52 protein-coding genes and 1 pseudogene (1 of these 53 running past the window's edge) are annotated in these 57,671 nt (G+C 68.2%); 26 read left to right on the top strand and 27 right to left on the bottom strand.

What is annotated here, in order from left to right; genetic code table 11:
* A pseudogene (locus tag AC1DVU_RS21700) lies at positions 1–160 on the top strand (IS481 family transposase); the annotation flags it as partial.
* Here AC1DVU_RS21700 and AC1DVU_RS21705 read toward each other — a convergent pair.
* Complete coding sequence (locus tag AC1DVU_RS21705) at positions 157–2,331, bottom strand: thiamine pyrophosphate-dependent enzyme (protein ID WP_476924545.1); 2,175 nt, start codon at positions 2,329–2,331, stop codon at positions 157–159. The pseudogene AC1DVU_RS21700 and the gene AC1DVU_RS21705 sit on opposite strands and share 4 nt — an antisense overlap.
* A gap of 100 nt (positions 2,332–2,431) precedes the next feature.
* Here AC1DVU_RS21705 and AC1DVU_RS21710 point away from each other — a divergent pair, with 100 nt between their 5' ends.
* The 6 genes from AC1DVU_RS21710 (at position 2,432) to AC1DVU_RS21735 (ending at position 8,925) form a co-directional block, all read left to right on the top strand.
* Positions 2,432–2,617 (top strand): hypothetical protein, encoded by a 186-nt coding sequence (locus AC1DVU_RS21710; protein WP_476924546.1) that lies wholly within the window; start codon positions 2,432–2,434, stop codon positions 2,615–2,617.
* 73 nt (positions 2,618–2,690) lie between these two features.
* Entirely contained in the window at positions 2,691–3,047 is a 357-nt protein-coding gene (locus tag AC1DVU_RS21715) for a cupin domain-containing protein (protein ID WP_476924547.1), read from the top strand.
* Between the two features lie 108 nt (positions 3,048–3,155).
* Complete coding sequence (gene lon / locus AC1DVU_RS21720) at positions 3,156–5,486, top strand: endopeptidase La (protein WP_476924548.1); 2,331 nt, start codon at positions 3,156–3,158, stop codon at positions 5,484–5,486.
* A 68-nt stretch (positions 5,487–5,554) separates the two neighbouring features.
* Positions 5,555–5,902, top strand: coding sequence for an HNH endonuclease (locus AC1DVU_RS21725; RefSeq protein ID WP_476924549.1), 348 nt, complete (start codon positions 5,555–5,557; stop codon positions 5,900–5,902).
* A gap of 108 nt (positions 5,903–6,010) precedes the next feature.
* Positions 6,011–7,867, top strand: a complete 1,857-nt coding sequence (locus AC1DVU_RS21730; RefSeq protein WP_476924550.1) for a 2-oxoacid:acceptor oxidoreductase subunit alpha — start codon at positions 6,011–6,013, stop codon at positions 7,865–7,867.
* Entirely contained in the window at positions 7,864–8,925 is a 1,062-nt protein-coding gene (locus AC1DVU_RS21735; RefSeq protein WP_476924551.1) for a 2-oxoacid:ferredoxin oxidoreductase subunit beta, read from the top strand. Before AC1DVU_RS21730 ends, AC1DVU_RS21735 begins: the two co-directional genes overlap by 4 nt.
* A gap of 98 nt (positions 8,926–9,023) precedes the next feature.
* Here AC1DVU_RS21735 and AC1DVU_RS21740 read toward each other — a convergent pair whose 3' ends face one another.
* The 10 genes from AC1DVU_RS21740 to AC1DVU_RS21785 form a co-directional block, all read right to left on the bottom strand.
* Entirely contained in the window at positions 9,024–10,106 is a 1,083-nt protein-coding gene (locus tag AC1DVU_RS21740; protein WP_476924552.1) for an adenosine deaminase, read from the bottom strand.
* A gap of 13 nt (positions 10,107–10,119) precedes the next feature.
* Entirely contained in the window at positions 10,120–10,575 is a 456-nt protein-coding gene (locus tag AC1DVU_RS21745) for a MaoC family dehydratase (protein ID WP_476924553.1), read from the bottom strand.
* A gap of 10 nt (positions 10,576–10,585) precedes the next feature.
* Positions 10,586–11,869 carry a thymidine phosphorylase gene (locus AC1DVU_RS21750; RefSeq protein WP_476924554.1) on the bottom strand — a complete coding sequence of 428 codons (1,284 nt, stop codon included), beginning with the start codon at positions 11,867–11,869 and terminating at the stop codon, positions 10,586–10,588.
* A gap of 111 nt (positions 11,870–11,980) precedes the next feature.
* The gene (locus AC1DVU_RS21755; RefSeq protein ID WP_476924555.1) at positions 11,981–13,168 is read right to left on the bottom strand and encodes a cytochrome P450; all 1,188 of its coding nucleotides are present in this window, start codon (positions 13,166–13,168) and stop codon (positions 11,981–11,983) included.
* A complete protein-coding gene (locus AC1DVU_RS21760) occupies positions 13,165–13,584 on the bottom strand; it encodes a cytidine deaminase (protein WP_476924556.1) in 420 nt (139 codons plus the stop codon). Before AC1DVU_RS21760 ends, AC1DVU_RS21755 begins: the two co-directional genes overlap by 4 nt.
* Positions 13,584–14,831, bottom strand: coding sequence for an ABC transporter permease (locus AC1DVU_RS21765; protein ID WP_476924557.1), 1,248 nt, complete (start codon positions 14,829–14,831; stop codon positions 13,584–13,586). The genes AC1DVU_RS21760 and AC1DVU_RS21765 overlap by 1 nt, the downstream gene beginning before the upstream one ends.
* Complete coding sequence (locus tag AC1DVU_RS21770) at positions 14,828–15,919, bottom strand: ABC transporter permease (RefSeq protein WP_476924558.1); 1,092 nt, start codon at positions 15,917–15,919, stop codon at positions 14,828–14,830. Before AC1DVU_RS21770 ends, AC1DVU_RS21765 begins: the two co-directional genes overlap by 4 nt.
* A complete protein-coding gene (locus AC1DVU_RS21775) occupies positions 15,916–17,427 on the bottom strand; it encodes an ABC transporter ATP-binding protein (RefSeq protein WP_476924559.1) in 1,512 nt (503 codons plus the stop codon). Before AC1DVU_RS21775 ends, AC1DVU_RS21770 begins: the two co-directional genes overlap by 4 nt.
* Positions 17,428–17,546: 119 nt before the next feature.
* Positions 17,547–18,620, bottom strand: coding sequence for a BMP family lipoprotein (locus AC1DVU_RS21780; protein WP_476924560.1), 1,074 nt, complete (start codon positions 18,618–18,620; stop codon positions 17,547–17,549).
* 145 nt (positions 18,621–18,765) lie between these two features.
* Complete coding sequence (locus AC1DVU_RS21785; protein ID WP_476924561.1) at positions 18,766–19,932, bottom strand: amidohydrolase; 1,167 nt, start codon at positions 19,930–19,932, stop codon at positions 18,766–18,768.
* A gap of 169 nt (positions 19,933–20,101) precedes the next feature.
* Between AC1DVU_RS21785 and AC1DVU_RS21790 the strand changes: the two genes are divergently transcribed.
* A complete protein-coding gene (locus tag AC1DVU_RS21790; protein WP_476924562.1) occupies positions 20,102–20,410 on the top strand; it encodes a hypothetical protein in 309 nt (102 codons plus the stop codon).
* Here the strand turns inward: AC1DVU_RS21790 and AC1DVU_RS21795 are convergent.
* The 8 genes from AC1DVU_RS21795 to AC1DVU_RS21830 all read right to left on the bottom strand — a co-directional run bounded on the left by AC1DVU_RS21795 (position 20,358) and on the right by AC1DVU_RS21830 (position 29,216).
* Entirely contained in the window at positions 20,358–21,683 is a 1,326-nt protein-coding gene (locus AC1DVU_RS21795) for an MFS transporter (protein WP_476924563.1), read from the bottom strand. The genes AC1DVU_RS21790 and AC1DVU_RS21795 overlap by 53 nt on opposite strands.
* Positions 21,680–22,090 carry a MarR family winged helix-turn-helix transcriptional regulator gene (locus AC1DVU_RS21800; RefSeq protein ID WP_476924564.1) on the bottom strand — a complete coding sequence of 137 codons (411 nt, stop codon included), beginning with the start codon at positions 22,088–22,090 and terminating at the stop codon, positions 21,680–21,682. Before AC1DVU_RS21800 ends, AC1DVU_RS21795 begins: the two co-directional genes overlap by 4 nt.
* Positions 22,091–22,203: 113 nt before the next feature.
* On the bottom strand, positions 22,204–22,950 hold the full coding sequence (locus tag AC1DVU_RS21805) for a succinate dehydrogenase/fumarate reductase iron-sulfur subunit (protein WP_476924565.1): 747 nt from the start codon (positions 22,948–22,950) through the stop codon (positions 22,204–22,206).
* A complete protein-coding gene (locus tag AC1DVU_RS21810) occupies positions 22,947–24,893 on the bottom strand; it encodes a fumarate reductase/succinate dehydrogenase flavoprotein subunit (RefSeq protein WP_476924566.1) in 1,947 nt (648 codons plus the stop codon). Before AC1DVU_RS21810 ends, AC1DVU_RS21805 begins: the two co-directional genes overlap by 4 nt.
* Before the next feature lies 1 nt (position 24,894).
* Positions 24,895–25,617 (bottom strand): succinate dehydrogenase cytochrome b subunit, encoded by a 723-nt coding sequence (locus AC1DVU_RS21815; protein ID WP_476924567.1) that lies wholly within the window; start codon positions 25,615–25,617, stop codon positions 24,895–24,897.
* Between the two features lie 102 nt (positions 25,618–25,719).
* Positions 25,720–26,484, bottom strand: coding sequence for a succinate dehydrogenase/fumarate reductase iron-sulfur subunit (locus AC1DVU_RS21820; protein ID WP_476924568.1), 765 nt, complete (start codon positions 26,482–26,484; stop codon positions 25,720–25,722).
* Positions 26,481–28,376, bottom strand: a complete 1,896-nt coding sequence (locus AC1DVU_RS21825) for a fumarate reductase/succinate dehydrogenase flavoprotein subunit (protein WP_476924569.1) — start codon at positions 28,374–28,376, stop codon at positions 26,481–26,483. The genes AC1DVU_RS21820 and AC1DVU_RS21825 overlap by 4 nt, the downstream gene beginning before the upstream one ends.
* Positions 28,377–28,403: 27 nt before the next feature.
* Positions 28,404–29,216 carry a hypothetical protein gene (locus tag AC1DVU_RS21830; RefSeq protein WP_476924570.1) on the bottom strand — a complete coding sequence of 271 codons (813 nt, stop codon included), beginning with the start codon at positions 29,214–29,216 and terminating at the stop codon, positions 28,404–28,406.
* 72 nt (positions 29,217–29,288) lie between these two features.
* Here AC1DVU_RS21830 and AC1DVU_RS21835 point away from each other — a divergent pair, with 72 nt between their 5' ends.
* Entirely contained in the window at positions 29,289–30,206 is a 918-nt protein-coding gene (locus AC1DVU_RS21835) for a LysR family transcriptional regulator (RefSeq protein ID WP_476924571.1), read from the top strand.
* Here AC1DVU_RS21835 and AC1DVU_RS21840 read toward each other — a convergent pair.
* Both AC1DVU_RS21840 and trpS read right to left on the bottom strand, forming a co-directional pair.
* Entirely contained in the window at positions 30,203–30,736 is a 534-nt protein-coding gene (locus tag AC1DVU_RS21840; RefSeq protein WP_476924572.1) for a 2'-5' RNA ligase family protein, read from the bottom strand. The two genes, AC1DVU_RS21835 and AC1DVU_RS21840, sit on opposite strands and share 4 nt — an antisense overlap.
* Before the next feature lie 76 nt (positions 30,737–30,812).
* Positions 30,813–31,835 (bottom strand): tryptophan--tRNA ligase, encoded by a 1,023-nt coding sequence (trpS, locus tag AC1DVU_RS21845; protein WP_476924573.1) that lies wholly within the window; start codon positions 31,833–31,835, stop codon positions 30,813–30,815.
* Positions 31,836–31,870: 35 nt separating this feature from the next.
* On the opposite strand from trpS, the gene galK reads away from it, so the two are divergent.
* From galK to AC1DVU_RS21895, 10 genes are all read left to right on the top strand, one after another.
* Positions 31,871–32,968 (top strand): galactokinase, encoded by a 1,098-nt coding sequence (gene galK, locus AC1DVU_RS21850; protein ID WP_476924574.1) that lies wholly within the window; start codon positions 31,871–31,873, stop codon positions 32,966–32,968.
* Between the two features lie 64 nt (positions 32,969–33,032).
* Positions 33,033–33,512, top strand: coding sequence for an RrF2 family transcriptional regulator (locus AC1DVU_RS21855; RefSeq protein ID WP_476924575.1), 480 nt, complete (start codon positions 33,033–33,035; stop codon positions 33,510–33,512).
* Between the two features lie 93 nt (positions 33,513–33,605).
* Positions 33,606–34,079: a cupin domain-containing protein gene (locus AC1DVU_RS21860; RefSeq protein WP_476924576.1), complete on the top strand. Its 474-nt coding sequence runs from the start codon at positions 33,606–33,608 to the stop codon at positions 34,077–34,079.
* Between the two features lie 76 nt (positions 34,080–34,155).
* Positions 34,156–35,004: a prephenate dehydratase gene (locus AC1DVU_RS21865; protein ID WP_476924577.1), complete on the top strand. Its 849-nt coding sequence runs from the start codon at positions 34,156–34,158 to the stop codon at positions 35,002–35,004.
* 10 nt (positions 35,005–35,014) lie between these two features.
* Complete coding sequence (locus AC1DVU_RS21870) at positions 35,015–36,109, top strand: GNAT family N-acetyltransferase (RefSeq protein WP_476924578.1); 1,095 nt, start codon at positions 35,015–35,017, stop codon at positions 36,107–36,109.
* A 122-nt stretch (positions 36,110–36,231) separates the two neighbouring features.
* Entirely contained in the window at positions 36,232–37,755 is a 1,524-nt protein-coding gene (locus tag AC1DVU_RS21875; protein ID WP_476924579.1) for a DHA2 family efflux MFS transporter permease subunit, read from the top strand.
* A 234-nt stretch (positions 37,756–37,989) separates the two neighbouring features.
* On the top strand, positions 37,990–39,033 hold the full coding sequence (locus AC1DVU_RS21880) for a sulfate ABC transporter substrate-binding protein (RefSeq protein ID WP_476924580.1): 1,044 nt from the start codon (positions 37,990–37,992) through the stop codon (positions 39,031–39,033).
* Positions 39,030–39,875, top strand: a complete 846-nt coding sequence (gene cysT / locus AC1DVU_RS21885; RefSeq protein ID WP_476924581.1) for a sulfate ABC transporter permease subunit CysT — start codon at positions 39,030–39,032, stop codon at positions 39,873–39,875. Before AC1DVU_RS21880 ends, cysT begins: the two co-directional genes overlap by 4 nt.
* 89 nt (positions 39,876–39,964) lie before the next feature.
* On the top strand, positions 39,965–40,783 hold the full coding sequence (locus AC1DVU_RS21890; RefSeq protein ID WP_476924582.1) for a sulfate ABC transporter permease: 819 nt from the start codon (positions 39,965–39,967) through the stop codon (positions 40,781–40,783).
* A complete protein-coding gene (locus AC1DVU_RS21895; RefSeq protein ID WP_476924583.1) occupies positions 40,773–41,741 on the top strand; it encodes a sulfate/molybdate ABC transporter ATP-binding protein in 969 nt (322 codons plus the stop codon). The genes AC1DVU_RS21890 and AC1DVU_RS21895 overlap by 11 nt, the downstream gene beginning before the upstream one ends.
* Positions 41,742–41,744: 3 nt before the next feature.
* Here AC1DVU_RS21895 and AC1DVU_RS21900 read toward each other — a convergent pair whose 3' ends face one another.
* Positions 41,745–42,491: a 3-hydroxybutyrate dehydrogenase gene (locus AC1DVU_RS21900; RefSeq protein ID WP_476924584.1), complete on the bottom strand. Its 747-nt coding sequence runs from the start codon at positions 42,489–42,491 to the stop codon at positions 41,745–41,747.
* On the bottom strand, positions 42,488–43,852 hold the full coding sequence (locus AC1DVU_RS21905) for an MFS transporter (RefSeq protein WP_476924585.1): 1,365 nt from the start codon (positions 43,850–43,852) through the stop codon (positions 42,488–42,490). The genes AC1DVU_RS21900 and AC1DVU_RS21905 overlap by 4 nt, the downstream gene beginning before the upstream one ends.
* A gap of 114 nt (positions 43,853–43,966) precedes the next feature.
* Between AC1DVU_RS21905 and AC1DVU_RS21910 the strand changes: the two genes are divergently transcribed.
* Positions 43,967–44,887 carry a LysR family transcriptional regulator gene (locus AC1DVU_RS21910; RefSeq protein ID WP_476924586.1) on the top strand — a complete coding sequence of 307 codons (921 nt, stop codon included), beginning with the start codon at positions 43,967–43,969 and terminating at the stop codon, positions 44,885–44,887.
* A gap of 5 nt (positions 44,888–44,892) precedes the next feature.
* Here the strand turns inward: AC1DVU_RS21910 and AC1DVU_RS21915 are convergent, their stop codons facing one another.
* The gene (locus tag AC1DVU_RS21915) at positions 44,893–46,098 is read right to left on the bottom strand and encodes an MFS transporter (protein ID WP_476924587.1); all 1,206 of its coding nucleotides are present in this window, start codon (positions 46,096–46,098) and stop codon (positions 44,893–44,895) included.
* Positions 46,099–46,211: 113 nt separating this feature from the next.
* Here AC1DVU_RS21915 and AC1DVU_RS21920 point away from each other — a divergent pair, with 113 nt between their 5' ends.
* Positions 46,212–47,387: a winged helix DNA-binding domain-containing protein gene (locus tag AC1DVU_RS21920; RefSeq protein WP_476924588.1), complete on the top strand. Its 1,176-nt coding sequence runs from the start codon at positions 46,212–46,214 to the stop codon at positions 47,385–47,387.
* On the opposite strand, the gene AC1DVU_RS21925 is transcribed toward AC1DVU_RS21920, so the two are convergent.
* Complete coding sequence (locus AC1DVU_RS21925) at positions 47,377–47,934, bottom strand: TetR/AcrR family transcriptional regulator (protein ID WP_476924589.1); 558 nt, start codon at positions 47,932–47,934, stop codon at positions 47,377–47,379. The genes AC1DVU_RS21920 and AC1DVU_RS21925 overlap by 11 nt on opposite strands.
* Positions 47,935–47,988: 54 nt before the next feature.
* Between AC1DVU_RS21925 and AC1DVU_RS21930 the strand changes: the two genes are divergently transcribed.
* From AC1DVU_RS21930 to AC1DVU_RS21950, 5 genes are all read left to right on the top strand, one after another.
* Positions 47,989–48,864 (top strand): alpha/beta hydrolase family protein, encoded by an 876-nt coding sequence (locus AC1DVU_RS21930; RefSeq protein ID WP_476924590.1) that lies wholly within the window; start codon positions 47,989–47,991, stop codon positions 48,862–48,864.
* A gap of 192 nt (positions 48,865–49,056) precedes the next feature.
* Positions 49,057–51,258 carry an MMPL family transporter gene (locus AC1DVU_RS21935; RefSeq protein ID WP_476924591.1) on the top strand — a complete coding sequence of 734 codons (2,202 nt, stop codon included), beginning with the start codon at positions 49,057–49,059 and terminating at the stop codon, positions 51,256–51,258.
* A gap of 108 nt (positions 51,259–51,366) precedes the next feature.
* Entirely contained in the window at positions 51,367–52,032 is a 666-nt protein-coding gene (locus AC1DVU_RS21940) for a response regulator transcription factor (protein WP_476924592.1), read from the top strand.
* Positions 52,033–52,125: 93 nt separating this feature from the next.
* Complete coding sequence (locus AC1DVU_RS21945) at positions 52,126–53,430, top strand: sensor histidine kinase (protein WP_476924593.1); 1,305 nt, start codon at positions 52,126–52,128, stop codon at positions 53,428–53,430.
* Positions 53,427–55,463, top strand: a complete 2,037-nt coding sequence (locus AC1DVU_RS21950) for a hypothetical protein (protein ID WP_476924594.1) — start codon at positions 53,427–53,429, stop codon at positions 55,461–55,463. Before AC1DVU_RS21945 ends, AC1DVU_RS21950 begins: the two co-directional genes overlap by 4 nt.
* Here AC1DVU_RS21950 and AC1DVU_RS21955 read toward each other — a convergent pair.
* Together AC1DVU_RS21955 and AC1DVU_RS21960 are read right to left on the bottom strand one after the other, a co-directional pair.
* Complete coding sequence (locus AC1DVU_RS21955; protein WP_476924595.1) at positions 55,443–55,838, bottom strand: response regulator; 396 nt, start codon at positions 55,836–55,838, stop codon at positions 55,443–55,445. The two genes, AC1DVU_RS21950 and AC1DVU_RS21955, sit on opposite strands and share 21 nt — an antisense overlap.
* A gap of 80 nt (positions 55,839–55,918) precedes the next feature.
* Positions 55,919–57,671: the 3' portion of an NADP-dependent isocitrate dehydrogenase gene (locus AC1DVU_RS21960; RefSeq protein ID WP_476924596.1), read on the bottom strand. 458 nt of this gene lie beyond the right edge of the window; only the last 1,753 of its 2,211 coding nucleotides appear in the window; its start codon lies beyond the right edge, outside the window; it ends in the stop codon at positions 55,919–55,921.

Here is a 57,671-nt window from a genome sequence, read left to right on the forward strand (position 1 = left end):
GGCCGACGGCTGGGCCTATGCCCGCTTCTACGACTCAGAAACCGAACGCCGCGCAGCACTGCCCAGCTGGATCCACTTCTACAATCACCACAGGATCCACTCCGCCATCAGCGGCACGCCCATCAGCAGACTCAACAACCTGCCTGGACATCACAGCTAGTCGACGATTCGCCGGACGATCTCGCTGATCAGCGGCTCCGACAGCAGCACGTGGTCGGCGGCGGGACCCAGCGGGATGAAGCTGTCGGCGCTGGTCACCCGCACGATGCGACCCGTGTGCCCCCCGTCGACGAGCGCGGTGATGATCGACTCGGAGACGCCGCCGCTTCGGCGGGTCTCGTCGACGACCACGACCCGGTCAAAGCCGGCAGCCGTGCGCAGCAGCTCCTCGTGCGGCAGCGGCGAGAGCCACTGCAGGTCGAGCACGGTGCAGCCGATGCCGCCCGATGCCAGACCGGCTGCCGCACGCAGGCTCATGCGTACGCCGTTGCCGAACGTCACGAGCAGGACGTCGCGTCCCTCGCCATACGTGCGCACGCGGCCGAGCTCTGCCGTGGACTCGGCCGGCCACGCAGCCGGCGGAGCGTACGTGCCGGTCCAGCCGCCGTCGCCGTCCTGCAGGTCGCGCTGGTGATAGAGCGCGATGGGCTCGAGGTAGACGCAGACCCGTCCCTCGCCGGCCAGCGCCAGGCACTCCCGGAGCAGCTGCGGCGCGCTCGCCGGATGACTCGGCACGGCCAGCACCAGCCCCGGTATGTCGCGGAGCACCGCGACCGAGTTGTCGTTGTGGAAGTGGCCACCGAAGCCCTTCTGGTACGCCAGCCCGGCGACCCGCACGACCATGCCGTTCTGGTACTGGCCGCTGGAGAAGAAGCGCAGCGTTGCTGCCTCACCTCGGAGCTGGTCCTCGGCGTTGTGCAGGTAGGCGAGGTACTGGATCTCCGGGATCGGCAGGAAGCCGGCGAGTGCCGAGCCCAGCGCCGTCCCTAGGATCGTCTGCTCGTCCAGCAACGTGTCGAAGACCCGTCCCGCGCCGAACGCCTTGCGCAGGCCGCGCGTCACTCCGTAGACGCCGCCCTTGCGACCGATGTCCTGGCCGAACACCAACGCCTCGGGGTGCGCCGCGAGCGCGTCCTTGAGCGTGGCGTTGACGCTCTGCGCCAGCGTCAGCGGCCCCTCGTCCTCCGGAAGCTTCCCGCCGAAGACGGCCAGCCGCTGCTCGGCCGGCGCGAGGACATCGACTCGCCTGCGGCGGGCCGTGATCGGATCGGCGATCAGCTCGGGGTCATCGAGCCGCCGGGCACCGGCCAGGGCCTTGGCCCGCTGCATCACCGTCGCCCGCGCGTCCTCGTAGCGGGCGAGTGCCGTCTCCGGCGTCAGCACGCCGGCGTCGATCAACAGCCCGGCGGTGGCGAGCACGGGATCGCGGTCGTAGTCGTCCTCGATCTCGCGGCGTGACCGATAGGCGATCTCGGCATCCGAACCGGCGTGCCCCATGAACCTCACGGTGCGCAGGTGCAGGATCGCCGGTCGCCGCCCGGACCGCACCCGGTCGACCAGGTGCGCCGCCGTCGCCAGCAGCTCGTCCGGTCGGGTGCCGTCCACCGCGGCGTACTCGATGCCGGGCCACGATGTCAGCGAGCGCTCGACCCAGCCGGCCGGCGACTTGGTGCTGATGCCGATGCCGTTGTCCTCACAGACGTACAGGATCGGCAGGGGCGCCCCCTGGTGTGCGCAGTAGGCCGAGGCGTTGAGAGCTCCGACGGCTGTGGAGTGGTTGGCCGAGGCGTCCCCGAAGCTGCACACGACGACCGAGTCGAGCGGCCACGGTGGTACGACCTCGGACCGAGGCGCCCGGCCAAGCGCGAACGCCAGCCCGAACGCCCGAGGCAGGTGCGAGCCGATCGTCGAGGTCTGCGGGATGACGTTGAGTGCGGCGTTGCCGAAGACCTTGTGCCGGCCGCCCGAGATCGGGTCGCTCGTCGAGGCGATTGCTCCGTTCAGGACGTCATCGATCGCGGTCGAGCCGGGCACCTGGGCCGCACGCGCCGCGTAGAACCCGCCGGACCGGTAGTGCAGCAGCGCGGGGTCCGTCGGCCGCAACGCCATCGCCACCGCGGCATTGCTCTCATGGCCGGCCGAGCCGATCGTGTAGAACGCCTCCCCATCGGTCTGCAGCCAACGGATTGCGAAGTCGAGGTGGCGGCTCTGGAGCTGCGCGTCGAAGTACGCCAGCATGGCCTCGGGGTCCGGCAGAGACGCGTGCATGTCCGGGCGAGCGGGCCATTCACGCAACCGCCGGACGACATGATCGTCGATCGACTCGGGCATGCTTCAACGTATCGCGCGGGCGGGTCGGCTGGACGCAGGGAGTCCCTCGGCCAGCAGCGTATTCGTTGCGGTTCCAGCGATCCCGGGTCACGATCGAGGTATGAGCAGCGAGCATTGGCAGCCCAGCCTCCGGTCGTGGGTCATCGGTGCCGTGCTCTCGCTCGCGGCATTCGGCGCGTTCGCCATGTCGGAAGGACTGGCCTCCGGGTTCCAGCTCCTCGCGCTCATCCTGCTGCTCGATGCCCTGGTGATCGCGATCTTCGCCTTCATCCACCGGGTGAAGTGATCCGATCGGGCTCTTCCCAGCGCCGCGAACCAGGCGCATGATCGACACGGGAGGGTACGACCAGGAGGTACCCATGTCCACATCGTCACAGAACATCGACACACCGCACGAGACCCGTCCGTTCCAGGCTCATGGCCACATGGACGTCGTCACCCTGGGTGACTTCACCCTCGGGCGCGGTACGTTCGAGCCCGGCTGGCGCTGGTCCGAGGACGTCAAGCCGATCGCCGGCACCGACTCCTGTCAGACCCGGCACACCGGGTTCTGCCTGTCAGGACGCATGACCGTACGGACCGACGACGGGACCGAGGTCACGATGGGTCCCGGCGACGTCGTCGTGATCGAGCCGGGCCACGACGCCTGGACCGAGGGTGACGAGCCGTGCGTGTTCCTGGACACCGGCATCGCGGCGTACGCACTTCCCAGCTGACCCACGACACCGACCCGAGTCCGCCCTCAGCGAACACGGTCCTCCCCGCGGAATGACACCCCCGCGGAAACAGTTGAGCCCATCAGACTCAACTCCGAGGAGAGACCCGTGAGCACACTCCAGAAGTTTCCCGTGCTGGCACTCGAGGACGTCGTCGTCCTGCCCGGCATGGTCGTCCCCATCGAGCTCGACGACGCCGCCCGCGCCGCCGTCGATGCCGCCCGCACCAGCAACGACGACCGGCTGCTGGTTGCCCCCCGCCTCGAGGACCGCTACGCGACGCACGGCGTGATCGCGACGATCCAGCAGGTCGGTCGCCTTCCCGGCGGCGGACCCGGCGCCGTGATCCAGGCCGAGCAGCGCGCGCACATCCAAGGTGGCGTCACCGGACCCGGCGCAGCGCTCTGGGTCGAGGCCGAGCTGATCGAGGACGAGCCGGTCACCGACAACGCACGCGAGCTGGCCGGCGACTACAAGGGCCTGCTCGTGACGATCCTGCAGAAGCGCAACGCGTGGCAGGTCATCGACTCGGTGCAGCGCCTGACCGACCCCAGCGCGCTCGCGGACACCGCGGGCTATGCGTCATACCTCGACCTGGAGCAGAAGCGTGAGCTCCTCGAGACCCCCGAGGTCGAGCTGCGCCTCACCCTGCTGATCGAGTGGGCCCGCGCCTACCTCGCCGAGAGCGAGGTCAACGAGAAGATCTCCGAGTCGGTCCAGGAGAGCATCGACAAGAACCAGCGTGAGTTCGTCCTGCGCCAGCAGCTCGCCGCGATCCGCAAGGAGCTCGGCGACGACGAGCCCGAGGGGACGCAGGACTACCGCGCCCGCGTCGAGGAGGCAGACCTGCCGGACGACGTCCGCAAGGCCGCCCTGCGTGAGGTCGGCAAGCTCGAGCGCGGCAGCGACCAGAACCCCGAGTCGGGCTACATCCGCACGTGGCTCGACACGGTGCTCGAGCTTCCGTGGGGCGTCAAGACCGAGGACAACGCCGACATCAAGGGTGCCCGTGAGGTGCTCGATGCCGACCACCACGGCCTCGACGACGTCAAGGACCGCATCGTGGAGTACCTCGCCGTCCGCGCGCGCCGCAGCGAGCGTGGCCTCGAGGTCGTCGGCGGACGCGGTTCAGGTGCCGTGATGGCGCTCGTCGGCCCTCCCGGTGTCGGCAAGACGTCGCTCGGCGAGAGCGTCGCCCGTGCACTCGGCCGCAACTTCGTTCGCGTCGCCCTCGGCGGCGTGCGCGACGAGGCCGAGATCCGCGGCCACCGTCGTACGTACGTGGGTGCCCTGCCGGGCCGACTGGTCCGCGCGATCAGCGAGGCCGGCTCGATGAACCCCGTCGTCCTGCTCGACGAGATCGACAAGGTCGGCGCCGACTACCGCGGCGACCCCGCGGCGGCGCTGCTCGAGGTGCTCGACCCGGCGCAGAACCACACGTTCCGCGACCACTACCTCGACCTCGACCTGGACCTGTCGGACGTGCTGTTCCTGGCAACCGCCAACGTCATCGAGCAGATCCCGCAGCCGCTGCTCGACCGCATGGAGCTCGTGCAGCTCGACGGCTACACCGAGGACGACAAGGTCGCGATCGCGCGTACGTACCTCGCGCCGCGTCAGCTCGAGCGGGCTGCGCTCACGGCCGACGAGGTCGAGATCACGGATGGAGCGCTGCGCGAGATCGCCGCGTCGTACACCCGTGAGGCCGGCGTGCGCCAGATGGAGCGACTGCTCGCCAAGGTGTTCCGCAAGGTCACGACCAAGCTGGCCGACCCGGAGGTCGCCAAGCCCGTCGTCGTCGACGAGAAGACCCTCGTCGACTATGTCGGCCGGCCACGGTTCACTCCCGAGTCGGAGGAGCGCACGGCGGTGCCGGGCGTCTCGACCGGCCTCGCGGTGACCGGTCTGGGCGGCGACGTGCTGTTCATCGAGGCCAGTGCGTACGACGGCGACCGCAGCCTCGCGATCACCGGGCAGCTGGGCGACGTCATGAAGGAGTCGGCGCAGATCGCGCTGTCCTACGTACGCTCGCACGCCGACGTGATCGGCATCGACCCGGCGACACTCGAGCGGGCGATCCACCTGCACGTGCCGGCTGGAGCGGTGCCCAAGGACGGTCCGTCCGCCGGCGTCACGATGGTCACGGCGTTGACGTCGCTGGCTCTCGGGCGCAACGTCCGGGCCGACGTGGGCATGACCGGCGAGGTCACCCTCAACGGTCGGGTCCTGCCGATCGGTGGCGTCAAGCAGAAGCTCATGGCGGCGCAGCGAGCCGGTCTCAAGACCGTCTTCATCCCGGCGCGCAACGAGGTCGACCTGGTCGACGTGCCCGAGGACGTCCTCGCGGAGCTCGACGTACGACCGGTGGCAGACGTCGCCGAGATCCTGGCACTGGCACTCGAGCCGGTCGTCGGGGTCGGAGCCACGGTCGCCGCCTAGGCAACACGCAGCACGTTGGGCCCATCGAAACACGCCGTTTCGATGGGCCCAACGCCTACCGTGAGACCGTGGTCGTCAGCCGAAGTCGTCGCGCCCGGGCAGCCCGCCGCCGCGCGGGCCGGGTGGCACGCGCCGACAACGACCTGACACCGGTCGAGTGGATCGCCATCCGTGAGGCCTGGGCGGGCTGTGCCTACTGTGGTGCGACTGATCGCTCGCTGCAACGCGACTGCGTGCTGCCGATCTCGCGCGGCGGTCGCTACACCCTGGACAACGTCGTGCCGGCGTGCGGCTCGTGCAACGCCAGCAAGAACAACGACGAGGTGACGAGCTGGCTTCGGCGCAAGAAGCTCGACGAGCGCGCGTTCCTCCTGCGCCACCGTGAGGTCGTCGTCCTGCTGACACCGATCCCCTGACCGGGCCATCTACCTGCACAAATGACTTGCCGTTTCGGTGGGCCAACGAGCAATTGTTTTCCTCTGCATGGGTACGGTGTGTTGTAGAGCACACAGAGGCAGGTGGCGATGACGGCGTCGAAGTCGACCGAAGAGCTCGTGCGTGTCGTCATACGTTTCGCCGGTGACTCCGGCGACGGCATGCAGCTGACCGGTGACCGTTTCACGCAGGAGACTGCCGACTTCGGCAACGACCTGTCCACGCTGCCCAACTTCCCTGCCGAGATCCGGGCACCAGCCGGCACGCTGCCCGGTGTCTCGTCGTTCCAGATCCACTTCGCCGACTACGACATCCTCACGCCGGGAGATCACCCCGACGTGCTCGTCGCGATGAACCCGGCAGCCCTCAAGGCCAACATCGGCGACCTCCAGGCCGGCGGCACCGCGATCGTCGACGCCCACGAGTTCACCCCTCGCAACCTCAAGCGCGTCGGCTACGAGACCAACCCGCTCGAGGACGGTTCCCTGAGCGACTACCAGCTGCACGCGATCGACCTGACCGGCCTGACCGTCGGCGCGGTCGAGGAGTTCGGCCTGTCGCGCAAGGACGCCTCGCGCGCCAAGAACATGTTCGCCCTCGGCCTCGTCAGCTGGATGTTCGGCCGGCCGATCGACGGAAGCATCGCGTTCCTCGGCAAGAAGTTCGCAGGGGCTCCCGACATCCGCGACGCCAACATCGCGGCACTGCGCACGGGCTACAACTACGGCGAGACGACCGAGTCGTTCGCCGTCTCGTATGTCATCAAGCCGGCCGTGATCCCGTCCGGCCGCTACCGCAACATCACCGGCAACACCGCGCTGTCCTACGGCATCGTCGCCGCCGGGCAGCTGTCGGGCCTGCAGGTCTTCCTCGGCGCCTACCCCATCACCCCGGCGTCCGACATCCTCCACGAGCTGTCCAAGCACAAGGCGTTCGGCGTCACGACGTTCCAGGCCGAGGACGAGATCGCCGGCATCGGTGCAGCGCTCGGCGCAAGCTTCGCCGGCTCGCTCGGTGTCACGACGACGTCCGGACCTGGGCTTTCGCTCAAGGGCGAGACGCTCGGCCTGGCGGTCATGCTCGAGGTCCCGCTCATCGTCGTCGACGTGCAGCGCGGCGGCCCGTCGACCGGACTGCCGACCAAGACCGAGCAGTCCGACTTGTTGCAGGCCATCAACGGTCGCAACGGCGAAGCCCCGCTGCCGGTCATCGCGCCGCAGTCACCATCCGACTGCTTCGACGCGGCTCTCGAGGCAGCACGCATCGCCGTGACCTACCGGACCCCCGTGATCCTGCTGTCCGACGGCTACCTCGCCAACGGGTCCGAACCGTGGAGCCTGCCCGACGTCGAGACGCTGGCCCGGATCGAGCCGAACTTCGCGACAGCGGACCCCGACACGGCCTTCCTGCCGTACGCCCGCGACCCGCAGACCCTCGCCCGTCCTTGGGCTCCGCCCGGTGTCGCAGGACTCGAGCACCGCATCGGTGGCCTGGAGAAGGCCGACGGCACGGGCGACATCTCGTACGACCCGGCCAACCACGATCTCATGGTCCACCTGCGCCAGGCCAAGATCGACGGCATCGCGGCCACGATCCCCGAGATCGAGGTCGACGATCCCGACGGGCACGCCAAGATCCTCGTGATCGGCTGGGGCTCGACCTACGGCCCGATCGGCGCCGGCTGCCGTCGGGCCCGCGTCGCCGGTCACCGCATCGCCCAGGCGCACCTGCGACACCTCAACCCATTCCCCGCCAACCTCGGTGAGGTCCTCGCGGCGTACGACCGGGTGATCGTGCCGGAGATGAACCTCGGCCAGCTCCGGGGCCTGCTGCGCGCCAAGTACCTCGTCGACGCCGAGGGCTACAACGCCGTGCGCGGCATGCCGTTCGGTGCCGCCGAGCTCGGCAAGCACTTCATCGAGCTGTGCATCAAGGAGGGCGAATGACCACGGTTGACCTCGGGATGCCCCAGGGCCACGGGCTGGAGGGCGTACCCACCGCAGACGAGCCCCAGTCCCGCAAGGAGTTCGCGTCGGACCAGGAGGTCCGGTGGTGCCCCGGATGTGGTGACTACGCGATCCTCGCGGCCGTGCAGGGCTTCATGCCCGAGCTCGGGCTGCGCCGCGAGAACATCGTCTTCATCTCCGGCATCGGCTGTGCCGCCCGCTTCCCCTACTACCTCGACACGTACGGCATGCACTCGATCCACGGCCGCGCACCGGCGATCGCGACCGGCATCGCGACCACCCGCTCTGACCTCAGCGTGTGGGTCGTGACCGGTGACGGCGACGCGCTGTCGATCGGCGGCAACCACCTGATCCACGCGCTGCGGCGCAACGTCAACATGACGATCCTGCTGTTCAACAACCGGATCTACGGGCTGACCAAGGGGCAGTACTCCCCTACGTCCGAGCCCGGCAAGGTCACCAAGTCGACGCCCTACGGATCGATCGACGCACCGCTCAACCCGCTGTCGCTCGCGCTCGGCGCCGAGGCCACGTTCGTGGCCCGCACGATCGACTCCGACCGCAAGCACCTCACGACGGTCCTGTCGGCAGCGGCGCGCCACCGTGGCACCTCGCTGGTCGAGATCTACCAGAACTGCCCGATCTTCAACGACGGTGCTTTCGACGCGGTCAAGGACCCCGAGACCCGCGACGAGGCGATCATTCCGCTCGTGCACGGCGAGCCGATCCGGTTCGGCGCCGAGGGCCGGCTCGGCGTCGTACGTGCGGCCGGCGGCGGGGTCGAGATCGTCGGGATCGACGACTCCAACGCGGCCGACGTCCTCGTTCACGACGCGCACGAGCCGGACGCCACCACGGCGTTTGCGCTGTCGCGGATCACCGACAGCGGCGTCGTCCACCGCGCTCCGATCGGCATCTTCCGTCAGGTCGAGCGGCCGACGTACGACGACCTGAGCCGCGAGCAGGCCGAGCTCGCCGGCGAGACACCGTCACTGCAGGACCTGCTCGACGGCCCCGACGCCTGGACCGTGGCCTGAACCCTAGGTGGTTGAGGTGCGGAGCGAAGCGGAGCCTCGAAACCACCGCTGATTTCGAGGCTTCGGCCGCGGGCGGCCTTCGCACCTCAATCAGCTGATCAGAGGGCGGCGTAGGCGGGCTTGATGACGTCGTTGATGATCGCAAGGCGCTGGTCGAACGGCAGGAACGCGCTCTTCATGGCGTTGATCGTGAACCAGCGCAGGTCGCTGATGTCATAGCCGAACGCGTCGACCAGGAGCTGGAACTCGCGGCTCATCGACGTACCGCTCATGAGCCGGTTGTCGCAGTTGACCGTCACGCGGAAGCCGAGGTCCTTGAGCTTGCCGATCGGGTGGTCCGCGATCGAGCGCATGTCGGGCACGGCGTTGGTCTGCAGGTTGGACGACGGGCACATCTCGAGCGGGATGCGTCGATCGCGGATGTAAGCCGCGAGGCGGCCCAGAACTGGTCCGCCCGGTGCGTCGAAGTCGATGTCGTCGACGATGCGTACGCCGTGACCGAGGCGCTCGGCGCCACACCGTTGGATGGCCTGCCAGATCGATGGCAGGCCGAATGCCTCACCGGCGTGGATCGTGAAGTGGGCGTTCTCGCGGCGGAGGTACTCGAACGCCTCGAGGTGCAGGATCGGAGGGAACCCGTCCTCGGCACCGGCGATGTCGAAGCCGGCAACGCCGCGATCGCGATACTCGACAGCAATCTCGGCGATCTCGAGGCCACGCTTGGCATGCCGCATCGCGGTGAGCAGCTGGCCCACGACGATCGGGTGGCCCAGGCCGGCGGCCTCCTCCTGGCCCTTGATGATGCCCGCCTGCACGGCCTCGACGGTCTCGGTGAGGGACAGCCCAGCAGACAAGTGCTGCTCGGGCGCCCAGCGGAGCTCGGCATAGACGCAACCATCGGCGGCCAGGTCGAGGACCGCCTCACGGGCGACGCGCGCCAGGTCCTCGGGCCGCTGCATCACTGCGACGGTGTGCACGAACGTCTCGAGATAGCGCGGGAGCGATCCGGAGCTGGACGCCTCCTCGAACCAGGCACCGAGCGACTCGGCATCGCCGGCCGGGAGGTCGTGGCCGATCTCGTCGGCGATCTCGACGATCGTGGCTGGTCGGACACCTCCGTCGAGGTGCTCGTGGAGGGCGACCTTGGGGGCCTTGGCGATCTGTTCGGAAGTGGCGCTCACAGGGGTCATCGTGTCATGGCGTCATCAGGAGCACGACGGTCTCCGCCACGCAGGCCGGCTTGTCCTTGCCCTTGATCTCGACCGTGTGCTGGAGCGTCGCGCGCTGACCCTTCTCGATCTCCTCGACCTCGAGGAGCTCGACCCGGTTGCGCACCTTGGAGCCCACGAGGACCGGCGAGACGAACCGGACCTTGTTGAGGCCGTAGTTGACCCGCGCGACGTCGCCCGCGAAGGCGTAGACCTGGGCGCCGAGGAACGGCAGCATCGACAGCGTGAGATAGCCGTGCGCCACGGTGGCGCCGAACGGCCCGTCGGCCGCCCGCTCCGGATCGACGTGGATCCACTGGCGGTCGCCCGTTGCGTCGGCGAAGAGGTCGATCCGCTCCTGCGTGATCGCCACCCACTCGCTGACACCGAGCTCTTCCCCGGCGGCCGCCGCGATCTCTTTGCTGTTGTTCAGGATGCGCATGTTGTCCAACCTAACGAATGCGGTCGATCACCACGGACGGCGCGTCCGCGGAGCCCGTTCCAATGTCGTACCCCCCGTCGAGCGCTGCAACCGCACGCTCGAATCGCTCAGGGGTGTCGGTCTGCAGGGTCAACAGGGGCTGACCTGCGGTGACCTGGTCGCCAGGCTTGGCGTGCATCACGACGCCCGCTGCCGCCTGCACCTGCTCACCCGGGCGGGATCGGCCCGCCCCCAGCCGCCAGGCCGCCACACCGACGCTTAGGGCGTCCAGACGCGTCAGCGTGCCCGAGGTGGGAGCCGTGATGACGTGGGTCTCCTTGGGCGTGGGCAGCGCGGCGTCAGGATTCCCGCCCTGTGCAGAGATCATCCGCTTCCAGACGTCCATCGCACGCCCTGAGGCGAGTACGTCCGCAGGATCCACGTCGTCCTTGCCGGCGGCGGCGAGCATCTCGCGGGCGAGCTCCACGGTCAGCTCGACGACATCAGCCGGACCCCCGCCCGCGAGCACCTCGACCGACTCGGCGACCTCGCAGGCGTTGCCAGCGGTCAGGCCCAGCGGCGTCGACATGTCAGTGAGCAGCGCGACGGTCGTGACGCCGGCATCGTTACCCAAGCTGACCATGGTCTCAGCCAATTCTTGAGCCTGATCTTTGCTCTTCATGAACGCGCCGGAGCCGACCTTGACGTCGAGCACCAGGGCGCCCGTGCCTTCAGCGATCTTCTTGCTCATGATCGAGCTGGCGATCAGCGGGATCGCCTCGACAGTGCCGGTCACATCTCGCAGGGCGTAGAGCTTCTTGTCGGCCGGGGCGAGGCCGGGGCCGGCGGCGCAGATCACGGCGCCGACGTCCTCGAGCTGCGCCATCATCTCGTCGTTGGTCAGGGCCGCGCGCCAGCCGGGGATCGCCTCGAGCTTGTCGAGCGTGCCGCCGGTGTGGCCGAGGCCCCGGCCCGACAGCTGCGGCACCGCCACTCCACACGCGGCGACCAACGGCGCGAGCGGCAGGGTGATCTTGTCGCCGACCCCACCTGTCGAGTGCTTGTCAGCGGTCTTCCACGACAGCGACGAGAAGTCCATGCGCTCGCCGCTGTCGATCATCGCCCCGGTCCACCGGCTGATCTCACGGCGGTTCATGCCGTTGAGCAGGATCGCCATCGCGAGCGCCGACATCTGCTCGTCGGCGACGACACCCCGGGTGTACGCGTCGACGACCCAGTCGATCTGCGCGTCGTCGAGCTCGTGCTTGTCCCGCTTGGCCGCAATCACTTCGACGGCATCGAACTTCTCGGTCATCCATGTCTCCTTCGGTCCGCTGGTTGAGGTGCGCAGGCCGCCCGCGGCCGAAGCCTCGAAACCAGCTCCTCGCCGATCCGGTGGTTTCGAGGCTTCGCTTCGCTCCGCACCTCAACCACCAGATGTCACGTCGATGCGCTCGAAGCCGCGCAGCACCCAGGTCGGGCGGCGCGGCGCCTCCCCCGCCAGCGTGAGACGAGGGAAGCGGTCGAGCAGGGTCTTCAGGCTGATCTGCAGCTCGAGCCGCGCAAGCGGCGCGCCGAGGCAGAAGTGCAGGCCCATGCCGAAACCGACATGGGGGTTCGGGTCGCGGCCCACGTCGAACGTGTCCGCGTCAGCGAACGCAGCGGCGTCGCGGTTGGCCGAGCCCATCAGGCAGGCGATCTTCTGGCCCGCCTTGATCGTCTCGCCGCACACCTTGACGTTCCTGGTGGCCGTACGCTCGAACAGCTGCAACGGCGCGTCGAACCGGATGAGCTCCTCGAGGGCCACGTCGACCGGAACCTCGCCCGACGTCACCCGAGCCAGCTGGTCGGGGTGGCTCAGCAGCGCATGGATGCCGTTGCCGAACACGTTGACAGACGCCTCGTGCCCCGCGTTGAGCAGCAGGACCACCGATGCGACGAGCTCGTCGTCGGTCAGCTTGGCTCCACGACCCCGCTCGGTGATCAGGTCGCTGATCAGGTCCTCGCCGAGGTTTTCGCGCCGGTCGGCGACCACCGCGCGTACGTAGTCGGAGAACGCCGTGCTGGCCTCGATCGCCTTGGCCCTGGTCACGGCATCGACGTTGGGCTCGTACATGTGCACGATGGCCTGCGACCAGGCCCGCAGGCGCACGTGGTCCTCGCGGGGTACGCCGAGCAGGTCGGCGATCACGTAGACGGGCATCGGCTCGGCGTAGTCACCGAGCACGTCGAAGCGGTCACCGAGGTCGTCGACCATGGATGCCGCGAGCTCTTCGATCCTGGGCCTCATGCGTTCGACGTGCCCGCGGCCAAACGCGCCGGCGACGAGCCGCCGCAGGCGTGTGTGCGCGGGTGGTTCGTTCTCCATCATCTGGTTGCGGTGGAGCGCGTTGAACGGCTCCATCTCGGACACCGGCTCCCAGTCGGTCCAGATCCGGCCGAACGCACGGTTGCGCAGGACCTGGCTGACCGACTCGTGCGTCGTCGCCAGCCACACACCCATCGGCTCGTGCCACAGCACCGGACCGGTCGCTCGCAGGGCCGCGAGCACCGGGTAGGGATCGCGCAGGAAGTCAGGGTTGCCGGGGTCGAGCTGAACCGCGTAACGCGTCAACGCTGGTCCAGGTCGTCAGCGCCGAAGGCGTCGGGCAGCACCTCGGTCATGGTCTTGATGCCGCTCGGCGTCATGAGCTGCATGTCGGGCCCGCCGTTCTCCCACAACAGCTGACGGCACCGCCCGCACGGCATGAGCGGAGCACCCTTGCCGTCGACACACGCCACCGCGATCAGGCGTCCGCCGCCGGTCGCGTGGAGAGCCGAGACCATGCCGCACTCGGCGCACAACCCGACTCCGTAGGCGGCGTTCTCGACGTTGCAGCCCAGCACGACGCGACCGTCGTCCACGAGGCCCGCGACGCCGACCTTGAAGTTGGAGTAGGGCGCGTACGCCCGACCCATGACCTCGGTCGCATACTTCGCGAGCGATTCCCAGTCAATCGGGTCGTCGGGACCCGAGATTCCCAGTGCCATTAACCCGCACTTCCCTTACGGTATTGCTGGCCGTCGGCCGCAGGCATTCGCAGGCGTTGCGTGCCGAGCGCGAGGACGAACAGTGTCGTGACGTAGGGCGTCATGACCGTGAACTCGCGCGGCACGGAATCGGTCGCCAGGAACCAGGCGAGGATCGCCGCGCCGGCGACAGCCATCACGATCGCGCCCTCGAGCTGACGGTTGACCAGCCGCAGCGCGGCGACCACGAGCAGACCCAGCGCGACGAGCAGCAGCAGCGCGTGGACCGCGTCGGTGTCGCGCAGGCGCAGGGAGTCGGTGTAGCCGAACGTCAGCGCGCCCATCAGCAGTCCGCCGGGCCGCCAGTTGCCGAAGATCATCGCCGCCAGGCCGATGTAACCACGCCCGCCGGTCTGCCCCGCGCTGTAGCCGCTCGAGGAGACCAACGCGAGGAAGCCGCCACCGATGCCGGCAAGGGCACCCGAGACCAGCACCGCGATGTACTTGTAGAGGTAGACATTGACGCCGAGCGTCTCGGCGGCCTGCGGGTTCTCACCGCACGAGCGCAGGCGCAGACCGAACGACGTACGCCACAGGATCAACGCCGACGCGACGACGAACGCGAACACGAACAGGCTCAGCGAGGAGATGTTGGTCGTGAGGGCGCCGACGAACGAGGCGATGTCGGAGACGAAGAACCAATGCTTGTCGGCCAGGTCGCGCGCGGCATCGGATATCCCCGGGATCTCTGAGATGTTCGTCGGTGAATCAAGCCCGACGAGCTGGCGCGGGCCACCACCCTCATAGTCAGGGAAGAGCGCCTCAGCCAGGTAGGTCGCGGTGCCGAGCCCGATCAGGTTGATCGCGACGCCCGACACGATGTGGTCGACGCCGAACGTCACGGTGGCGACCGCGTGCAGCAGACCGCCGACCAGCCCGAGGATCGCAGCACCCAGCACACCGACCCACGCGCTGCCGGAGTGGTAGGTGAAGAACGCCGCACCCCACGTGCCGAGGATCATCTGCCCCTCGAGGCCGATGTTGACGACGCCCGCGCGCTCCGACCAGAGACCGCCGAGCGCGGCCATGAGGATCGGGCAGGTGGCGATGATCGCGGCACGAATCGTGCCGATCGAGTCGAGGTCGTTGGTGTCGGTCACGATCCGCACGAGGGACACGACAGCGATGCCGACGAGCGTCAGGTAGAACCAGTTCTTCGTGAGCCGGGCGATGAGGCCGGGCTGCGCGGCGGTCTTCGTGGTGGTCATGCCGTTGCCTCCGTCGCGGTGGCGAGCTCAGTGGCCACGACCCGGCGATCGAGCCTGGTGCGCCATCGGCGTACGACCTCGTAGGCCACGACGACGGCCAGCACCGCCACACCCTGCGTGATCTGCACGATGCTCGGCGAGACGTCGGTGCCGAACGTCAGCGTGTTGGACTGTGCCGACAAGAACGCGAACAGCACGGCGCCGAACAGCATGCCGAGCGGACGGTTGCGGCCCAGCAGCGCGACCGCGATGCCGGTGAACCCGAGCTGCGACTGGTAGGACGTGCCGTAGGACCCGGCGGCGCCGAACAACGCCGGCAGCCACACCAGGCCCGCGACGCCGCCGGACAGCAGCATCGAGATCACGATCATGCGCTTGGGGTTGACACCCGAGGCACGGGCGGCCGTCTCGGACTGGCCGCTGGCGCGCAGGTCGAAGCCGAACCGGGTCTTGTTGAGCAGGACCCAGAAGCCGATGCCGACGATCACGGCGATGATCGACAACGCCCAGATCTGGCCGTCCCGCGGTTCGTACGGCGTGAAGCCCGTGACCATGTCGCCTTCGGCGATCTTCTTGGTGTGCACGGAGTTGCCCTCGTGCACGCCGTGCCGGTCGACGAGGTAGCCCACCAATGTCACCGCGATGGCGTTGAGCATGATCGTGGAGATGACCTCGCTGACGCCGCGGGTCGTCCTGAGGATGCCCGCGATGCCGGCCCAGGCAGCACCGACGGCGACGGCGATGATGATCGACACCGCGACGTTGAGGAATCCCCCCACGTATGCGGCTCCCGCGAACGACGCGGCTGCGAACGACGCCATGAGGTACTGACCCTCGATGCCGATGTTGAACAGCCCCATGCGGAAGCCGATCGCCGCCGCCACCGCCGCGGTGTAGATCATTGCCGTCTGGTTGACGATGTTGACCCGCAGACGCGGCGACGGGTCGCTGAACATCGCGGACCAGAAGTCGCCGGGCGAGCTGCCGACCGCCGCGATGACGATCGTGGTGACGAGCACCGAGACGACGATCGCGATCGCCGGGGCCAACAACGCCATCCCGATCCTGCGCAGTCGAACGCTGTTCATACGGTCTGGCCTCCGGTCATGGCGGCGCCGAGATCCTGCGGCGTCACGGTGGATGGCTCGAACGTGCCGACGAAGCGGCCGCGCAGGATCACCTGGATCGTGTCGGACAGGCCGATCAGCTCGTCGAGGTCGGCCGAGATCAGCAGCACCGCAAGGCCGGCACGACGTGCCCGCTTGATGTGCTCCCAGATCGCTGCCTGCGCGCCGACGTCGACACCGCGGGTCGGGTGCGAGGCGATCAGCAGCTTGGGGTCACCGCTCATCTCGCGACCCACGATGAGCTTTTGCTGGTTGCCGCCGGACAGCGCACGCGCCAGCGTGTCGATGCCCGGAGCACGTACGTCGTACTCCTCCACGATGCGCGACGTGTCCTTGCGCGCACCGGAGCGGTTGATCCAGGGACCCTTGACGTTGGGCACCTCGGTCTGGTGGCCGAGGATGCGGTTCTCCCACAAGGGTGAGTCGAGCAGCAGGCCGTGACGGTGACGGTCCTCGGGGATGTAGCCGATGCCGGCCTCGCGCAGCCTGCGCGTGTGCCAGTGGGTGACGTCCTGGTCGCCCAGCATGATGCGCCCGCTGGTCGGGATGCGCATGCCCATGATGGTCTCGACGAGCTCGGACTGGCCGTTGCCCTCGACCCCGGCGATGCCCAGCACCTCGCCGCGGTGGATCGCCAGCGAGATGTCGCTCAAGAGGTTGCGACCGAACTCATCGGTCAAGGTGACGTCGTGGAGCTCGAGCTCGACATTGTCGGTGACCGTCGACTCCTCGGTCTCCGGCGACGGCAGCTCGGAGCCGACCATCAGCTCGGCGAGCTCGTGCTTCGTCGTGGTCTTCGGGTCGGCCGTGCCGACGGTCGTGCCGCGCCGCATGACGGTGATGTCGTCGGCGATCGCGAGCACCTCGTCGAGCTTGTGCGAGATGAACAGCACGGAGTTGCCGGCGTTCCTCAGCTCGCGCAGGTTGGCGAACAGCGCATCGACCTCCTGCGGGACGAGGACCGCGGTGGGCTCGTCGAGGATGATGATCTTGGCGCCGCGATAGAGGACCTTGGCGATCTCGAGCCGCTGCCGCGCCGCGACGCCGAGGCGCTCGACCAGCACGTCGGGCTCCAGGTCGAAGCCGAAGCGGTCGGAGATGCGACCGATCTCCGCCCGTGCACCGTCACCGATGCCGTGCAGCTTCTCGGCGCCGAGCACCATGTTCTCGAGCACCGTCAGGTTGTCGGCGAGCATGAAGTGCTGGAACACCATGCCGACACCGTGCTCGATCGCCTCGGTGGGCGACTTCAGCGCCACCTCGGTGCCGTTGAGCTCGATCGTGCCCTCGTCCGGCTTCTGCACGCCGTAGAGGATCTTCATGAGCGTCGACTTGCCGGCGCCGTTCTCGCCGATCAGGGCGTGAACCGTGCCCGACCGGATCGTCACATCGACATCGTGATTGGCGATCACGCCGGGGAAGCGTTTGCCGATCCCCCGCAGCCTCACCGCATCCACTTCAGACGGCACGGACACTCCTCCCGCAACACTTCGATACAGCACTGATTCGTGACACAAAAAGGTACGAACCTGGGCTGAACGCTACCGCGCCCAGCCCAGGCTCGTCGCTACTGGATGAACCCGTTTCCTTACGGAGTGGTCGGGACCTTGATCTCGCCGCTGATGATCTTGGCCTTGTAGCCGTCGATGTCAGAAGCGATGTCGTCCACGAAGCCACCGGACGTTGCGTAGCCGACGCCGTCAGCCTTCAGGTCGTACGTCTGGTAGCTGGTCAGCGGCTTGTCCTCGTTGACCGACTTCACGAAGTCGTACGTCGCGGTGTCGACGCGCTTGAGCATCGACGTCAGGATGTGCGGCTTCTGAGCGGCGGTCGCCGTGAGGAACTGGTCGGAGTCGACACCGATCGCCCACTTGCCGTCACCGGCATCGACCGCGGCATCGAAGACACCGGAGCCCGAGCCACCGGCAGCGTGGTAGACGACGTCAGCGCCCTTGTCGAACACACCCGTCGCGGCAGCCTTGCCACCGGCCGGATCGCCGAAGCCCTTGAGGTCCGACTCCTGGATGTAGGCAACCTCGACCTTGATGTCGGGCTTGGCGGCCTTGGCGCCAGCGGTGTAACCGGCCTCGAACTTCTTGATGAGGTCGTTGTGCACGCCACCGACGAAGCCGATCGTGCCGGACTTGCTCTTCTCGGCGGCGGCGACGCCGACGAGGTAGGAGCCCTGCTCCTCCGCGAAGCCGAGGTAGGCGACGTTGTCGTTGGCGGTCTTGTCGGGATCGAATCCGTCGACCACGCCGAAGTGGACCTCGGGGAAGTCCGGAGCGACCTTGTTGACCGAGTCGCTGTAGGCGAAGCCCACACCGATGATCGTCGTGGCGCCGTTCTCGGCAAAGTTGCGCAGGCGGTCCTCACGAGCGGACTCGGCCTCACCGTCGGATGCCTGGCCCTCGATGCAGGTCGCGTCGAACTCCTCGACTGCCTTCTTGAGACCCGCGTACGCCGAGTCGTTGAACGACTGGTCTCCGCGTCCACCCACGTCGTAGGCGAGACCGACCTTCGGACCGTCACCCTTGGCCGTCTTGCAGACGTCCTTGCTGGCGGCGGGCTTGTCCCCGCCCTTGTCCCCATCGCTGTCGCTGCCACCGCAGCCCGCGAGGGCGAGGGCGGCGACACATGCGACGGCGGAAAGCTTCGTCAATCGACGCAAAATTCCTCCTCAGTAGAGCCGGGCAGCCCGGCACGTCCTCAGACCCTAGTTCCCGATGGGTCCCCGCGGGAGGCTGTCGCGGACATTCAGCGCAGTCGTAACCGATTTGTCACTTGAGGGCCGAGGCAGAGCTCGCTCAGGACACGGCGGCGCAGGCGAGCACTTTGGCGCCGATCGCGATGGCGCGCTCGTCGATGCGCAGGTTGCCCTGGTGCAGGTCGTACGTCGGACCGTCGGGCGTACGCGTGCCGAGCCGGCCCATCGCACCGGGCACCGCCTCGACGTACCACGCGAAGTCCTCACCACCGAGGCTCTGCGCGGTCGACGCGACACCGCTGGGGCCGATGGCCTCAGTGACCGCCCGACGCATGATCTCGGTCGCGCCGAAGTCGTTGACGACCGGCGGCACGCCGCGGGTGTAGGTCACGTCGGCGCTGACACCGAACGGCTCGATGATGTCGCTGATGAGGCCGCGCACGAGGTGCTCGGCCTGGTGCCACGCAGCGGCGTCGAGCATGCGGAGCGTGCCGCTCAGCTCGCCCGTCGACGGGATGACGTTGGCGGCGTTGCCGGAGTGGATCTGACCCCACACCATGCTGGCGCCCGCGCGCGGGTCGAACCGGCGGGACAGCACCGCGGGCAGCTGCGTCAGCAGGCTGCCCAGGGCGTAGGTCAGGTCCTCGGTCAGGTGCGGGCGCGAGGTGTGGCCACCGCGACCGCTGAGCTGCACGTGGATGTGGTCGGACGCGCCGGTGATCGGGCCTTCGCGCAAGCCCACGTGACCGACATCGAGCGACGGGTCGCAGTGCAGGGCGAAGATGCGCGAGACGCCGCGGAGCGCGCCACCGGCGAGCAGCTTGACGGCGCCGCCTGGCATGACCTCCTCGGCTGGCTGGAAGATCAGGCGTACGCGCACCGGCAGCTTCTCCTCGGCATCGGCCTGCGCCAACGCGACCGAGGCGCCGAGCAGTGCCGCGACGTGCACGTCGTGCCCGCAGGAGTGCGAGACGCCGGGAACGCTCGACTTCCAGGGGTCCTGCGACGTGTCGACGACCGGCAGCCCGTCGAGATCGGCGCGCAGCGCGACGATCGGCCCGCCATCGGGCCCGATCTCGGCCATCAGCCCCGTGCCCTCGAAGCGCTCGTAGGAGATGCCGCTCTTGTCCATCCACGTCGCGACCACGTCGGTCGTACGCTCCTCGTGCCACGAGAGCTCGGGGTAGGCATGCAGCTCACGCCGGACTTCGATGAGGTCAGGAGTGACCACATCGATGGAGCGCGCGATGGCATCGGACAAGGACATCTGCTCAGGATATCGCTGATTGACCGACGTCCCGTTACTACTGTCTGGGCATGGACATCGCCAACCTCGAGGCACTGCACGCCGACGGCCGGATCACGGCCGAGAAGCTCGCGGAGCTCAAGGCGGCAATCGCCTCCGAAGGCTGATTCGCGCGGCTAGGGTTTCGCGTATGGACGATCCCTACGGCAACGACTCGCTGTTCAGCGGCGCACCGACGTGGTTCATCGTGATGTTCGTCGGCGCGCTGGTCGTCGGGGGCATCCTCACCCTCATGAACTGGAAGAAGGCCGCCGACGCCGGGGTCAATCCCCTGACGATGGAGACCGAGGCGATGACGACCCTCATCAAGAGCAAGGCCTTTGCGTCGGAGAAGTCGATCGAGGAGCGCCTCGCCGAGCTCGACGCGTTGCACGCCAAGGGCACGATCAGTGCGGCGGAGCTGTCGGCAGCTCGTGCCGAGGTCCTGAAGAACCCGTGATCGCCGGGCGTCGTCCGCTCCAGCGCATGTCCCTGGCGACGGCCTGGAGCTCCGGACGGTGGATGTCCTGCCGATGCAGGTACCACGCGAGCACGGCGAGGATGCCGATGCCGGCAAGGGCACCCGTCGACACGAGGGCAACACGCGCGCCGTGCTCCTGCCCGATCCAGCCCACGATCGGAGCTGCGAAGGGCACGCTGCCGATGAACACCATGATGTAGAGCGCCGCGACCCGGCCTCGCATGTCGGGTGTCGTGGTCAGCTGGATCAGCGCGTTCGCCGTCGTCGCCATCGTCAAGATGCTCAGTCCGATGAACGGAAGGACCAACGCGTACGTGAGGAAGGTCGGCATGAGCCCCGACGCGATCTGGAGCACGGCGAATGCCAGTCCTGAGACCACGACGAACCGCAGGCGTGGGGTGGCACGCCGTGCCGCAAGCAACGAACCGGCAAGCGAGCCGACGGCGAGCACCGAACCGAGGAAGCCGAACTCACCGGCCCCTCGGCCGAACTCGTCGGTGGCCATCAGGGCGCTCGTGATCTGGAAGTTCATGCCGAACCCACCAAGGAAGAAGACGCACGACAGGACGAGGACCAGGTCGGGACGCGAGCGGACGTAGCGGACGCCGTCCATCACGGCACCACGCCGCCGCGCGATCACGTCGGTGGGCCTCAGCTGCTGGGGATCGAGCAGCTGCAGCGCCACGAACGACGCCGCGTAGCTGGCGGCATTGATCAAGATGACCCAGCCGGTGCCCACGACACCCGCGCCGAGTGCCGCGATCATCAGGCCGGCCAGGCCGGGACCGATGAGACGGCCGGAGTTGAAGGACGCCGAGTTGAGTGCGACGGCGTTGCCGAGGTCGGCCCGGCCGACCATTTCGGACACGAAGGACTGGCGCGCCGGCGCCTCGAGTGCGCGGCCGATGCCGAAGACGAACGCCAGCACGTACACGTGCCACGTCTGCACCAGACCACTGACCGCCAGCACCCCGAGGACGGCCGCGGGAACGGCCATGGCGACCTGCATGACTCGCAGTACGGTTCGCTTCGGGAACTGGTCGGCGAGCACACCTCCGAGAGGTGACAGCAGCAGGGTCGGAAGCAGCTGCAGCGCCACCGTGATGCCGAGCGCTGCTCCGCTGTCGGTCAGCTCCAGGACGAGCCAGGCCTGAGCAGTGTTCTGCATCCAGGTGCCGATGTTCGAGATCAGCGACCCCACCGCGTAGACGCGGTAGTTGCGCAGCCGCAAAGAGCTGAACGTGGGGCTCAACTCGCGGCCAACCGTTCCAGCAGTGCGGCCGCCTCCCTCAAGGTCTTGCGCTCTGCGGTCGTGAGGTTCGCGAGGCGCTGTGCGAGCCATTCGTCGCGGCGCTCACGCTCCTCGGCGAGCACGGCGTCGCCCTTGTCGGAGACGGACATCAGCACCTGGCGGCCGTCGTCGGGGTGCGGCTCACGGATCGCGAGTCCTTCGTCGACGAGGCACGTGAGCGTACGCGTGATGGAGGGCGGCTGGACCCGCTCGTGAGCGGCGATCGCGCTGGGGGTCGACGGGCCGAGCTGCAGGATCGCGCCGAGGACGGACAGCTGCGTCGGCGTCAGGTCGGTCTGGCGCTCCTGGCGCAGACGACGGTTGAGTCGAGCCACCGACCGAGCGAGCTGGTGTGAGTCAGTGGGCATGTCGTTAGCATACCTCATTACCTATGCTAACCAAATGTGGATGGCATGCCCCACAACGTCATAGGAACCGTGGCCCAGGGGCCACGGTTCCTATGACGCAAAGCGTGCTGAGATCAGGCCTTGCCGTGCGCCAGAGCGCCGAGCAGGTCGCGGTTGAGCTGCGCGATCGTGTCGAGCGGGATGCCCTTGGGGCACGCCGACGTGCACTCACCGATGTTGGTGCAACCGCCGAAGCCCTCGTGGTCGTGCTGCTCGACCATGCCGATGACCCGCGACTCACGCTCCGGCTGGCCCTGCGGCAGCAGGCCGAGGTGCGTGATCTTGGCGGACGTGAACAGCATCGCCGAGCCGTTGGGGCACGCCGCGACGCATGCGCCACAGCCGATGCAGGTCGCGGCGTCGAATGCGTGGTCGGCGTCGTCCTTGGGAACCGGTACGGCATGCGCGTCGGGGGCCGAACCGGTCGGCGCGCTGATGTAGCCACCGGCCTGGATGATCCGGTCGAACGCCGAGCGGTCGACGACGAGGTCCTTGACGACCGGGAAGGCTCCCGCACGCCACGGCTCGACGTCGATGACGGCGCCGTCCTCGAAGCTGCGCATGTGCAGCTGGCACGTCGTGGTGACCTCGGGGCCGTGCGCCTCGCCGTTGATCACGACGCCGCACATGCCGCAGATGCCCTCACGGCAGTCGTGGTCGAACGCGATCGGGTCGTCGCCGGCCAGCGTGAGCTGCTCGTTGAGGACGTCGAGCATCTCGAGGAACGACATGTGCTGGCTGACGTTCTCGACGCCGTACGTGACCATCCGGCCCTTGTCGTCGGCGTTCTTCTGACGCCACACCCTGACAGTGATGTTCACTTGTAGCTCCTGGACTTCATCTCGACGTACTCGTACTCCAGCGGTTCCTTGTGCAGCGTCGGCTGGTCGCCGAACTCCCACGCCGAGACGTAGGCGAACTCGTCATCGTGGCGCAGCGCCTCGCCGTCCTCGGTCTGGCTCTCGGCGCGGAAGTGGCCGCCGCAGGACTCGCGGCGGTTGAGCGCGTCGATGCACATGAGCTCGCCGAGCTCGAAGAAGTCGGCGACGCGGCCGGCGCGCTCGAGGGTCTGGTTGAGCTCCTCGTTGACGCCGGTGACCTTGACGTTGGACCAGAAGTCGGCCTTGAGGTCGCGGATCATGCTGATGGCCTTGATCAGGCCTTCCTCGGTGCGCTCCATGCCGCAGTAGTCCCACATGATCTGGCCCAGCTCCTTGTGGAACGAGTCCACGGTGCGGGTGCCGTTGATCGACAGGAACTTCTCGATCCGCTCCTCGACCGCGGTGCGGGCCGCCACGACCTCGGGATGAGAGTCGTCGATCTTCTCGTACGGTCCGTCGGCCAGGTAGTTGGCGATCGTGTAGGGCAGGACGAAGTAGCCGTCGGCCAGACCCTGCATCAGCGCCGAGGCACCGAGGCGGTTGGCGCCGTGCTCGGAGAAGTTGGCCTCTCCGGCGACGAACAGACCCGTGAGGTTGCTCTGCAGGTCGTAGTCGACCCAGAGGCCGCCCATCGTGTAGTGCACCGCGGGGTAGATGCGCATCGGCTGCTCGTACGGGTTCTCGCCCGTGATCTGCGCATACATGTCGAAGAGGTTGCCGTACTTGGCCTCGACCTGTTCGCGGCCGAGGCGCGCGATGGCGTCGGCGAAGTCGAGGTAGACCCCGAGCCCGCCGGGGCCCACACCCTTGCCGGCGTCGCACTGGTACTTCGCGGCGCGCGAGGCGATGTCGCGGGGCACCAGGTTGCCGAACGCCGGGTAGATGCGCTCCAGGTAGTAGTCGCGCTCGTCCTCGGGGATGTCGCGGGGGGCCCGGTCGTCGCCGGCCTTCTTGGGCACCCAGATGCGGCCGTCGTTGCGCAGCGACTCCGACATCAGCGTCAGCTTGGACTGGTAGTCGCCGCTGACCGGGATGCAGGTCGGGTGGATCTGCGTGTAGCAGGGGTTCGCGAAGTAGGCGCCCTTGCGGTGCGCGCGCCACGTGGCGGTGACGTTGCAGCCCATCGCGTTGGTCGACAGGAAGAACACGTTGCCGTAGCCGCCGGTCGCCAGCACGACTGCGTCGGCGGTGTGGGTCTCGATCTCGCCGGTGACCATGTCGCGCACGATGATGCCGCGGGCCTTGCCGTCGATCATGATGAGCTCGAGCATCTCGTGCCGCGTGTTCATCTCCACGGTGCCGGCCGCGATCTGCCGCTCGAGAGCCTGGTAGGCGCCGATCAACAGCTGCTGTCCGGTCTGGCCGCGGGCGTAGAACGTACGCGAGACCTGCACGCCACCGAACGAACGGTTGTCGAGCAGTCCGCCGTACTCACGGGCGAACGGGACGCCCTGTGCGACGCACTGGTCGATGATGTTCACCGAGACCTGGGCGAGGCGGTAGACGTTGGACTCGCGGGCGCGGAAGTCGCCGCCCTTGACCGTGTCGTAAAACAGCCGGTAGATGCTGTCGCCGTCGTTGCGGTAGTTCTTGGCGGCGTTGATGCCACCCTGCGCGGCGATCGAGTGCGCGCGGCGGGGGCTGTCCTGGTAGCAGAAGCTCTTGACCTGGTAGCCGGCCTCACCGAGCGTCGCGGCCGCGGAAGCGCCGGCGAGGCCGGTGCCGACGACGAGCACGCTGAGCTTGCGGCGGTTGGCCGGGTTGACGAGCTTGGTGCTGAACTTGCGCTCGTCCCAACGGCGCTCGATCGGTCCCGACGGGGCCTTGGTGTCGTGGATGTCCTCGCCGACGGCGTGGAACTGCTCAGAGACGTTCGTGGTCATGTCAGCCTCCCAAGCCGAAGAAGTAGATGGCGAACGGCGGGGCAAGGAAGCCGGCCGTGATGACCACTGCGACGACGATCGCCGCGGAGTTCCAGAACGAGTCCCTGCGCTTGGCGCTGTAGTTCTGGCCCAGCGTCGTGAACGCGCTCCAGAAGCCGTGCCAGAGGTGGAAACCGACCGCGATCATCGCAACCGTGTAGGCCAGCAGGACCCAGAAGTGCTCGAAGCTGTTGTGCAGCTTCCCGTAGGGGGTGTCGGACGCACCGCCGGGATGGATGTCGTTGGTCGTCAGGTTGAGGATGTGGAAGACGATGAACAACGCGATCGTCACTCCGCCCCACCGCATCGTGAACGACGCGTAGCTGCGCTGGATGCCGGTGCGGTTCTGCTTGGTCTGGTAGCGCTTGCCGCCGACGTAGCCGGCCGCCTTCTTGTTGCGCCGCCACAGCGTGATCGCCGCGTATGCATGGAGGAGCACCGCCGCCAGCAGCACGACACGCACGATCCACAGCAGTCCCTCGTGGGGCAGCATCGGCTCGCCGAACGTGCGCAGGTGGTGCGCGTACTCGTTGAAGGCATCCGGGCCACTGAAGGCTCGCAGGTTGCCGTACATGTGGAGGATCAGGTAGCCCACCATGATGAGCCCCGACACCGCCATCGCAAATTTCAGGGCAACGGTCGACGTACGCGCCGACGGTCGCTTGCTCAGTTGGGTAGTCGCCACAACTCGCCAGCCTATGGGCGGTCGGGAACTTCCGCAAAGGCATTATGAGGTAAGGATTCATAGCCTTTGGCTATGGAGCCGCCCTCGTCGATGCCCTGCAGGTCAGGCCCGGTCGGCGCGCTTCCTGCGGCGGATCATCGGGTCGAACTTGAGGTCGACGACGCGTTCCTTGAGAGGGATCAGCGCGTTGTCGGTGATCTTGATGTGCTCGGGGCACACCTCGGTGCAGCACTTCGTGATGTTGCAGAAGCCCAGCCCGTGCTCGTCCTGCGCCGCAGCCTTGCGGTTGACGCCCTGCTCCTCAGCGGCGTCGAGCGGATGCATGTCGAGCTCTGCCACGCGCATCAGGAAGCGCGGACCGGCGAACGCCGGCTTGTTCTCCTCGTGGTCGCGGAGCACGTGACACGTGTCCTGGCACAGGAAGCACTCGATGCACTTGCGGAACTCCTGCGAGCGCTCGACGTCGACCTGCTGCATCCGGTAGTCGCCGGGCGCGACACCCTCGGGCGGCACGAAGGCCCTCACCTCACGCGCCTTGTCGTAGTTGAACGACACGTCCGTCACGAGGTCGCGGATGACCGGGAACGTACGCATCGGGGTCACCACGATCGGCTCCCCGGGCGGCAGGGTCGACATCCGGGTCATGCACAGTAGCCGCGGGCGGCCGTTGATCTCGGCGCTGCACGAGCCGCACTTGCCGGCCTTGCAGTTCCAGCGCACCGCGAGATCCGGCGCCTGCGTCGCCTGGATCCGGTGGATGATGTCGAGGACGACCTCGCCCTCGTTGACCTCGACGTCGTAGTCGGCGAAGTCGCCGCCCTCGTCGTCGCCCCGCCACACGCGGAAGTGCTCCTGATTGCCCATCATGCCGTCCTTCCGGACAGTTCGTCTGCCGTGAAGTACTTGGTCAGCTCGTCACTCTCGAACAGGTCGAGCAGGTCGTTGCGTACGGGGATCTGCTCCTTGCGGTCGACGTCGATCGTGCCGTCGTCGGCCAGCGTGCAGACGAGCAGCACGTGGCGCCACTCGGCGTCCATCTTCGGGTAGTCGTCGCGGGTGTGGCCGCCACGGCTCTCGGTGCGCAGGATCGCGGCCTTCGCGACGCACTCGCTGACCAGCAGCATGTTGCGCAGGTCGAGCGCGAGGTGCCAGCCGGGGTTGAACTGGCGATGCCCTTCGACCACGACCTGCTCGCCGCGCGCCTTGAGGCCTTCGAGCTTGTCGAGCGCCTCCTGGATCTCGTCCTCCCGGCGGATGATGCCGACCAGGTCGTTCATCGTCTGCTGGAGCTCCTGGTGCAGCGTGTAGGGGTTCTCCGAGCCCTCCATACCGCCGTCGCCGAATGCGGCGACGGATCGTCGCGCGGCGACCTGGACGTCGTCGTCGCTGACCGCGGGGCGCTCGGCACCGAGGGAGTCGATGTAGGCCGCAGCGCCCGCTCCCGCCCGGCGGCCGAACACCAGCAGGTCGGACAGCGAGTTGCCGCCGAGCCGGTTGGAGCCGTGCATCCCGCCGGAGCACTCTCCCGCCGCGAACAGACCGGCAACCGATGCCGCACCGGTGTCAGGCTCGACCTCGACGCCACCCATGACGTAGTGGCACGTCGGGCCGACCTCCATCGGCTCCTTCGTGATGTCGACGTCCGCCAGCTCCTTGAACTGGTGGTGCATCGACGGCAGCTTCTTGATGATGACCTCGGGCTTGAGCCGGCTCGACACGTCGAGGTAGACGCCGCCGTGCGGGGTGCCGCGGCCGGCCTTGACCTCGGAGTTGATCGCGCGGGCGACCTCGTCGCGGGGCAGCAGCTCGGGAGGACGGCGGTTGTTGTCGGCGTCGGTGTACCAGCGGTCGGCCTCCTCCTCGGTCGTCGCGTACTGCGCCTTGAAGACGTCCGGGATGTAGTCGAACATGAACCGCTTGCCCTCGGAGTTGGTCAGCACTCCGCCGTCGCCGCGTACGGACTCGGTGACGAGGATTCCCTTGACCGAAGGCGGCCAGACCATGCCGGTCGGGTGGAACTGGATGAACTCCATGTTGATCAGCGACGCACCGGCCCGCAGCGCGAGCGCGTGGCCGTCGCCGGTGTACTCCCACGAGTTGCTGGTGACCTTGAACGACTTGCCGATGCCACCCGTCGCCAGGATGACCGCGGGCGCCTCGAAGACGAGGTGGCGGCCGGACTCGCGCCAGTAGGCCAGCGCGCCGGAGATCCGGTCGCCGTCCTTCGTGAGGTCGGTGACGGTGCACTCGGCGAAGACCTTGATCCTGGCCTCATAGTCACCGGTCTCGGCCAGGTCCTCCTGCTGCAGCGACACGATCTTCTGCTGCAGCGTGCGGATCAGCTCGAGGCCCGTACGGTCGCCGACGTGCGCGAGCCGGGGGTAGGTGTGGCCGCCGAAGTTGCGCTGGCTGATCCGGCCGTCGGGCGTACGGTCGAACAGCGCGCCGTAGGTCTCGAGCTCCCAGACCCGGTCAGGCGCCTCCTTGGCGTGCAGCTCGGCCATGCGCCAGTTGTTGAGGAACTTGCCGCCCCGCATGGTGTCACCGAAGTGCACCATCCAGTTGTCCTTGTCGTTGACATTGCCCATCGACGCGGCGCAGCCGCCCTCGGCCATCACGGTGTGGGCCTTGCCGAACAGCGACTTGCTGATGATCGCGGTCTTCTTGCCCTGCTCGCGCGCCTCGATCGCCGCTCTCAGGCCGGCGCCGCCGGCTCCGATGACGATGACGTCGTAGGACAGTCGTTCGATCTCGGTCATTCACGACCCTTCTCAGTCTGTTGGGTGTCAGTTGATGATGCGAGGGTCGGAGAACCAACCGGCCGAGACGGCCATGATGTAGAAGTCGGTCACGGCAAGGGTGCCGAGCGTCAGCCACGCGAGCTGCATGTGCTTGCCGTTGAGCCGCGTGACCCAGCCCCAGAGCTTGTAGCGCACGGGGTGCTGGGAGAAGTGGTTGAGCCGGCCGCCGATGATGCTGCGGCACGAGTGGCACGACGCGGTGTAGGCCCACAGTGCGACGACGTTGCCGAGCAGCACGAGGTTGCCGAGGCCCAGGCCGAACTCACCGTCGCCGGTCTCGAACGCCTTGATCGCGTCGTAGGTGTTGATCAACGAGATCAGGACCGCGGCATAGAAGAAGTAGCGGTGCAGGTTCTGGCCCAGCAGCGGGAAGCGGGTCTCGCCGGTGTACTTGGCGTGGGGCTCGGCGACCGCGCACGCAGGCGGCGAGAACCAGAACGCCCGGTAGTACGCCTTGCGGTAGTAGTAGCAGGTCATCCGGAACAGCAGCAGGAACGGCAGCGTCAGCGCGGCGTACGGCAGCCACCACACGTCGGGCAGGAACGTGCCGAAGTGCGCTGACTCGGGGACGCAGCCGTTGGAGATGCATGGCGAGTAGAACGGCGTCAGGTAGTTGAAGTCGCCGACGAAGTAGTCCTTCTGCTGGAACACGCGGACGGTCGCATAGGCGATCCAGGCGATCAGACCGACCGCGGTCGTCAGCGGCGGGATCCACCAGCGGTCGGTGCGCAGGGTGCGGGCGGCGATCGCGGCGCGGCCGTCACCAGCTTCCGGAGACGAGGTTCGGAGTGTGGCCACCGTCACACAGTAGGGCGGACCCACACATCCGCCAAGTCATTGTGAGGTCGCCTTTCATAGCCTTCGACTATCGTGGCTCGCGTGCAGATCCAGCAGCTGGCCTACTTCGTCGCCGTCGCCCGCACCCGTCACTTCACCCGCGCGGCCGAGCTGACCGGCGTCTCGCAGCCCAGCCTGTCCAAGCAGATCCGGGTGCTCGAGAACTCGCTCGGCACGCCGCTGTTCGTACGCAACCGCGGCGCGATCGAGCTGACGAGTGCCGGCGAGGCGCTGCTGCCGCACGCCCAGCGGATCCTGATCGACACCGAGAGCGCGGAGCGCACCGTGCACGAGGTCGCGACGCTGCGCCGCGGTCGCGTACGCATGGGGGCGACCCCGTCGCTGTGCGAAGGCCTGCTGCCCGAGGCGCTCAAGGAGTTCCACGCGTCGTACCCCGACATCGAGCTCGAGGTGCAGGAGGCCGGCTCGCGCGTGCTGACCCGCGAGCTCGCTGACGGCCGGCTCGATGTCGCGCTGCTGATCGTCCCTCTGCACAACGCCGACCCCGACATCCTGACCACGCCGATCCTGCGCGAGCGCCTGGTGCTGGCCAGCCCGGCCGACGCCGACCTCCCTGATCGCATGGAGATCCGCGACCTCGAGAACCTGCCGCTCGTGATGTTCCGTGAGGGCTACGACCTGCGCGAGGTGACGCTCGGCGCCTGCGCCGATGCGGGGTTCGAGCCGAAGCTCTCGGTCGAGGGCGGCGAGATGAGCGCCGTTCTCCGCTTCGTGCAGGCAGGGCTCGGCCATGCCGTGGTGCCGAGCATGGTGCTGACGACCCGCCCACACCTGCGCGCGACGCAGCTCGACAGCCCCTCGCTCGAGCGCGTCATCGCCCTGGCGCACCGCAGCACCGAGGCGCTGCCACTGGCCGCCCGGGCGTTCAAGACCGAGCTGCTGAAGCACCTGAAGACGATGGTCTCCGACGACCTCGGGCTGGTGCGCTAGACAGACGTGCCAGGGCCGAGCGCGAAGGTGTGCTCCGGGACCCAGCCCGCGGCGTCGTCGTGGTGGTAGAGCGCGAACTCGTCGACCGAGAACTGGCACTCGAACGTGCTGAGCTCGTCGTACGCCCGATCGAGGCTTGCGTCGTCGAGGTTGTGCGCGACCGTAACGTGCGGGTGGAACGGAAAGTTGGGCTCCGGAGCGTCGAGCGCCCGACGCACGCTCTTGGCCAGCATCTCGGTGTAGGAGATGCCCTGGCTCACGGCGATGAACACGACCGGCGACACCGGTCTGAACGTGCCGGTCCCCCGCAGGCGCATGGGGAACGGCGGGATCGACACCGACGCCCGCTCGAGCGCCGCATAGACCTTTTCGAGCTCGCCGACCTCGTACTCGATCGGCGGGAGCAGCGTGACGTGGCTCGGCACGGTCTCGGCCATCGGGTCGCCGAAGCCGGCCCGCATCTTGCGCAGCTGGCTGCCATAAGGCTCCGGCACCGGGATCGCGATCCCGATCGTCACGCTGGTCGTCATGACGGCACGTCCGTGGAGAAGCCAACGATACGGACGCGCCGGCATGAGTTGCCCATGACTCCCTCGCTGCGCTCGGTCATAGCGGCCGCACGAAGCCGGAGCGATCGTAGACCAGGTCGAGGGTCGCGCTCGCGACCTCGCGGGCACGTTCGGCCCCTTGCGCGAGGATGCGATCGAGCTCGGCCCGATCGCTGAGCAGCTCGCGGGTCCGCTTCCCGAACGGCTCCACGAAGTCAGCGACGAGCTGCGAGAGCGCGACCTTGAAGGCGCCGTACTGCTGGCCGTCGTACTGCTTGACGATCTCGTCGATCGGCTGCCCGGTCAGCGCGGAGTAGATCGTCAGGAGGTTGGAGATGCCCGGCTTCTCCTTCTCGTCGAAGCGGATGTCGCTGCCCGAGTCGGTCATCGCGGAGCGGATCTTCTTGGCGGCCTTCTTGGGCTCGTCGAGCAGGTCGATGACGCCGTTGGGCGACGACTGCGACTTGCTCATCTTGGCGGTGGGCTCCTGCAGGTCGTAGATCTTCGAGACGCCCTTGACGATGTGCGGCTCGGGGACCGTGAACGTCTGACCGAAGCGATGGTTGAACCGCTGCGCGAGGTTGCGGGTCAGCTCGACGTGCTGGCGCTGGTCCTCGCCGACCGGGACCCTGTCGGCCTGGTAGATCAGGATGTCGGCGGCCATGAGGATCGGGTAGGTGAACAGGCCGACGCTCGCGGAGTCGGATCCGCCCCTGGCCGTCTTGTCCTTGAACTGGGTCATCCGGCTGGCCTCACCGAAGCCCGTGATGCCGCTGAGCACCCAGGCGAGCTGCGCATGCTCGGGCACGTGGCTCTGTGCGAACAGTGCGCTGCGCGTCGGATCGACGCCGGCGGCGAGCAGCTGGGCCGCGGCGATGTAGGTGCGCTCGCGCAGGGCTGCGGGGTCGTACTCGACCGTGATCGCGTGGAGATCCGGGATGAAGTAGAACGCCTCGAAGTCGTCCTGGAGGGCCACCCACTGCTTGAACGCGCCGAAGTAATTGCCCAGGTGATAGGAGTCAGCAGTCGGCTGGGCGCCGGACAGCACTCGGGGGCGACGATCAGCAGGCATGGAGGGCATTCTGCCAGCCACGGCCCACGCCGTAGGGTCGGGGCGTGACTGACGTACGCCGGTGGGATGTGCCCGGACGAGTGAACCTGATTGGCGAGCACCTCGACTACAACGGTGGCCCCGTGCTGCCGATGGCGATCGACCGCTCCCTGACGATCAAGGTGCGGTCCCGCGACGACGACACGGTCAACCTGTGGTCCGACCTGCCCGGCTCGGCGAAGGTCACGTTCGGCACCGGCGTGCAGCCCGGCGAGCTCGAGGGCTGGGCCGTGTATGCAGCGGGCATCGTGTGGAGCTTCATGTCCGCCGGGCATCGCTTCGCCGGCGCCGACATCGTCGTGGAGTCTCGGATCCCCTCGGGTGCCGGAATGTCATCGTCGGCGGCCCTGACCTGCGGCATCGCCTCGGCGCTCGACGAGATGTATGGCCATGGCCTCGATCGCACCCAGCTGGCGCTGCTCGCTCAGCGGGCCGAGCACGACTTCGTGGGGGCGCCCGTCGGCCTGATGGACCAGCTGGCCGTGCTCTACGGCGAGGCCGGCCACGCCGTACTGATGGACACCGCCCAGTCACCGCCGACCACCGAGACCGTCCCGGTCACGTGGGAGGACGACGGGCTCACGCTCCTCGCGATCAACACCCGGGCGCATCACTCGCTGGCCGACGGCGAGTACGCCGCGCGGCGCACCGAGTGCGAGCAGGCCGCCGCCGAGCTGGGCGTCACGTGGCTCGCCGAGGCGACCCTCGACGCCACGATCGCGCTGACCGACGACACGCTCAAGGCGCGCACCCGGCACGTGCTGACCGAGACCGCGCGCGTACGCGGTGCGGTCAACGCGATCAGCCGCCGCGCGTGGACGCAGCTCGGCACGATCTTCACGGCCTCCCATGCATCGCTCCGCGACGACTTCCAGGTCAGCTGCCCCGAGCTCGACGTCGCGGTCGAGGCTGCCCTCGAGGGCGGCGCGCTCGGCGCCCGCATGACCGGCGGCGGTTTCGGCGGCAGCGCGATCGCCCTGGTCCCACTCGACCAGGTGGCGGCCGTACGCGAGCGCGTCGAAGCCCGCTACGCCGCGCAGCAGTGGCGCGAGCCGGAGACGTTCGTCGTACGAGCGGCTGACGGCGCCCACCTCGTCGGCTAGCTCCGCCGGCCTGGTCATGAACAACTTCTTGCCAACCTTATTCTGGACATGTAATATCTAGGATATGAAATTGAGTGAGGGTGTCGAATGGGCATTGCACAGCTGCCTCAACCTGTCGTGGGTCGACGAAGAGGCCGTCACCGCCGGCAAGCTGGCCGCGTTCTACCAGCTGCCGACCGCGTACATGAACAAGCAGCTGCAGGCGCTGGCACGAGCCGGCATCCTCTCGTCGGTCTCCGGACCTCGTGGCGGCTTTCGGCTCGCCAAGAGCATCGATGACATCACCTTGCTCGACATCGTCGTGGCGATCGAAGGTCCTGAGGAGATCTTCCGCTGCGACCAGGTCCTGCGCCAAGGGCCGGGTGGCTCCGACGACGTCGACTATCGCCAGACCTGCATCATCTCTGGTGCGATGCGCAAGGCCGACCTGGCGTGGCGTAGCGCCCTGGCAGATCAGACGATCGGCGACATCAGGGCCGACGTCGAGAAGGCCTACCCGCACACCCGCGACGCGACGCTGAACCATTTCTTGAATGTCGGCTGACCTCAACGCCGGCTGAACTTCCTCCGACTTCATCGCACCACCCGAAGCTGATAATTCTGGACATTTTGTATCCAAAACAAAGGAGAAAACACCATGAACACCTCACCCGTGCTCGTCCGAGCCGACCAGGCCGAGTCCGTCATCGACGGACCCACGAGCCTGATCACCCTGCTGGCCGACGCACCCGAGACCGGCGGCGCTGTGACGGTCAATCGCGCCACGCTCGCCGTCGGCTCACCCGGCGCGCCGCCGCATTCCCACACCCGCGCCGCGGAGAGCTTCTTCGTGATCGACGGCGAGCTCCAGGTCCTGGTCGATGACAAGGTCATCGACCTCGCCAAGGGCGACTTCCTGCTGGTCCCACCCGGCACGACCCACGCGTTCGCCCCGCCGGAGGGCAAGGAAGCCGACATCCTCGTCATCTTCACGCCAGGCATGCGCCGGTTCGACTACTACCGCCTGCTCGGGCGCGTGCACACCGGCGAGGCGGAGGTCAGCGATCTCGCTGCGTGCTCCGAGGAGTTCGACAACCACTACGCCGTGAGCGAGACCTGGGCAGACCGGTAGCAGTGCACGACGACGGCGGGGATGGTCGCACCGGCGGCCGCCCCGTAGTCGTACACCACCGTGAGAACCTAGTGGCGTGAGCACCAAGAACCGGATCGCGTACCAGGGAGAGCCCGGCGCCAACTCCCACATCGTCGCCAAGGAGCACTACCCCGACTGGGAAGCGCTGGCGTGCGCGTCGTTCGAGGACGTCTTCGCGGCCGTGGCGGGCGGCGATGCCGAGCTGGCGATGATCCCGATCGACAACTCGATCGCCGGGCGCGTGGCCGACATCCACCACTTCCTGCCCACATCGGGGCTGCACATCATCGCCGAGCACTTCCTGCGCATCCAGTTCAGCCTGCTCGGCGTCCCCGGCTCGAGCCTCGACACGATCAAGACCGTGCACAGCCACGTGCACGCCCTCGGACAGTGCCGCAAGATCATCAAGCAGTACGGACTCACGCCGATCATCTCCGGCGACACCGCTGGCGCAGCCCGCGAGATCGCCGACGCCGCCGACCCCAGCCAGGCGGCGATCTCGCCACCCCTCGCCGCCGAGATCTACGGACTCGATGTGCTCGCGTCCGACATCGAGGACGAGGACCACAACACGACCCGGTTCGTGGTGCTCTCGAGGGAGCCCAAACGGGCGCCGGCGGGCAACGGCCCGACCGTCACGAGTTTCATCTTCAACGTCCGCAACSTCCCGGCMGCGCTCTACAAGGCACTGGGCGGCTTCGCGACCAACGGCGTCAACATGACGAAGCTGGAGAGCTACATGGTCGACGGCTGGTTCACGGCAACCCAGTTCCTCGCCGAGGTCGACGGCCATCCTGACGACGTCCCGCTCGCGAGGGCGCTCGAGGAGCTGACGTTCTTCACGACCGACGTCAAGATCCTCGGGGTCTATCCGGCCGACCCGTTCCGCTCGCTGGCCCCATGACCTCCGCAGCATGAAGTGGCCGCTCTGCGTCCCCGTCCTCAGTGACGGGGTCGTCACCCTCAGGGCCCATGTACCGACGGACACCGACGCGCTGGTCGAGATGGCCAACGACCCCGAGATGCGGCGGTGGACGTCGATCCCAGTCCCCAACACCCGCGAGATGAGTGAGCAGTACGCGTTCATGGCGATCCCGCGCGGCTGGGACGAGGGCACGCACCGCGGCTGGGCGATCGAGGTGGAGGGCCGCTTCGCCGGCAACATCGACATCCGCCAGTCACCCATCGCGGACATCGGGTTCGCCCTGCATCCCTGGGCCAGGGGACGCGGGGTCATGGCGCGGGCCGTGCGCCTCGCCGTCGACTGGGCGCTCAGCGAGGGCGGCATCGAGATCGTGCACTGGCGCTCCCACGTCGGCAACGAGGCTTCGCTCCGGGTCGCACACCAGACCGGCTTCACCCTGCACGCGCTCATCCCGGGCATGCTCCACGAACGCGGACAGGTGATCGACGCCTGGACCGGCTCGATCCGCTTCGGTGACAGCCCGCTGCCCCACACGCCGTGGGCCGAGTCGACCGTCCTGGAGTCCGATCGCCTGCGCCTTCGCCCGTTCACCCAGGCCGACGTGCCGCGCATCGTCGAGGCCTGCAGCGATCCGGTGTCGAGGCACTTCCTCGCCGGGCTCCCCCAGCCGTACACACCGGCGATCGCCCGCAGCTATCTCGCCGACTGCGTGTGGCAGGCGGCGATCGGCGCCAAGGCGACCTGGGCCGTCGCCGATCGCGAGACCGACGAGCTCCTCGGGAACATCGCCGTCATGGACATGCTCGGCATCAATCCGACCTCGGGCGAGATCGGCTACTGGATGCATCCGGCTGCCCGGGGTCGCGGCATCATGACCGAGGCGACCCAGATGATCGTCCGCCACGCCCTCGACCCCGATGGTCTCGACCGCCGGCGACTCGTGCTCTACGCCGCGGCCGACAATCCGGCCAGCAACGCGATCGCCCTGGCTGCCGGCTACACGCACTACGGCACCCAGCGCGCGGCCGAGCGGCTCGGCGACGGGTCGTTCGACGACCTGCACGGCTACGAGCTGCTGCGCTGATCGGAATTGTCACCCGAGACAGACAGACTGTTGGGGCGGAGCATTGACAGGTTTGTGAGTCGTCACTAACTTGGATCTGCCGAGGCAGCCGGCAACCGAAGCACCAAGACCAAGGAACTCACATGGCAACCACCCAAGGCGTGACGACAGACCTGCCCGACGACTACCGGCCGTGGCCGGCCCTCTGGGCCATGGTCATCGGCTTCTTCATGATCCTCGTCGACAACACGATCGTCTCGGTCGCGACGCCGGCGATCTCGACGGACCTCGACGCCGACGTCAACAGCGTCATCTGGGTCACCAGCGCCTACCTCCTGGCATACGCCGTCCCGTTGCTCGTGACGGGGCGACTGGGCGACCGGTTCGGCCCCAAGAACCTCTACCTGGTCGGCCTGACCATCTTCACGCTCGCGTCGCTGTGGTGCGGGTTGACCGGCAGCATCGAGATGCTGATTCTCGCGCGCGTCGTGCAGGGCATCGGCGCCTCGCTGATCACGCCCCAGACCATGGCCGTGATCACTCGTACGTTCCCCGCGGCCAAGCGCGGCAGCGCCATGGCCCTGTGGGGCGCCACCGCTGGTGTCGCGACCCTCGTCGGCCCGATCCTCGGCGGCGTGCTCGTCGACAGCCTCGGCTGGGAGTGGATCTTCTTCATCAACGTCCCCGTCGGCATCGTCGGCTTCGTCCTCGCCTGGCGAATCGTTCCGACCCTCCCGACCCACACCCACACATTCGACTGGATCGGGGTCGCGCTGAGCGGCATCGGCGTGTTCCTCGTCGTGTTCGGCATCCAGGAGGGCGAGAAGTACGACTGGGGCCAGATCACGGGCATCATCAGCGTTCCGCTGCTGATCGCCCTCGGCGTCGCAGTGTTCGCCGGATTCATCTGGTGGCAGGGCCGCATCCGCAGGGAGCCGCTGGTCCCGCTCGGACTCTTCCGGGATCGCAACTTCTCGCTGGGCAACGGCGGCATTGCGATGGTGTCGCTCGCGATCACCGCGATGGCGCTCCCGTTCCAGTTCTACGCCCAGGGTGCCCGCGGCTGGAGCCCGACAGAGTCCGCCTTGCTGATGGCACCCATGGCGGTCGTGCTGATGATCCTGTCGCCGTTCGTCGGCAAGCTCGTCGACCGGGTCCACCCGCGCAACATCACCATGGTGGGCTTCGGCACCGCCGTGGTGGCCATGGGCTGGCTCGCGCTGATCATCGATCCAGACACTCCGGTCTGGCAGATGCTCCTCCCCATGGCGCTGTTCGGCGTCTCCAACGCCTGCATGTGGGCGCCGCTGGGGGCCACCGCGACTCGCAACCTGCCGATGAGCTCCGCCGGCTCCGGCGCCGGCGTCTACAACACGACCCGCCAGATCGGGGCGGTCCTCGGCAGCGCCGCCGTCGCGGCTCTGATCCAGGCTCGGCTCACCGCCAGCGGTCTCGGCAGCTCGTCCGACGGCGTACAGGCGTCGGGCACCAGGATGCCGGAACAGATCCAGGGCCCGTTCTCGGACGCGATGGCGCAGTCACTGCTGCTGCCCATCATCGCGTTCGCGGTCGGCTTCGTCCTGGTGCTGTTCTTCGCCAAGCCGTCCCACGCAGGACACGGCAGTGCCGTCCCAGTGGCGGCCGAGCCGGTGCCCGCGGCGGACTGAGCTGAGCCCACCCCGCGATTTGTTGAGTTGCAGGCGGTAAGCGAGGCGGTTAGCGCTTCCCAGCTCACAAATCGCGGGCGCGGCGGGGCCCGGCGCGGTCCGGACATGTGACCTGCGCCATCTCGCCATGCAGGCACGCGTCTCGCATCTTGAGATTTGCTCAAACGCCCCGCCCGCGCCCCTAGTTTGAAGTCCGAAGCACGCAGATGGCGTGCCAGGACCGAAGGCAGGACGATGACGATCACCCGCAGGAACTTGATGGCCGGAGTCGCGATCGCGGCAAGCGTGGCGGTCCTCACGGCCTGTGCGCCGTCCTCGTCCTCCACGACCAGCTCAGCCGGCGAGAAGTCGACGCTCTCCCTGGTCGCCTACTCCGTGCCCAAGGCTGCGGACGGCGCCCTCGAGAAGGCGTTCGCCAAGACCGACCCCGGCAAGGGCGTCACGTGGAAGCAGTCGTACGGCCCCTCGGGTGACCAGAGCCGCGCCGTCGTCGGCGGGCTCAAGGCCGACGTCGTGCACTTCTCCTTGGCGCCGGATGTCACCCGTCTCGTCGACGAGGGACTTGTCGACAAGTCGTGGGACCAGAACGACCACCAGGGCATCCTGTCGACGTCCGTCGTGGCGATTGTGGTCCGCAAGGGCAATCCCAAGAACATCCAGTCGTTCGCCGACCTCGCCAAGCCCGGCGTCGGCATCGTGACCCCCAACCCGGGCTCCTCGGGCTCGGCGCGCTGGAACATCCTCGCGGCGTACCAGTCGGTCATCGCCAACGGCGGCAGCGAGGCCGACGCGCAGGCGTACCTCAAGAAGCTGTTCGCCAACGTCAAGGCTCTGCCCGGCAGCGGACGCGACGCGACGACGGCGTTCCAGGGCGGCACGGGCGACGTGCTGCTGTCGTACGAGAACGAGGCGATCTTCGCGCGGGCGAGCGGTGAGGACGTCGACTACGTCGTGCCGAAGCAGAACCTGCTGATCGAGAACCCGGCGGCGGTCACGACCAAGGCGGCCCCCGCGGCCAAGAAGTTCCTCGACTTCGCGATCAGCCCCGAGGGCCAGGGCATCTTCGCGCAGTACGGTTTCCGTCCCGTCGAGTCCGTGCAGGGTGTCGATGTCGGCACCGTCAAGGGCGCGAACGACCCGGCGAACCCCTTCCCCAAGGTCGACGAGCTGTTCACGATCGACAAGACGTTCGGTGGCTGGGAGGCCGTCAACAAGAAGTTCTTCGACGAGAAGAGCGGCATCATCACGAAGATCATCGCGGAGTCCGGGAAGTCGTGACGACCGAGATCCCGCTTGCTCCGGGTGTGGCGCGCAAGCGTCGCACCCGGAGCGCCACGTCGCTGACGCGATCCTCAGGCCTCGGCCTGGGGGTCGCGTTGACCTGGTTCAGCCTGCTCGTCCTGATCCCGCTCGCACTCGTCGTGATCCAGTCGGCCGACGACGGCTGGGGCACGTTCCGGGACACCCTGACCAACTCCCAGACCGCCGCAGCCCTTCGCCTGACCGTGACCCAGGCGCTGATCGTCACCGTGGTCAACGTCGTGTTCGGCACCCTGATCGCGTGGGTCCTGGTGCGTGACGACTTCCGCGGCAAGCGCCTGCTCGAGGTCATCATCGACATCCCGTTCGCCCTCCCGACCATCGTGGCGGGCCTGGTGCTGCTGAGCCTCTACGGCCCCGACAGCCCGATCGGCATCAACGTCGCCAACACGGAGCGATCGGTGTTCCTCGCACTGCTGTTCGTCACGCTGCCGTTCGTCGTACGGACCGTCGAGCCAGTCCTCCTCGAGCTCGACCCCGAGGTCGAGGAGGCAGCGGCATCACTCGGCGCCAGCCGGTTCACGACCCTGCGCCGCATCCTGCTGCCGGCACTGGCCCCGGCCATCACCGCAGGTGCCGCCCTCTCGTTCGCGCGCGGCATCAGCGAGTACGGCTCGCTGGTCCTGCTCTCGGGCAACCTGCCCAACAAGACCGAGGTCGCCTCGGTGCGCATCCTGACCTACATCGAGAACGGCAACGAGGCCGCCGCGGCTTCGGTCGCGGTGCTGCTGCTCGCCGTCGCGCTGATCGCGATCATCCTGCTGCAGGTCCTCACGAATGCGGTGGCCAAGCGTGGCTAGGACTTCGACTCTTCAGGACACCGTTTACCTCGTGTCGTCACGCCAGCGCGCAACGTGCGTCGTCGATGGGTCACGGCGTGGCTAGCCGGATGAGGCCCGTCAAGACCACGGGCACGTACGTACGGCGTGCGCTCGTCATCGGCTACCTGTTCCTCCTCGTCGTCTGGCCCGTGTCGCTCGTCGTCCAGCACACCTTCGCCGGCGGGCTCGGCAACCTGCAGACCGCGCTGAGCGACCCCGACGTCGTGTTCTCGCTGCAGCTCACGGTCTACTGCGCGGTGTGGGCGGTGGTCATCAACACGATCTTCGGCGTCGGCGTCTCACTCCTGCTGGTGCGCTACGACTTCCCGGGACGCGGCATCCTGTCGGCGCTGATCGACCTGCCGCTGTCGGTGTCGCCGATCGTCGTGGGTCTCGCGCTGCTGCTGGCATACGGCGGCAACAACGGGCTGCTCGGGCCGACGCTGCAGGACGCCGGACTGCAGATCGCCTTCGCGCCGGCCGGCATCATCATGGCGACGGCATTCGTCAGCCTGCCGCTCGTGATCCGCGAGCTCGTGCCGGTGCTCCACGAGATCGGCACGGACCAGGAGCAGGCGGCCCGCAGCCTCGGGGCCGGACCATGGCAGACGTTCCGCCGCATCACGCTGCCGTCGGTCAAGTGGGCACTGGTCTACGGTGTGGTGCTGAGCCTCGCCCGCTCGCTCGGCGAGTTCGGCGCCGTCAAGATCATGTCCGGCAACATCGCCGGGCAGACCCAGACCGCCACGCTCAGCGTGGAGGAGAAGTACCAGGACTTCCAGCAGGGCACGGCGTACGCCACGAGCTTCCTGCTTGCACTGATCGCGGTCGCGGCCCTCGTGGTCGTGTCCGTGCTCCGACCGAAGGAGAACCTCGATGGGGATTGAGATCCGCGGCATCAACAAGTTCTTCGGCGACTTCGTCGCACTGGAGGACATCAACCTCAGCATCCCCAGCGGGCAGCTCACGGCTCTGCTCGGACCCAGCGGCGGCGGCAAGTCGACGCTGTTGCGCATCATCGCGGGCCTCGAGTCCTCCGACAGCGGGTCGGTCGAGATCGAGGGCGTCGACACCACGAACGTGCCGGCGCAGAAGCGCAATGTCGGCTTCGTGTTCCAGCACTACGCGGCGTTCAAGCACATGACGGTCGCCAAGAACATCGCGTTCGGCCTCGAGATCCGCAAGCGCCCCAAGGACGAGGTCAAGGACCGCGTGCAGGAGCTGCTCAAGCTCGTGCACCTCGAGCAGTGGTCCGACCGGTTGCCCTCGCAGCTCTCCGGCGGCCAGCGSCAGCGCRTGGCSCTCGCCCGGGCSCTCGCSATCGAGCCGMGCGTGCTGCTSCTCGACGAGCCGTTCGGTGCGYTSGACGCCAAGGTCCGCAAGGAGCTGCGCGACTGGCTGCGGCGCCTGCACGACGAGGTGCACGTGACGACCGTGTTCGTGACGCACGACCAGGAGGAGGCGCTCGAGGTCTCCGACAGCCTGGTCGTGATCAACGAGGGGCGGATCGAGCAGATCGGCTCCCCCGATGACCTGTACGACCGGCCGGCCAGCGACTTCGTGCTGTCGTTCCTCGGTCCGGTCACCCGGCTCGGCGACAACCTCATCCGCCCGCACGACATCGAGATCTCGCGCTACGAGCAAGCCGCCACGGCCAGCGGCCGGATCACCCGATGGACGAGGGTCGGCTTCGAGATCCGCCTCGAGGTCACCCCGGACGACAAGCTGCACCCCGACCCCATCCAGGTCGTCGTGACGCGCGCCGAGGCGACGGCTCTGGGCCTGCACGAGGGCGACGACGTCTGGCTCCGCCCCCAGGCGGGCGTCGAACCGGTCAGGGGCTGACCGTCAGCGGGCGCTCCACCCACCGTCGATCGTCGAGGACGCGCCCGTGATCATCGCGGCATCGTCGGACGCCAGGTAGCCGACCAGCGACGCCACCTCCTCCGGCTCGACGAGTCGCTTGATCGGTGTCCCGGCGAGCAGGACCTCGTCGACGACCTCGGTCTCGGCGATGCCGTTCGACCGGGCCTGCGCCGTGATCTGCGCATCGACCAGCGGCGTGCGCACGTAGCCCGGGTTGACGCAGTTGCTGGTCACCCCGTGAGCGGCGCCCTCGAGCGCCGTGGCCTTCGACAGCCCCTCGAGGGCGTGCTTGCAGGTCACGTATGCCGCCTTGTTGGGCGACGCCCGCAGCCCGTGCACCGACGACATGTTGATGATGCGGCCGTGGCCTCGGGCATACATGTACGGCAGTGCGGCCCGCACGAGCAGGAACGGCGCCTCGACCATGAGCGCCATCATGCGGTGGAGCACGAGGGGGTCGAAGTCCTGGATCGCGGAGACGTGCTGGAAGCCCGCGTTGTTGACCAGGACGTCGACCTCGAGGGCGAGATCCGACAGCGACTCCGCGTCCGTGAGGTCGACCGTCCAGGCCTCGCCGTCGATCTCGTGCGCGAGCTCCTTGGCCGCTGTCTCATCGATGTCCGCCACCGTCACGCTGGCTCCGCGCCCGGCGAGGTCCCGCGCGATCGCCGCGCCGATTCCCCCGGCACCGCCGGTCACGAGAGCCCGCCGACCGGTCAGGCCACTCATGCGCGAGAAGCGGGCTCGAAAGCCACGGCGTCGGCCCGGTCGATGGCCTGCAACGAGGCGCCCTTGGTCTCGCGCGTCACAGCCACCGCGATGATCGTGACGGCCGAGGCGGCCAGCAGGTAGAACGCCACCGGGACCGACGAGTCGTACTTCCGCAACAGGGCCGTGGCGATGATGGGAGCGAGCGAGCCAGCCGCGATCGACGTCACCTGGTAGCCCAGCGAGACCCCCGAGTAGCGCATCCGCGTCGGGAACATCTCGGCCATGATGGCGGGCTGGCCGGCGTACATGAAGGCGTGGATCAGCAGGCCGAGCGTGATCGCCAGCAGGATCGTCGGGTCGTGCGCCGAGTCCATCATCGGGAAGGCGAAGAAGCCCCAGGTCCCGGCGAGCAGGGCGCCCACCGCGTACGTCGGTCGTCGTCCGATCCGGTCGGACAGCCGGCCGACCTGAGGGATCGCCAGGAAGTGCACGAGGTGCGCCAGCAGCATCAGGCGGAGGATGTCGTCGGTGTCGGTCTCGACCACGACCGAGAGGTAGGTGATCGAGAACGTGACGACGAGGTAGTACATGACGTTCTCCGCGAATCGCAGGCCCATCGCCGTGAGGACGCCTCGGGGATAGCGGCGCAGCACCTCGAACACGCCATAGGACTCGGCCTTGGTCTCCTCGACCTCCTTCTGCGCCTCGAGGAAGATCGGGGCATCGGTGACCGTGGTGCGGATGTAGTAGCCGACCAGCACGATGACGGCGGACAGCCAGAACGCCACTCGCCAGCCCCAGCTGAGGAATGCCTCGTCGGACAGCGTCGAGGTCAGACCGAGCAGGACGAGGGTCGCCAGCATGTTGCCCATCGGCACGCCGGCCTGCGGCCAGCTGGCCCAGAAGCCGCGCTTGTCGTCGGGGCTGTGCTCGGCCACGAGGAGCACCGCACCGCCCCATTCGCCGCCGATCGCGAAGCCCTGGATGAATCGCAGGACGACCAGGAGCGCAGGTGCGAGGTAGCCGATGCTGCTGTACGTCGGGATGCAGCCCATCGCGAACGTCGCGACGCCGACGAGGAGCAGGCTGAACTGGAGCAGCTTCTTGCGGCCGTGCCGGTCACCGAAGTGGCCGAACACCAGACCGCCGATGGGCCGGGCAGCGAAGCCGACGGCGTACGTGATGAAGGCCGCGATGATCGCGTCGAGCTGGTTGTCACGGGCGGGGAAGAAGACCTTGCTGAACACCAGGGTCGCAGCGGTGCCGTAGAGAAAGAACTCGTACCACTCGACGACGGTGCCGGCCATCGACGCCGCCACGATCTTCTTGAGACCGCTCTGGGTGGTTGACCCGGCTGGGGTGGAACGTTGGATCGTCATGATTGCCTCCGACTGTGACGCAGCACACAAATTCACTGACCTCGACGAGTCTGGGTGCATTCAGGCGCACACGCAATCGCCAATGTCGCAAGGTGGATCTGCAAGAATGCAGATATGCCCCGCCCCGCACTGCCCAGCGCGGACGACTTGCTGGTGCTCCTCGAGGTTGGCCGGAGCGGCCGGTTCACTACCGCAGCCGAAGCCCTCGGACTCAACCACACGACCGTCTCGCGCCGCATCACCGCACTGGAGAAGAGTCTCGGCGGGCGCGTCCTCGCACGCGGGCCCGCCGGGTGGGAGCTGACGCCGCTGGGGCAGGACGCGCTCCAGGCAGCCGAGCGACTCGACGCCGTACTGCGTGAGCTGACCGCCGGCCCGGGCGACAGCGACGCCCTCGACGACGTCGTGCGGCTGTCGGCAACCGACGGCTTCAGCGCCTACATCGCGGCGCCGGCTGCGGCACGACTTCGTCAGCGGCATCCCGGCCTGGCGATGGAGATCGTCACCGCGACCCGACGGGCCACCCAGCAACGTACGGGCCTCGACATCGAGATCGTCGTCGGGGAACCCCAGGTGCACCGGGCGGAGGCGACCCGGCTCGCCCCGTACGTCCTGGGGCTGTACGCATCCCGCGACTACCTCGCGTCACACGACGCGCCGCAGACCGTGAAGGAGGTCGCCGACCACGGGCTGGTCTACTTCATCGACTCGATGCTCCAGGTCGATGACCTCGACGTGGCTCGCAGCTTCGTGCCCTCGATGGTCGACGCCGTGACGTCGACCAACGTGTTCGTGCACGTCGAGGCGACGCGAGCCGGTGCGGGCCTCGGGCTGCTGCCGTGCTTCATGGCCGACCGGCACGACGACCTCGTGCGACTGCTGCCCGAGCGCATCGAGGTCGGGCTGGACTACTGGCTCGTCGCCCGGCCTGAGGCGTCTCGCCGGCCGGGAGTCGCGGCCGTCACCGCAGAGCTCCACCTCGCGGCCCGCTCGATGCAGGACGCCTTGATGGGGCGCGTGCGCACGACCGGCTGACGGGGTCAGGCGTCGACGGATCGGCGCTGGTAGGCCAGGCCGATCGCGAAGATCGCGAACCCGGCGACAGCCAGAGCAGCGCCGACCAGGCTGGCGGCGCGATAGCCGTAGCCCGCGGCGATCGCAGCAGAGCCGAGCCAGGCGCCGAGACCGTTCGCGGTGTTGAGCGCCGAGTGGTTGAGGGCGGCCCCGAGCATCTGCGCGTCGCCGGCGGCGTGCATCAGCCGCATCTGCAGGTTGATCGCGACGACCGAGCTGATGAGCGCGACGGCGAACACCATGATCATCGCCGGGATGACGTGCGGAGCGGCGAAGAAGAACACCACGAGGGCCGCCGTGGTGGCCGCGAACCCGTACAGGACCGAGCGTTCGATGTTCCAGTCGGCGAGCACACCCGCAGCCCACGAGCCCACGACAGAGCCGATGCCGAAGACCAGCGCGAACCAGGGCACCCACACCTCCGGCTGGTCGGCGACCTTGGTGACCAGAGGTGAGATGTAGGTGTACATCGCGAACAGTCCCCCGAAGCCGATCATCCCGGCCGAGACCGCGAACAGCACCTGCGGCCGCTTGAGCGCGGAGAGCTCGCTCCGCAGCGACGCCTCGCCGTTGGCCGGCGAGTGCGGCACGAAGGCGAAGATCATGGCCGCCGTGGCGATCGTGAGTGCCAGGACGACCCAGTAGGCGCTGCGCCATCCGAGGTGCTGCCCGAGGGCGATGCTCGCCGGTACGCCTACGACCGTGGCGACGGACAGGCCGAGCATGACCGAGCTGACCGCGCGGCCCTTGAACTCCGGGCGGACGAGCGAGGCCGCCAGCAGGGACGCGACCCCGAAGTAGGCGCCGTGCGGGAGCCCCGCGACGAAACGCGAGATCAGCACCGGGACGTAGCCGCTGGCCATAGCGGTGATCGCATTGCCGATGCCGAGCGCCAGGATCAGGCCGATCGCCAGCTCGCGCTTGGGCAGTCGGGCGCCCAGTGAGACGATGACCGGCGCGCCCACGACGACGCCCAAGGCGTACGCCGTGATGATGTGGCCGGTCGTCGCATTGGACTTGTGGATGCCGTCGGCGATCTTCTCGAGCAGGCCCATCGACATGAACTCGGTCGTCCCGATCGCGAACCCGCCGAGGGCAAGCGCGAGCAGGGCGAGAGTCAGGTGCTTGGTGCTCACGCTCGTCTGGGGGGAGCTTTCGACGATGGTCACCACGTGTACAAGTCTCCCAGCGGTGCCAGTTGTTCCACGAATCGAGACAGTGTGCGTCGCCTCACGCACCAACGCCTTCCGCGGTTTTGTAGGCGGGCGATGCCACGCTGTCCGGTATGCACGAGATCTCCGACGCCGAGCGCCGAGCACGCCTGGGCCGACGCCACGCGTTGGCCGACGATCATCGCGCGGCATCAGTGACCGAAGCGGCCCGGGCCGTCGTCGCCCTGCACGGCACCGACCCCGCCTCGACCGTCCTGTCGGCGCTGGCCCGCACCCACCATGCGACTCCAGCCGACGTCGAACGCGCCCTCTACGACGACCGTGACCTCGTACGCGTGCTGTCGATGCGGCGGACAGTCTTCGCGGTGCCGCGTGATGTCGCCGGCGCCTGCCTCGTGGGCGCGTCGGACCTGGTCGCGATCCAGCAGCGCAAGCTCCTGGTCAAGTCGCTCGCCGCAGTGGGTGTCTCGGGCGACCTCCAGGCATGGATCGACCGCGCCGAGCTGGTGGCGCTCTCGGCGATCGAAGCGGCCGGCGAGGTCACCAGCTCAGAGCTCGCGCGGGCGGACCCGCTCCTCGCGACGCGAGTGCAGCTCGGCAGCGGCAACTTCGTCGCCACGCCCACCGTCGCGAGCCGGCTCATGACGATCCTCTCGGCCGAGGGCAAGGTCGTCCGCACGCGACCGCGCGGCGGGTGGACTTCGACGCAGTTCCGCTGGAGCACCATGAGCTCCTGGTGCGACCTCGGCGAGCTGCCCGACCTCGAGACGGCGATCACCGAGCTCGCCCGTCTGTGGCTGCACGCGTACGGGCCGGCGACGCTCGACGACCTGCAGTGGTGGACCGGCTGGACCAAGACCCGCACGCGGGCCGCGGTCGCGCCGCTCGCGACGGTCGAGGTCGAGCTCGACGGCGGCCCAGGTCTGGTCCTTGCAGACGACGTCGGGCCGGTCGAGGCGCCAGGGCCCTGGGTCGCACTCCTGCCCGCGCTCGACCCGTCGTCGATGGGCTGGAAGCACCGGGACTTCGTGCTCGGGCCGCACCGCGAGCGGCTCTTCGACATCAACGGCAACGCCGGGCCGACCGTATGGGTCGACGGCCGGATCGTCGGCGGCTGGGCACAGCGCGACGACGGCGAGGTGGCGTTCACACTGCTGCAGGACATCGGGTCCGAGGCCACAACCGCGGTCGAGCAGCGCGCGGCCGGGCTCACGACGCTGCTGGGCGACGTACGCCTCAAGGCCCGGGCCCGCGGCTGGACCGATGTCGAAAAAGCCCTCAGGACTTGATGGCGTCGCGGATGAGCACGCGGAGCTCCGCGGCCACCGCCTCGAGCGGCTCAGGGCTGCGCTGGCTGCGGGCCATGACGACAGCCCCCTCGAGGCTGCCGACGATCAGCCACGCCAGCCGCTCGGCTCGCTTGGGAGCCACCCCGTCGGCGCGCAGCACCGGCACGAGCATGCCCTGCCAGGTCTTGAACACCTCGCTCGCCGGACCGGCCGTCGCTGTGTCCTCGGTCGCCACGGCGAGCACCGGGCAGCTCGCTTCGTAGTCACTCCTGCTCAGGAACTCCCGCCAGTTGGCGATGAACGCGTCGAGCGCAGCCAGCGCACCACCCTCGCTCGCCCTCGCCAGGACCTTCTCCACACGGCCGGAGACCCAGGCGACGGCTTCTTCGACGAGCTGGTCCTTGCCCCTCGGGAAGTAGTGGTAGGTCGAGCCCAGCGGTGCGCCGGTGAACTTCGCGAGCTCCCGGACGCTCGTCGCGCCGACGCCGCGCTCGCCGATCAGCTGCGCTGCGCCGGCAACCATCTTGGTGCGGGGATCGAGTGGCATACCGGAAGCATAGCTCCTTGACTATGACAGTTGTCATAGCCTAGCGTCAGATCTATGACGAATGTTATAAAGCAGCAGCTGTGGGACACCATCACCTTCCGGGCCGACGACGGCTACGAGCTGCACGGCCGCTGGTTCGAGCCCAGCGATGAGGCTCGCGGCGTCGTCCTGATCGTGCCCGCGATGGCGACCACCGCGGCCTACTACGCGACCTTCGCCTCGTGGCTGCGCGATCGTGGATTCGCCGTCATGACCTTCGACTACCGCGGGTACGGCGACTCGCTCGACGGACCGATGCGCGAGGTCGAGAACGACCTCGTCCGCTGGGCGCACGACGCCCGCGACGCACTGGAGCATGCCCACGTACGAGCCGAGGGCCGGCCGGTCACCTGGCTCGGCCACAGCCTCGGTGGTCAAGTTCTCGCATTCGCCGACCACACCAAGGCAGATCGCGCCATCAGCGTCGCGGCCGGCACGGGTTACTGGAGGCACAACACGCCGAGCGCTCGCCGCAAGGCTCCGCTGCTGTGGAAGGTCATCGCCCCAGCCGCGATGGCCGTTGCCGGCTACTTCCCCGGCAAGCGGCTGCGCATCCTGGGTGACCTGCCGGCCAACGTCATGCGCCAGTGGGCTCGCTGGTGCATGGATCCGGACTATCTGCTCGGCGAGCTGCCCGAGATGCGCGAGCGATTCGCCGCGGTCGACATCCCCATGGCGTCGGTGTCGTTCACGGACGACGAGCTCATGTCGGCGACGAGCATCAGCACGCTCGACGCGCTCCACACCGCCGTCGACACCACCCACATGCGCTTCACGCCGGAGCAGCTGGGCGTCGACCGCATGGGCCACTTCGGGTTCTTCCGGCACAACCAGGTCGACCTGTGGGACGAGCTGATCCTGCCGCACCTGGCCGAGCAGCCCAGCAGCTGAGCGCGAGCGGGGGTTAGCCCCCCTCCCTGTCGGTGGTCACCCCCTGGCAGAGGACCGGGAAACCCGGCGCCGGACCCCTGCGAGCGGTCGGACAACGCCCTGCCGCGGCACCCTCTGATCTTCCTACTGTCGAAGAGTCAGAGCACCAGCCGCCCGGTTCGGAGCTCAACCGTTCAAAGGAAAGGCTCCATCATGTCCCGCATTCTCTACCGACTCGGTCACTTCGCCGGACGCCACCCGTGGCGCGTCCTGGCGGCGTGGATCGTCGTCGGCATCTCGGTCTTCATGCTCAGCTCCTCGCACGGCGGATCGCCGGACGAGAGCTTCAACATTCCCGGTGCGGAGTCGCAGCGCGCTGCCGACGCCGTAGCCGACAGGTTCCCCGAAGAGACCGTCTACACCTCCAACGTCATCTTCCACTCGGACAAGGGTCTCGAGGATCCAGCCACCAAGGCGGCGATCGAGCAGACCGTGACCGAGCTGGCCGAGGGCCACAAGGTCGTATCGGTCAACAGCCCCTACGACCCGCGTGGTCCGACGCTGAGTGACGACGGCAAGACGGCCTTTGCGACCGTCGCGTACGACGGGGACAAGATCAGCGCCGCTCAGTTCAAGGAAGCCGCCGCATCGACCAAGGTCGCCCGCGACGCAGGCGTCCAGGTCGAGTACGACGGCACCCTCGGGTACGCCAAGGCTGAAGCCAAGGAGCCCAGCAGCGAGAAGATCGGCATCATCGTGGCCGTCGTGGTCCTCGCGATCGCGTTCGGCTCGCTCGTCGCCCTCAGCATCCCGATCGTCACGGCGCTGTTCGGCCTCCTGATCGGCATCAGCTCGCTCAGCATCATGTCCGGCATGATTGCCGTTCCTGAGATCGCGAACATCGTCGGCATGATGCTCGGCCTCGGTGTCGGTATCGACTACGCACTGTTCATCCTGTCCAGGCATCGCCAGAACCTCGATGACGGCATGACCGTCCCCGAGGCGATCGGCCAGGCAAACTCGACGGCAGGACTCTCGGTGCTGTTCGCCGGCGTCACGGTCATCGTCGCCATCGCAGGCCTCCAGGTCTCCGGTGTCCCGATGATGACGGTCATGGGCTGGGCCTCTGCCTTGATGGTCCTGATCACGATGCTGGCAGCGATCACCCTGCTGCCCGCGATCCTCGGCATCGTCAAGAAGAAGGTCAACGCCGCGAAGATCCCGTTCATCAAGCAGCGTCCTGCGCACGATCCCAGCTCCGGCTCGGCTCGTTGGGCCGCTCGGGTCGTCAAGCACCCGGTTCGCTACGGAATCGTCGCGACGCTCATCCTCGGTGTGCTCGCTGCTCCGGTGTTCTCGATGCGCCTGGGCTTCACCGACTCCGGCAACGACGCCGCTTCGACGACGACCCGCAAGTCGTACGACATCATGGCCGACGCCTACGGTCCGGGCACCAACGGCCCGTTCCAGGTCGTGCTCGAGACGCATGGCGCATCTGACACGGACGCAACTGTCGCTCGGGTCGCCAAGGCACTCGCCTCGGCCAAGGGTGTCGCCTCCGTCCAGGAGCCCGCGTTCAACGAGGGCAAGGACATCGCGATCATCGCCGTCACGCCGACGAGCGCACCTCAGGACGCGGAGACGTCGGACACGCTGCACCGTCTGCGCGACACCGTGCTCCCCGACGCCATCGGTGACAGCAAGGTCGAGCCGATGGTCACTGGTGGAACGGCGATGTCGGAAGACGTCTCGAACCGCCTGCAGGATCGCATGCCCTGGTTCCTCGGAGCCGTCATCGGACTGTCGTTCCTCGTGCTGATGCTCGTGTTCCGCTCGGTGCTCGTGCCGCTCAAGGCAGCCGTGCTCAACCTGTTGAGTGTCGGAGCCGCGTACGGCGTCATCGTCGCGGTGTTCCAGTGGGGCTGGGCGGCGAACCTGATCGGTGTCGAAGGATCTGTCCCGATCATGCCGCTCGCACCGATGCTGATGTTCGCGATCCTGTTCGGACTCTCGATGGACTACGAGGTCTTCCTGCTGAGCCGGGTGCGGGAGCAGTTCACCCGTCACGGCGACGCCAAGAAGGCCATCGTGGAAGGCGTCGCCAGCACGGGACGCGTCATCACGAGTGCCGCGCTCATCATGATCAGCGTCTTCGCATCGTTCATCCTGATGGCCGACGTCACCGCGAAGATGTTCGGTGTCGGCCTGGCCGTCGCGGTCCTGCTCGACGTGACGCTGGTCCGGATGGTCCTCGTGCCGTCGGCGATGAGCCTGCTGGGCGCCCGCGTCTGGTGGCTGCCGAAGTGGCTCGATCGTCTCCTGCCCAACATCGACCTGGAAGGTGGCCACGTGGACAGCGAGCTCACCGAAGAGGACGAGAAGTTCCTCGAGGAAGGCGAGAAGGTCCTCGTCTGAGGATCACCAACAGAATCACTGGCGCGGCCGGTCCCCTCGGGGGCCGGCCGCGCTGGTGTTCCCTGCAATCCCGCCTCCGCCGGCACCCCGCTGGGGTAGTCTCCGAGAATGGTCCTGCGAGTCGTGTTCGCAGACGACAACTACCTCGTACGCGAGGGTGTCTCAGCTCTGCTCGGCCAGGTCGACGACATCGAGCTGGTCGAGATCGTCGAGGACCCTGCGGCGTTGCTCAAGGCCGTCGCGATCCACAAGCCCGATGCGGTCCTCACCGACATCCGGATGCCGCCGACGCACACGACCGAGGGCATCGTGGCGGCCAAGCAGATCCGCATCCAACACCCCGAGACGGGCGTGGTCGTCCTGTCGCAGTACGTCGAGGAGGACTACGCGTTCGAGCTGCTCGAGGACGGCGTGGCCGGGCTCGGCTACCTGCTCAAGGAACGGATCACTCAGCTCGACGAGCTGGTCCGCGCGCTGCACGAGGTGTCCCGCGGCGGATCAGCACTCGACCCCAAGGTCGTCGAGGGCCTGATGGCTCGCAAGGCCAGCGAGCAGTCGTCACCCCTGCTGGGTCTCACCGAGAAGGAGCGGGCGGTGCTGGAGTGCATGGCGACCGGCCGCAACAACGCCACGATCGCCAAGACGCTCTACATGAGCGAGCGAGCCGTCGAGAAGCACATCAGCTCGGTGTTCCAGAAGCTGCGCCTCGTCGAGGAGGGTGAGCTCAATCGACGGGTCATGGCGGTGCTGGCGTATGTCGAAGCCACCTCCTGACGCCCGCCCACGACGCATTCGTGCGGCTGACCCCACCCCTGCGTACGGTCAACGCCCTCCCCCCAAGGGCGTGAACGGGAGCAGACTCGCGCCATGACCGCGCTCGTGACCCAGCGACGCCTGCCTCCCGACCGAGTCGAGACCGTCCTCGTCGGCGCGGGTCTCCTGGTGTTCGTCGGCACGGTGTACGTCGTGACGGTCGTCGGCGGCGGGATGCTCATCGGGCACACGTCGTCACCCGACACCACGCTGTCGATCCTCGCGACGCTGATCGTGGCACTGGGCCTGGGCCCGGTGCAGGCCGCGTTGCAGAGGTGGGCACGCCGGGTCGTGACGGGCGAACGCGAGCTGCCGTACGACGTCCTCAGCCGGTTCTCCGCCTCCGTGACACAGTCGCACGACGAACAGGTGCCCGCGACGATGGCTCGAGTCCTCGCCGAGGGCACCGGGGCCGCCTGGGCCCAGGTGTGGCTCCTCGTCGGGGACACGCCCGTGCTCGCAGCCACCTGGCCCGAGGGCGCCGCCGATCAGCCGTACGAGCCGACGAGCGCCGGGTCGACGCCGAACGGGCAGCGCACACTACTGGTCCGCCTCGCCGGCGAGACCCTCGGCGCACTGCGGATCCAGGAGCGCCCGCACCAGCCGCTGACCCCCGTCGAGCAACGCCTGTTCGACGGCCTCGCGTCGCAGGCGGGCCTGGTGCTCCACGGGGCTCGGCTGCGGGCCGAGCTCGCCAGCCGGCTCGAGGAGCTGTCGCTCCGCGCCGATGAGCTGCGCGCCTCCCGTGGCCGGGTGGTCGAGGCCCAGGACACCGAACGCCGCCGGCTCGAGCGCGACATCCACGACGGCGCCCAGCAACACCTCGTCGCGCTGGCCGTCAACCTGCGCCTCGCGCAGACGCTCAGCGAGTCCGCGCCGGAGGCTGCCGCCAAGGTCGTCTCGGAGCAGGTCGAGGCGACGGATCTGGCGATCGAGACCCTGGTCGACCTGTCCCGCGGCATCTACCCCGGTGCGCTCAGCGACCACGGCATCGGGCAGGCCCTCACCACCGCCACTGCAACGGCGACGACACCGGTGGAGGTCGTGGACGAGACGCAGGGACGGTTCGACCCAGAGGTCGAGCTCGCGGTCTACTTCTGCTGCCTCGAGGCGATCCAGAACGCACTCAAGCACGCCGGGGCGTCGCGCGTACGCGTCACGCTCCGCAAGGCTGACGGCGAGCTGCTCGCGACAGTCGCCGACGACGGCACCGGCTTCGACGTCGACGCCACCCCGGGTGGCTCCGGCCTGAGCAACATGCGCGATCGGCTGGACGCGGTCGCCGGAACGATCGCGATCGAGGCGTCACCCGAGGGGACGATCGTCACGGCACGCGTACGACTGGATGGTCCCGCATGACTCGCGCCATGGTGTGGTCGCTCGCCCTAGTCTCGGCGTTGTGCGTCATCGGTGACACGTTGGTCATATCGGCGTACGGCTCGCTGTGGTCCACCGACACGCTGGGACTGCACGGATGGCCGTTCGTCGACCTCGCCGGGCTCGGATGCTCCGTGCTGGGAGCGGTCATCGTCATGACCTATCCCCGTCACTTGATCGGCTGGCTGCTCACGATCGTCGGGGTGACCACGTCGATCTCCCTGCTCGCCGAGGCCTACAGCCACTGGGTCATCCACGAGAACGGTCCCGGCTCCACGTCGGCCGGCGAGCTCGCGGCGAGCGTCGCGCTCGGGCTCGGCGGGCCGTTCGCGCTCAGCGTCCTCGGCGTGATCTTCTTGACGGTTCCCGACGGGGAGCTCGTCTCCCGTCGCTGGCGGCCCGTGGTCTGGGTGGCGTGCCTCGGATACGCCCTGTCGCTGGCGGGACTGCTGATCACGCCGCCGTCCGACATCGTGAGCAGGGCCGACGCGTCCGAGGGTACGTCGACGGGCGAGCTGCTGGCCTCGATCGGGATCCTGCTCACGGCCGGCGCCCTGATCATCGGGGTCGTGAGCATGGTCGTCCGGCTGCGACGCTCGCAGGGCGAGGCTCGCCAGCAGCTGCGCTGGGTCGTCACAGCGGCGGCGTTCGTGGCGATCGCCCTCACCGCGATCCTCCTGTATCAGTCGTTGATCTCGGGCGGCGACCAGTCGCCCGTCACGAGCATCCCGCTCTACCTCTCGTACGTCGCGCTGATCGCGAGCATCGCGATCTCGGTCCTGCGGTTCCGGCTCTACGACCTCGACATCATCATCAGTCGTGCCGTCGCGCTGGCCTGTGCGACGGCGTTCGTCACCGGCGCGTACGTCGTCGCCGTCGTGGCGGTCGGGGACCGACTCGACGGAGAAGCTGAGAGCTTCGGGCTCTCGCTGGCGATCACGGCGATCGTGTCCCTGGCCTTCCAGCCACTGCGCCGCTGGATCGTGCGACTGGCGGACCGGCTGGCGTACGGCCGCCGGGCGCAACCCTATGACGCCCTCGCCGAGTTCAGCCGCCGCGCCGGCGAGAGCCCCGCTCCACACGAGCTGCTGCCGGCCGTCGCCGAGGCGGCCGGGCTCGCCAGCTCGGCACTGGAGTCGACGGTCCGGCTCGACCTGCCGGACGGCGCCGAGCGATCGGCTTCGTGGACCCCGCGAGCGGCCGGGCGTGGTTCGGCGGGCGACTGGATCGAGATCCCGGTCGCCGACCGGGCCGGCGAGGTCGGCGCCATCCGGGTCCGGCTCCCGGCAACCCGCAACCTGCGCCGGCACGAAGAGCGGTTGCTGCGCGACATCGCCGACCAGGCTGCCGTGGCGTTCCGCAACGTGCGCCTCGAGGTGGCCCTGGGCGCGCACGTCCAGCAGCTGCATCAGCAGACCGAGGAGCTGACCGCATCACGAGGCCGGCTCATCCGGGCGAGCGACTCCGAGCGACACCGTCTCGAGCTCGCGATCTCCCACGAGGTGCTCTCGCGGCTCCACGACCTGCGCGCCGGCCTCGCCGCCGTGCCGGACACCGGTCCGACTGCAGAGCAGGCTGCGGGATTCGTCACGGACGCCACGACGGCGCTCGAGTCGCTGCGGGACCTGACGAAGGGCCTGCACCCGACTCTCCTCACCCGCAGCGGGCTGGCTTCGGCCCTGACATCGTACGTGGGACGGGTCACGACAGACACGACGCTGACCATCGAGCCCGCCGTCTCGGCAGCACGCTGGCCGGACCGGGTCGAGGCGACTGCCTATTTCTGCTGCACCCACGCAGTCATGTACGGCGGCGTCGGCGCGATGACCTTGCGCGTCGCGCCGGACGCCGACGCCCTCGAGGTCGAGCTCACCGGCACCGATCTCGATGCGGCGGCACGGCAGTCGATGATCGACCACGTCGAGACGCTGCGCGGCAGCTTCGACGACAGCGCCGGCCGCATCATCATCCGGCTGCCGCGAGAATCCGAGCGGTCAGCCGTCCCGGTGAGCTGAGGTCCACGCCTCGATCAACCGGTCCGGTCCGAAAGCACCCTTGGGGACGTAGTCCGAAGCGCCGGAGCCGGCGAGGTCGACGTCGTCGCGGTCGTACGTGGACAGCAGCACCACGACCGTGCCATTGCCCTCGGCGAGGATCTGCCGGGTCGCCTCGATGCCGTCAATGCCGGGCAGGTTGACGTCCATCAGCACGAGCTCGGGCTGCAGCTCGCGGGCCACCTCGACCGAGTCCTCGCCCGATGCCGCGGTGCCGACGACGGTGAACCCGCTGGTGGCCTCCACGACCGCCTGCATGGCTCGCCGGAACGGCTCCTGGTCGTCGACGACCAGCACCCGCACGTCGGGTTCGTGGGACACCGCTTGGACCTCCATACGACCAGTGTGGCGGGCGGGAGCCGCGTGCAGGAGGGGGTTGGCCGCACTCTTGGTACGGCCGACCCCCGCCCACGCCGTCAGGACAGGATGCCCAGGACCTCGGAGAACGTGGTCGAAGGGCGCATGACCTGCTTGACCTTGGCGTCGTCCGGGCGGAAGTAGCCACCGATGTCGGCCGGCGATCCCTGCACCGCGAGCAGCTCGTCGTTGATCTTCTGCTCGTTGGCGGCCAGCGCGCCGGCGACCTCGGAGAACCCGGCGGCGAGGTCAGCGTCCTCGGTCTGTGCCGCGAGCTCCTGCGCCCAGTAGAGCGCGAGGTAGAAGTGGCTGCCGCGGTTGTCGATCTCGCCGACCTTGCGGCTCGGCGACTTGTTCTCGTTGAGGAACGTGCCGGTCGCCCGGTCCAGCGTGTCGGCCAGGATCTGCGCCCGCGCGTTGCCGGTGGTCGTCGCCATGTGCTCGAAGCTCGACGCCAGTGCGAGGAACTCGCCGAGGCTGTCCCAGCGCAGGTGGTTCTCCTTGACGAGCTGCTGCACGTGCTTGGGGGCCGAGCCACCGGCGCCGGTCTCGAACAGCCCACCGCCGTTGATCAGCGGGACGATCGACAGCATCTTGGCGCTCGTGCCGAGCTCGAGGATCGGGAACAGGTCGGTGTTGTAGTCGCGCAGCACGTTGCCGGTGACCGAGATCGTGTCCTCACCCTTGCGGATGCGCTCGATCGAGAACGCGGTGGCGTCCTCCGGCGACATGATCTCGATCTGCAGGCCTTCGGTGTCGTGCTCGGGCAGGTAGGCCTCGACCTTGGCGATCAGGTTGGCGTCGTGTGCACGGGTGGGGTCGAGCCAGAACACGGCCGGCGTCTGCGAGGCGCGCGCCCGCGTCACGGCGAGCTTGACCCAGTCGCGGATCGGCACGTCCTTGGTCTGGCAGGCGCGCCAGATGTCCCCAGCCTGCACGGCGTGCTGCAGCAGCACGGTGCCATCCTGGTCCACGACCTCGACGGCGCCCGCACGGTCGATCTCGAACGTCTTGTCGTGGCTGCCGTACTCCTCGGCGGCCTGCGCCATGAGGCCGACGTTGGAGACCGAGCCCATCGTCGTCGGGTCGTACGCGCCGTTGGCCCGGCAGTCGTCGATCACGGTCTGGTAGACGCCGGCGTACGAGCTGTCGGGGATCACGGCGAGAGTGTCGGCCTCGTTGCCGTCGGGGCCCCACATGTGGCCGGACGTGCGGATCATGGCCGGCATCGACGCATCGACGATGACGTCGCTCGGGACGTGGAGGTTGGTGATGCCCTTGTCGGAGTCGACCATCGCGAGGGCGGGGCCGTCGGCGATGCCCTGCTCGATCGCGGCCTTGATCTCGGCGCCGTTGGGCAGCTTGTCGAGTCCGGCGAGGATCGAGCCGAGGCCGTTGTTGGGGCTGAGTCCGGCGGCGGCGAGGTCGTCGCCGTACGCCTCGAACACGGCCGGGAGGAAAGCCTTGACGACGTGACCGAAGATGATCGGGTCGGACACCTTCATCATGGTCGCCTTGAGGTGCACCGAGAAGAGCACGCCGTCAGCCTTGGCGCGGGCGATCTGCGCCGTGATGAAGTCGTCGAGCGCAGCGGCGCGCATCACGGTGGCGTCGACGACCTCACCGGCCAGCACGGGGATGGAGTCCTTGAGGACCGTCGTGGCGCCGTCGGCGACGAGCCGGATGCTCAGCGTGGTGTCGGACTCGATGACGACCGACTTCTCGTTGGAGCGGAAGTCGTCGGCGCCCATCGTCGCAACGTTGGTCTTGGAGTCGCTGGTCCAGGCACCCATCGAGTGGGGGTGCGCCTTG

Source organism: Aeromicrobium sp. P2_G6, from assembly GCF_056403535.1.

Excerpts from the sequence above, each read along its gene's own strand:
- AC1DVU_RS21770 (WP_476924558.1), bottom strand. The coding sequence starts at position 15,919 with ATGAACAGCGTTCGACTGCGCAGGATCGGGATGGCGTTGTTGGCCCCG.
- AC1DVU_RS21950 (WP_476924594.1), top strand. The coding sequence starts at position 53,427 with ATGACTCGCGCCATGGTGTGGTCGCTCGCCCTAGTCTCGGCGTTGTGC.
- AC1DVU_RS21735 (WP_476924551.1), top strand. The coding sequence starts at position 7,864 with ATGACCACGGTTGACCTCGGGATGCCCCAGGGCCACGGGCTGGAGGGC.
- AC1DVU_RS21820 (WP_476924568.1), bottom strand. The coding sequence starts at position 26,484 with ATGATGGGCAATCAGGAGCACTTCCGCGTGTGGCGGGGCGACGACGAG.
- AC1DVU_RS21745 (WP_476924553.1), bottom strand. The coding sequence starts at position 10,575 with ATGCGCATCCTGAACAACAGCAAAGAGATCGCGGCGGCCGCCGGGGAA.
- trpS (WP_476924573.1), bottom strand. The coding sequence starts at position 31,835 with ATGCCCTCCATGCCTGCTGATCGTCGCCCCCGAGTGCTGTCCGGCGCC.
- AC1DVU_RS21705 (WP_476924545.1), bottom strand. The coding sequence starts at position 2,331 with ATGCCCGAGTCGATCGACGATCATGTCGTCCGGCGGTTGCGTGAATGG.
- AC1DVU_RS21930 (WP_476924590.1), top strand. The coding sequence starts at position 47,989 with ATGACGAATGTTATAAAGCAGCAGCTGTGGGACACCATCACCTTCCGG.
- AC1DVU_RS21935 (WP_476924591.1), top strand. The coding sequence starts at position 49,057 with ATGTCCCGCATTCTCTACCGACTCGGTCACTTCGCCGGACGCCACCCG.
- AC1DVU_RS21790 (WP_476924562.1), top strand. The coding sequence starts at position 20,102 with ATGGACGATCCCTACGGCAACGACTCGCTGTTCAGCGGCGCACCGACG.
- AC1DVU_RS21905 (WP_476924585.1), bottom strand. The coding sequence starts at position 43,852 with ATGACGATCCAACGTTCCACCCCAGCCGGGTCAACCACCCAGAGCGGT.
- AC1DVU_RS21810 (WP_476924566.1), bottom strand. The coding sequence starts at position 24,893 with ATGACCACGAACGTCTCTGAGCAGTTCCACGCCGTCGGCGAGGACATC.
- AC1DVU_RS21945 (WP_476924593.1), top strand. The coding sequence starts at position 52,126 with ATGACCGCGCTCGTGACCCAGCGACGCCTGCCTCCCGACCGAGTCGAG.
- AC1DVU_RS21800 (WP_476924564.1), bottom strand. The coding sequence starts at position 22,090 with ATGCCCACTGACTCACACCAGCTCGCTCGGTCGGTGGCTCGACTCAAC.
- AC1DVU_RS21920 (WP_476924588.1), top strand. The coding sequence starts at position 46,212 with ATGCACGAGATCTCCGACGCCGAGCGCCGAGCACGCCTGGGCCGACGC.
- AC1DVU_RS21765 (WP_476924557.1), bottom strand. The coding sequence starts at position 14,831 with ATGACCACCACGAAGACCGCCGCGCAGCCCGGCCTCATCGCCCGGCTC.
- AC1DVU_RS21840 (WP_476924572.1), bottom strand. The coding sequence starts at position 30,736 with ATGACGACCAGCGTGACGATCGGGATCGCGATCCCGGTGCCGGAGCCT.
- AC1DVU_RS21750 (WP_476924554.1), bottom strand. The coding sequence starts at position 11,869 with ATGACCGAGAAGTTCGATGCCGTCGAAGTGATTGCGGCCAAGCGGGAC.
- AC1DVU_RS21940 (WP_476924592.1), top strand. The coding sequence starts at position 51,367 with ATGGTCCTGCGAGTCGTGTTCGCAGACGACAACTACCTCGTACGCGAG.
- AC1DVU_RS21785 (WP_476924561.1), bottom strand. The coding sequence starts at position 19,932 with ATGTCCTTGTCCGATGCCATCGCGCGCTCCATCGATGTGGTCACTCCT.
- AC1DVU_RS21910 (WP_476924586.1), top strand. The coding sequence starts at position 43,967 with ATGCCCCGCCCCGCACTGCCCAGCGCGGACGACTTGCTGGTGCTCCTC.
- AC1DVU_RS21870 (WP_476924578.1), top strand. The coding sequence starts at position 35,015 with ATGAAGTGGCCGCTCTGCGTCCCCGTCCTCAGTGACGGGGTCGTCACC.
- AC1DVU_RS21900 (WP_476924584.1), bottom strand. The coding sequence starts at position 42,491 with ATGAGTGGCCTGACCGGTCGGCGGGCTCTCGTGACCGGCGGTGCCGGG.
- AC1DVU_RS21730 (WP_476924550.1), top strand. The coding sequence starts at position 6,011 with ATGACGGCGTCGAAGTCGACCGAAGAGCTCGTGCGTGTCGTCATACGT.
- AC1DVU_RS21955 (WP_476924595.1), bottom strand. The coding sequence starts at position 55,838 with ATGGAGGTCCAAGCGGTGTCCCACGAACCCGACGTGCGGGTGCTGGTC.
- AC1DVU_RS21710 (WP_476924546.1), top strand. The coding sequence starts at position 2,432 with ATGAGCAGCGAGCATTGGCAGCCCAGCCTCCGGTCGTGGGTCATCGGT.
- AC1DVU_RS21890 (WP_476924582.1), top strand. The coding sequence starts at position 39,965 with ATGAGGCCCGTCAAGACCACGGGCACGTACGTACGGCGTGCGCTCGTC.
- AC1DVU_RS21860 (WP_476924576.1), top strand. The coding sequence starts at position 33,606 with ATGAACACCTCACCCGTGCTCGTCCGAGCCGACCAGGCCGAGTCCGTC.
- AC1DVU_RS21875 (WP_476924579.1), top strand. The coding sequence starts at position 36,232 with ATGGCAACCACCCAAGGCGTGACGACAGACCTGCCCGACGACTACCGG.
- AC1DVU_RS21715 (WP_476924547.1), top strand. The coding sequence starts at position 2,691 with ATGTCCACATCGTCACAGAACATCGACACACCGCACGAGACCCGTCCG.
- AC1DVU_RS21760 (WP_476924556.1), bottom strand. The coding sequence starts at position 13,584 with ATGGCACTGGGAATCTCGGGTCCCGACGACCCGATTGACTGGGAATCG.
- AC1DVU_RS21925 (WP_476924589.1), bottom strand. The coding sequence starts at position 47,934 with ATGCCACTCGATCCCCGCACCAAGATGGTTGCCGGCGCAGCGCAGCTG.
- AC1DVU_RS21880 (WP_476924580.1), top strand. The coding sequence starts at position 37,990 with ATGACGATCACCCGCAGGAACTTGATGGCCGGAGTCGCGATCGCGGCA.
- AC1DVU_RS21825 (WP_476924569.1), bottom strand. The coding sequence starts at position 28,376 with ATGACCGAGATCGAACGACTGTCCTACGACGTCATCGTCATCGGAGCC.
- AC1DVU_RS21855 (WP_476924575.1), top strand. The coding sequence starts at position 33,033 with ATGAAATTGAGTGAGGGTGTCGAATGGGCATTGCACAGCTGCCTCAAC.